Source organism: Shewanella gelidii (genome assembly GCF_014647855.1).
GTDB classification, from domain to species: domain Bacteria; phylum Pseudomonadota; class Gammaproteobacteria; order Enterobacterales; family Shewanellaceae; genus Shewanella; species Shewanella gelidii.
Genome location: NZ_BMPZ01000002.1, coordinates 707,308 through 764,978, shown reverse-complemented (window position 1 = coordinate 764,978; position 57,671 = coordinate 707,308). Strand labels below are relative to the sequence as shown.

The 57,671-nt window shown below is 43.1% G+C and carries 42 protein-coding genes and 1 tRNA gene (1 of these 43 running past the window's edge); 19 read left to right on the top strand and 24 right to left on the bottom strand.

The window, feature by feature from the left end; all coding sequences use genetic code 11:
* Together ppk1 and IEY18_RS06855 are read left to right on the top strand one after the other, a co-directional pair.
* A protein-coding gene (ppk1, locus tag IEY18_RS06860; RefSeq protein ID WP_188919088.1) for a polyphosphate kinase 1 crosses the window boundary here: on the top strand, positions 1-441 show its final stretch. 1,632 nt of this gene lie to the left of the window's left edge; 441 of the gene's 2,073 nt are visible here — the last part of the coding sequence; its start codon lies beyond the left edge, outside the window; it ends in the stop codon at positions 439-441.
* Positions 442-445: 4 nt separating this feature from the next.
* Positions 446-1,927, top strand: coding sequence for a Ppx/GppA phosphatase family protein (locus tag IEY18_RS06855; RefSeq protein ID WP_188919086.1), 1,482 nt, complete (start codon positions 446-448; stop codon positions 1,925-1,927).
* Positions 1,928-2,224: 297 nt separating this feature from the next.
* On the opposite strand, the gene IEY18_RS06850 is transcribed toward IEY18_RS06855, so the two are convergent.
* The 7 genes from IEY18_RS06850 to IEY18_RS06820 all read right to left on the bottom strand — a co-directional run bounded on the left by IEY18_RS06850 (position 2,225) and on the right by IEY18_RS06820 (position 10,752).
* Positions 2,225-3,799: a dipeptidase gene (locus IEY18_RS06850; protein ID WP_229779760.1), complete on the bottom strand. Its 1,575-nt coding sequence runs from the start codon at positions 3,797-3,799 to the stop codon at positions 2,225-2,227.
* Between the two features lie 209 nt (positions 3,800-4,008).
* Positions 4,009-5,385, bottom strand: coding sequence for an O-antigen ligase family protein (locus IEY18_RS06845; protein ID WP_229779759.1), 1,377 nt, complete (start codon positions 5,383-5,385; stop codon positions 4,009-4,011).
* Entirely contained in the window at positions 5,382-6,128 is a 747-nt protein-coding gene (locus IEY18_RS06840; RefSeq protein ID WP_188919084.1) for a hypothetical protein, read from the bottom strand. The genes IEY18_RS06845 and IEY18_RS06840 overlap by 4 nt, the downstream gene beginning before the upstream one ends.
* 3 nt (positions 6,129-6,131) lie before the next feature.
* Positions 6,132-6,857: a tyrosine-protein phosphatase gene (locus IEY18_RS06835; protein ID WP_188919082.1), complete on the bottom strand. Its 726-nt coding sequence runs from the start codon at positions 6,855-6,857 to the stop codon at positions 6,132-6,134.
* Positions 6,857-9,040, bottom strand: coding sequence for a GumC family protein (locus IEY18_RS06830; RefSeq protein ID WP_188919080.1), 2,184 nt, complete (start codon positions 9,038-9,040; stop codon positions 6,857-6,859). Before IEY18_RS06830 ends, IEY18_RS06835 begins: the two co-directional genes overlap by 1 nt.
* Entirely contained in the window at positions 9,040-9,555 is a 516-nt protein-coding gene (locus tag IEY18_RS06825) for a polysaccharide biosynthesis/export family protein (protein ID WP_188919078.1), read from the bottom strand. Before IEY18_RS06825 ends, IEY18_RS06830 begins: the two co-directional genes overlap by 1 nt.
* A 9-nt stretch (positions 9,556-9,564) precedes the next feature.
* A complete protein-coding gene (locus IEY18_RS06820) occupies positions 9,565-10,752 on the bottom strand; it encodes an outer membrane beta-barrel protein (RefSeq protein ID WP_188919076.1) in 1,188 nt (395 codons plus the stop codon).
* Positions 10,753-11,915: 1,163 nt separating this feature from the next.
* On the opposite strand from IEY18_RS06820, the gene IEY18_RS06815 reads away from it, so the two are divergent.
* The 5 genes from IEY18_RS06815 to IEY18_RS06795 all read left to right on the top strand — a co-directional run bounded on the left by IEY18_RS06815 (position 11,916) and on the right by IEY18_RS06795 (position 19,039).
* Positions 11,916-12,428 (top strand): transglutaminase-like cysteine peptidase, encoded by a 513-nt coding sequence (locus IEY18_RS06815; RefSeq protein ID WP_229779758.1) that lies wholly within the window; start codon positions 11,916-11,918, stop codon positions 12,426-12,428.
* A gap of 2 nt (positions 12,429-12,430) precedes the next feature.
* A complete protein-coding gene (locus IEY18_RS06810; protein WP_188919075.1) occupies positions 12,431-14,518 on the top strand; it encodes a bifunctional diguanylate cyclase/phosphodiesterase in 2,088 nt (695 codons plus the stop codon).
* 20 nt (positions 14,519-14,538) lie between these two features.
* A complete protein-coding gene (locus IEY18_RS06805) occupies positions 14,539-15,027 on the top strand; it encodes a hypothetical protein (RefSeq protein WP_188919073.1) in 489 nt (162 codons plus the stop codon).
* A gap of 498 nt (positions 15,028-15,525) precedes the next feature.
* Positions 15,526-17,703 (top strand): bifunctional metallophosphatase/5'-nucleotidase, encoded by a 2,178-nt coding sequence (locus IEY18_RS06800; protein ID WP_229779757.1) that lies wholly within the window; start codon positions 15,526-15,528, stop codon positions 17,701-17,703.
* A 160-nt stretch (positions 17,704-17,863) separates the two neighbouring features.
* Positions 17,864-19,039 (top strand): YibE/F family protein, encoded by a 1,176-nt coding sequence (locus IEY18_RS06795; protein ID WP_188919068.1) that lies wholly within the window; start codon positions 17,864-17,866, stop codon positions 19,037-19,039.
* 82 nt (positions 19,040-19,121) lie between these two features.
* On the opposite strand, the gene IEY18_RS06790 is transcribed toward IEY18_RS06795, so the two are convergent.
* The 3 genes from IEY18_RS06790 to IEY18_RS06780 form a co-directional block, all read right to left on the bottom strand.
* Entirely contained in the window at positions 19,122-19,490 is a 369-nt protein-coding gene (locus tag IEY18_RS06790) for a ribonuclease E inhibitor RraB (RefSeq protein ID WP_188919066.1), read from the bottom strand.
* A gap of 251 nt (positions 19,491-19,741) precedes the next feature.
* Positions 19,742-22,831 (bottom strand): efflux RND transporter permease subunit, encoded by a 3,090-nt coding sequence (locus IEY18_RS06785; RefSeq protein WP_188919064.1) that lies wholly within the window; start codon positions 22,829-22,831, stop codon positions 19,742-19,744.
* Between the two features lie 2 nt (positions 22,832-22,833).
* Entirely contained in the window at positions 22,834-23,913 is a 1,080-nt protein-coding gene (locus IEY18_RS06780; protein ID WP_188919062.1) for an efflux RND transporter periplasmic adaptor subunit, read from the bottom strand.
* A gap of 188 nt (positions 23,914-24,101) precedes the next feature.
* On the opposite strand from IEY18_RS06780, the gene IEY18_RS06775 reads away from it, so the two are divergent.
* Together IEY18_RS06775 and IEY18_RS06770 are read left to right on the top strand one after the other, a co-directional pair.
* The gene (locus IEY18_RS06775) at positions 24,102-25,073 is read left to right on the top strand and encodes a LysR family transcriptional regulator (protein WP_188919060.1); all 972 of its coding nucleotides are present in this window, start codon (positions 24,102-24,104) and stop codon (positions 25,071-25,073) included.
* Between the two features lie 96 nt (positions 25,074-25,169).
* Positions 25,170-25,766 carry a DUF938 domain-containing protein gene (locus tag IEY18_RS06770; protein WP_188919059.1) on the top strand — a complete coding sequence of 199 codons (597 nt, stop codon included), beginning with the start codon at positions 25,170-25,172 and terminating at the stop codon, positions 25,764-25,766.
* 130 nt (positions 25,767-25,896) lie between these two features.
* On the opposite strand, the gene IEY18_RS06765 is transcribed toward IEY18_RS06770, so the two are convergent.
* Positions 25,897-27,687, bottom strand: coding sequence for an acyl-CoA dehydrogenase C-terminal domain-containing protein (locus IEY18_RS06765; RefSeq protein WP_188919057.1), 1,791 nt, complete (start codon positions 27,685-27,687; stop codon positions 25,897-25,899).
* 275 nt (positions 27,688-27,962) lie between these two features.
* Here IEY18_RS06765 and IEY18_RS06760 point away from each other — a divergent pair, with 275 nt between their 5' ends.
* From IEY18_RS06760 to IEY18_RS06745, 4 genes are read left to right on the top strand one after another with little or no spacing between them, the layout of a single operon-like run.
* The gene (locus tag IEY18_RS06760) at positions 27,963-28,811 is read left to right on the top strand and encodes a D-hexose-6-phosphate mutarotase (RefSeq protein ID WP_188919055.1); all 849 of its coding nucleotides are present in this window, start codon (positions 27,963-27,965) and stop codon (positions 28,809-28,811) included.
* Between the two features lie 40 nt (positions 28,812-28,851).
* Positions 28,852-32,115: an intermembrane phospholipid transport YdbH family protein gene (locus IEY18_RS06755; protein WP_188919054.1), complete on the top strand. Its 3,264-nt coding sequence runs from the start codon at positions 28,852-28,854 to the stop codon at positions 32,113-32,115.
* Between the two features lie 12 nt (positions 32,116-32,127).
* The gene (locus IEY18_RS06750) at positions 32,128-32,328 is read left to right on the top strand and encodes a YnbE family lipoprotein (protein ID WP_188919052.1); all 201 of its coding nucleotides are present in this window, start codon (positions 32,128-32,130) and stop codon (positions 32,326-32,328) included.
* 25 nt (positions 32,329-32,353) lie between these two features.
* Entirely contained in the window at positions 32,354-32,674 is a 321-nt protein-coding gene (locus tag IEY18_RS06745; RefSeq protein WP_188919213.1) for a YdbL family probable chaperone protein, read from the top strand.
* 174 nt (positions 32,675-32,848) lie between these two features.
* Here IEY18_RS06745 and IEY18_RS06740 read toward each other — a convergent pair whose 3' ends face one another.
* Positions 32,849-34,921: a methyl-accepting chemotaxis protein gene (locus IEY18_RS06740; RefSeq protein WP_188919050.1), complete on the bottom strand. Its 2,073-nt coding sequence runs from the start codon at positions 34,919-34,921 to the stop codon at positions 32,849-32,851.
* Positions 34,922-35,296: 375 nt separating this feature from the next.
* Here IEY18_RS06740 and IEY18_RS06735 point away from each other — a divergent pair, with 375 nt between their 5' ends.
* A complete protein-coding gene (locus IEY18_RS06735) occupies positions 35,297-36,085 on the top strand; it encodes a substrate-binding periplasmic protein (RefSeq protein WP_188919049.1) in 789 nt (262 codons plus the stop codon).
* Between the two features lie 33 nt (positions 36,086-36,118).
* Here IEY18_RS06735 and IEY18_RS06730 read toward each other — a convergent pair whose 3' ends face one another.
* A complete protein-coding gene (locus IEY18_RS06730) occupies positions 36,119-36,505 on the bottom strand; it encodes a hypothetical protein (protein ID WP_188919046.1) in 387 nt (128 codons plus the stop codon).
* A 265-nt stretch (positions 36,506-36,770) separates the two neighbouring features.
* Here IEY18_RS06730 and ycaO point away from each other — a divergent pair, with 265 nt between their 5' ends.
* A complete protein-coding gene (ycaO, locus tag IEY18_RS06725) occupies positions 36,771-38,519 on the top strand; it encodes a 30S ribosomal protein S12 methylthiotransferase accessory factor YcaO (RefSeq protein ID WP_188919044.1) in 1,749 nt (582 codons plus the stop codon).
* A gap of 509 nt (positions 38,520-39,028) precedes the next feature.
* Positions 39,029-40,693, top strand: coding sequence for an asparagine synthase B (asnB, locus tag IEY18_RS06720; RefSeq protein ID WP_188919042.1), 1,665 nt, complete (start codon positions 39,029-39,031; stop codon positions 40,691-40,693).
* A 168-nt stretch (positions 40,694-40,861) separates the two neighbouring features.
* Here the strand turns inward: asnB and nqrM are convergent, their stop codons facing one another.
* The 10 genes from nqrM to IEY18_RS06670 all read right to left on the bottom strand — a co-directional run bounded on the left by nqrM (position 40,862) and on the right by IEY18_RS06670 (position 52,911).
* Complete coding sequence (gene nqrM / locus IEY18_RS06715; protein ID WP_188919040.1) at positions 40,862-41,143, bottom strand: (Na+)-NQR maturation NqrM; 282 nt, start codon at positions 41,141-41,143, stop codon at positions 40,862-40,864.
* 129 nt (positions 41,144-41,272) lie between these two features.
* Complete coding sequence (nqrF, locus tag IEY18_RS06710; protein ID WP_188919038.1) at positions 41,273-42,490, bottom strand: NADH:ubiquinone reductase (Na(+)-transporting) subunit F; 1,218 nt, start codon at positions 42,488-42,490, stop codon at positions 41,273-41,275.
* Positions 42,491-42,538: 48 nt separating this feature from the next.
* Complete coding sequence (gene nqrE, locus IEY18_RS06705) at positions 42,539-43,147, bottom strand: NADH:ubiquinone reductase (Na(+)-transporting) subunit E (protein WP_188919036.1); 609 nt, start codon at positions 43,145-43,147, stop codon at positions 42,539-42,541.
* Positions 43,148-43,155: 8 nt separating this feature from the next.
* On the bottom strand, positions 43,156-43,776 hold the full coding sequence (locus tag IEY18_RS06700) for an NADH:ubiquinone reductase (Na(+)-transporting) subunit D (protein ID WP_188919034.1): 621 nt from the start codon (positions 43,774-43,776) through the stop codon (positions 43,156-43,158).
* 1 nt (position 43,777) lies between these two features.
* Positions 43,778-44,548 (bottom strand): Na(+)-translocating NADH-quinone reductase subunit C, encoded by a 771-nt coding sequence (locus tag IEY18_RS06695; RefSeq protein ID WP_188919032.1) that lies wholly within the window; start codon positions 44,546-44,548, stop codon positions 43,778-43,780.
* Positions 44,538-45,752, bottom strand: coding sequence for an NADH:ubiquinone reductase (Na(+)-transporting) subunit B (locus IEY18_RS06690; protein WP_188919030.1), 1,215 nt, complete (start codon positions 45,750-45,752; stop codon positions 44,538-44,540). Before IEY18_RS06690 ends, IEY18_RS06695 begins: the two co-directional genes overlap by 11 nt.
* Positions 45,752-47,113: a Na(+)-translocating NADH-quinone reductase subunit A gene (locus IEY18_RS06685; RefSeq protein WP_188919028.1), complete on the bottom strand. Its 1,362-nt coding sequence runs from the start codon at positions 47,111-47,113 to the stop codon at positions 45,752-45,754. Before IEY18_RS06685 ends, IEY18_RS06690 begins: the two co-directional genes overlap by 1 nt.
* A gap of 554 nt (positions 47,114-47,667) precedes the next feature.
* Entirely contained in the window at positions 47,668-48,306 is a 639-nt protein-coding gene (locus IEY18_RS06680; RefSeq protein ID WP_188919026.1) for a GGDEF domain-containing protein, read from the bottom strand.
* Positions 48,307-48,366: 60 nt separating this feature from the next.
* Positions 48,367-49,269 (bottom strand): ABC transporter substrate-binding protein, encoded by a 903-nt coding sequence (locus tag IEY18_RS06675; RefSeq protein ID WP_188919024.1) that lies wholly within the window; start codon positions 49,267-49,269, stop codon positions 48,367-48,369.
* A gap of 222 nt (positions 49,270-49,491) precedes the next feature.
* Positions 49,492-52,911 carry a hybrid sensor histidine kinase/response regulator gene (locus IEY18_RS06670; protein WP_188919022.1) on the bottom strand — a complete coding sequence of 1,140 codons (3,420 nt, stop codon included), beginning with the start codon at positions 52,909-52,911 and terminating at the stop codon, positions 49,492-49,494.
* A gap of 179 nt (positions 52,912-53,090) precedes the next feature.
* Between IEY18_RS06670 and acs the strand changes: the two genes are divergently transcribed.
* From acs to IEY18_RS06655, 3 genes are all read left to right on the top strand, one after another.
* The gene (gene acs, locus IEY18_RS06665; RefSeq protein ID WP_188919020.1) at positions 53,091-55,043 is read left to right on the top strand and encodes an acetate--CoA ligase; all 1,953 of its coding nucleotides are present in this window, start codon (positions 53,091-53,093) and stop codon (positions 55,041-55,043) included.
* Positions 55,044-55,181: 138 nt separating this feature from the next.
* Positions 55,182-56,930 (top strand): DNA repair helicase RadD, encoded by a 1,749-nt coding sequence (gene radD / locus IEY18_RS06660; protein WP_188919018.1) that lies wholly within the window; start codon positions 55,182-55,184, stop codon positions 56,928-56,930.
* Positions 56,931-57,023: 93 nt separating this feature from the next.
* Positions 57,024-57,284, top strand: a complete 261-nt coding sequence (locus tag IEY18_RS06655; RefSeq protein WP_188919017.1) for a GrxA family glutaredoxin — start codon at positions 57,024-57,026, stop codon at positions 57,282-57,284.
* A gap of 188 nt (positions 57,285-57,472) precedes the next feature.
* On the opposite strand, the gene IEY18_RS06650 is transcribed toward IEY18_RS06655, so the two are convergent.
* A tRNA-Lys gene (locus IEY18_RS06650) sits at positions 57,473-57,548 on the bottom strand.
* Positions 57,549-57,671: the final 123 nt, after the last annotated feature.

Below are 57,671 nucleotides of genomic sequence, written 5' to 3'. Positions count from 1 at the left end.
GGCCTCATCAAGCGTTTATACGATGCATCCCGTAATGGCGTGAAAGTGAAAATGATTATTCGCGGTATGTGCTCATTAGTTCCCGGCATTGATGGCGTTTCAGAGAATATGCAGGTCATCTCCATTGTCGATCGTTACCTAGAGCATCCTCGCGTGATGATTTTCAATAACGCCGGTGACAACAAGGTGTACATTTCTAGTGCCGACTGGATGACAAGAAATATTGATAAGCGTATTGAAGTTGGCTGCCCAATATATGATCCTGATCTGAAAGCAAAGATTAAAAAAATTCTCGATATCCAATTTAGAGACACATTGAAAGCAAGAATCATTGATGCAGCACAATCCAATGAATATGTTAAACGTGGCAACCGGAAAAAAAGTCGCTCACAAATGGCAATCTATGATTACCTGCAAGAACTAGAAAAGAAAAAGGTTTAATTGAATGGCAAATCCCCTAGAAGTAGCAAATGGCCGGCTCCTCGTCGCTATTGATTTAGGCTCAAACAGCTTTCATTTAGGGATTGCCCGTGAAGTAAACGGTAACATTCAGCCAATGTACAAAGTTAAACAACGAGTACAGTTGGCTGAAAACCAAGATGAGCAAGGGAATTTATGCACCAAAGCCATCGACCGCGGAATTGAATGTCTCAAGCAATATAGTCAACGACTCTCTGAAATGCGTTTTGATGATATTCGAATTGTAGCAACCTTTGCACTGCGGCAAGCCCCGAACCGTAAGCTTTTCATCAAGCAAGCCAGAGCTGTTCTTGATTATCCAATTGAAATCATTTCAGGGAAAGAAGAAGCCCGTTTAATTTATGCCGGTGTTAGTCAAAGTCGGCAAATCACCCTACCCAGTTTGGTCATAGATATTGGCGGTGGTAGTACTGAACTCATTGTCGGCCAAGGTCATAAGCCCTTTGCCATGGAAAGTCTATCTATGGGTTGTGTGAGTTATCAATCACGCTACTTTCCAGATGGAAGTATTACTTCCAAACGAATGAAAAAAGCAGTTCTCGCCGCTGAACAACAGTTAGAAGTACTACAAAAGCGCTATCTTAGCCTTGATTTCAAAGGCGCTCTCGGCTGTTCAGGGACGGTTAAAGCCATTACAAGTTTGATCCATCAAGGGGATTTAACTCAAAGCATTACGTTAGATCAGTTGAACCAGTTTGCCGATGTCTTGATTGATCATCAACATGTCGACGCCTTACCTTACGAAGATCTTGCCGCTCTTCGACGCAAGGTATTACCTTCTGGACTTGCCATTCTCATCGCATGTTTCAAGCAGTTAGAAATTAAAAGCATGAGCTTTTGCGATTCAGCACTTCGTGAAGGTGTGTTGAATGAAATGGCAGACAAAGAGCGCCACCATGATATCCAACTCCACAGTATTAACCATCTGCAAATAAGCTATCAGCTGGATCAGCTTCATAGTGAGCATATTCGTGCAAGTGCAGGCTATTTGTACCATTGTTTTGAAGCCAAACACCCAGAGCACAAAAGCTGGTTGAGCTATGCTGCTGCAATTCATGAAATTGGTTTGCAAATAAACTATCGCAGTATTCACAAACATGGCGAATACATTCTATCGAATATTAACTTGGCGGGATTTAACCTAGAAGAGCAGCAATTTTTAGCATTTTTAGTGCGCTGGCACCGTAAAAAGCTCTATGACTGCGAAGTACCTCTAGTTCAATTTATTGAAGAGCAACAGATTTGGCCATTACTTATTTGTTTGCGACTTTCAGTATTATTGCATCTCGGACGACGCCACCATATTGCATTACCACAGCTCAAACAAAAGAATAATTCGATTCAGTTGATTTTTGACGACGCTCAGCTCGACGATGAATTACTTATTGCCGATTTAGAAGAGGAGCAACTACAGCTTAAGCAAATTGGTTGGCATCTCACTTGGTAACCACTTGGCTCATAATGAAAATAACGAGCACAAGCCATTCATACCAATGGGTGATGAAAAGGCTAACGCTGAAAAATAGGAGTTTTCATTCAAAGCGTTAAATCTTTAGCCGAGGCTTTAATATTCGCCTGCTTCCTATAACTCATCTAAACATTAATAATTTTAACACGAGTCATCTTCGCGAATGTGGTGACTGACTGGGCCATCAATCATAATGCGCCAAATAAACTCAGCCTCGTCAAACACTGTTAAATCTAACCCATGTAAGCCACCATCAATACGGCAGTATGGATCGCTTTAACGCTTCGGCTTGCCCGCAAGCTCGACTAACACTGCGGCATACATTTTCAAATTCAGTCGCAGTTGTTCTACGGTAATAAACTCGTTTTCAGTATGCCCAGTGTATTCGACACCCGGCATCGCAGGGCCAAAGCTCAACGCATTCGGAAACAGTTTACTGTTCGTCGAACCACCAATTGAAACAGGTTGAGGATCTGAGATTCCGGTGTACTGCTCAAATACGTTAAGAAGTGTCGATAAATGAGGAGCATCTTCAACCACTAACGGTTGCCCCCAATAGGTTTCAATAGACTGCAGTTTAACTTGTCGGGCATTTTGCCACTGCACTAATGCTTTCATTGTTTGCTCATCAAGCAATTCGGCAGACTTTCCCCTTGGTCGGCGAAGATTAATATTCACTTTACTGGCGGTATCGGTTTGTTCAATGATTGTCGGCGCTAAAGTCATTTTGCCCATAAAGCTATCTGCATAGGCGATGTCACCAAATTTTTCGGCATACAGGCCGAGTCCTATCATGTCATTTACAAACGCGACCGTTAACGAGGCCTGACTTTTCGGCCATGAAAACTCTGACAACACTTGCGCCAAGTGCGTTAAAGCATTCACGCCATTCTGCGGGGTTGAAGAGTGTGTTGCTTTACCCTCAGCGAAGATGGTTACTTTGTTATTTGATGCTTCAAATCGATAACGCATTTGATTCTGCGTCTTAGCAGCCGCTTTTAACTTCGAAATCATCTGTTGATTTGCGCCAAGAACAATGGCCTTCGCTTGCTGCGGGACTTGGCTGCTAATATATCCACCGCCAAAGTAAGTGAGTAAAGGCTGTGAGTCGGTTTTTTGATTGGTTTTTTGATTGGTTATTGATTGAGCAGAATTGAGTACATTCGGAATTTGAAACGCAATTTTACTCCAACCCTTTTCCGCAGTAACGACAGGATATTTCGCATCAATCGTGATATTGATATCTGCAGGAGTGAACGTTTTTAAAAATTCACGTAATGGATCCCAATTGCTCTCTTCCGCCATATACACCATCAGTTCAATTCGCTTATCTAACTCAATGCCAAGCTCTTTGATGGATTTCATGGCATATAAAGCCGTCACAATTGCACCTTTATCATCTTCGGTACCACGAGCAATTAAACGCCCTGGAACAGAGTGTTGATCAAGTGTGTATGGGTCATGCTGCCACTGTTCTGCATCAGCGGGTTGAACATCACCGTGGGTAATCACGCCAACCTTGTCTTGCTGACGCCCTAAACCAATTAAAACCACGTAACCGTGGTCACTATAATCCAAACCGAAAGCTTGGCTCAAACGCGCTAATGCTTGTTTAAAACCAATAAACTCTGGATTAGTCGTTGGTGTCAGCCCCGGCTTTGCCACCGTTTTATAAGTGACAAGTTCGGCTAGCGAATCTATTGCTGCCTGATGATAAACGGAGCTTGTATGTTGCGCAGCTTGATTTGATATCTCTGAGACTTGCGCACCACTATCTCTCGGTGTCGCATGAGTAATGGGGAGTAAAAACATCGATAAAAAAACGATGAACACCGTGCAAAGCCTGACCATAAACCACTCCATACAACGCTGTTGCGTCTTTACATTACTGAGACACACGCAAGCAAATTCCATACAAAATAAGCGTGTTAGCATACTGATTTATCTATTTTCATACCAGACCAAATCGGCCAAACATAAGCAGTAAAACGAAAAACAGCCCCGAAGGGGCTGTATATAAAGACTCACATTCACCACATAAAACGATTCCTAGTAACGCATTACCGACTTTTCGCTTCAGAAGGTAGATAGCGCACCAGGTAACACATACAAATAATCGTCAAAAATAATAAAGTGTTGGATGGTGACTGTAAATTGAAGTCCACGGTACTATGGATCAGCATATGCACAATCGCCATTGCACACCCAAAGGCGACCCCTCGATACAATTTGTCCTGACGAACCATCATACTTCGACAGGCAAGAAACAATGCATACAGCACCCACATACCAAGTAAAACCGTAACAATTACACCAAACTCAACTGCGAATTGAATATAATCATTATGGGCATGATCGAAAAATCCCGAATAAATGTTGGGTTGATAATTTGGAAACACACCATAAAAACTGCCGCCACCTGTACCAAATAACCAATGTTGCTCGATGATGGGCAAACTATCCATGGCCACTTCATCACGGATCTCTGCGGCAAAACTTGTGTCTTCGATTCTTTGTTTGACCTTTTCAAGACCAAACATTGAACCAACAATAATCATATCCAGAATAAAAATACTGATGACAAGAGGCTTCAGTAATCGCGGTGGATTACGGTAAATCACCAAAGCCAGAAGCGCGACGGCGCCCAGAGCAGTGAAGAGTCCAGCATTCCCCATACGAGAGCGACTAAGAATTAGGCCAATAATCATAATAATAACAGCGAGACGTAAAATGAGTTTACGACTGAGCAACATCTTCACCGAAGCAAGCAAAGTCCCCCGAATACTATGGTGACGCTTTTGAGTACTCATTTCTGAAAGTAACCAGCCAACAGCAAGACTTAGACACAATGCTAGGAAGTTTGCAAAGTGGTTCGGATAAACAAACGATCCTCTTGCCCGCCCACCTTCGGCAACTTGCCAGATTGGCGATAACTCAAACTGTAAAAGGTTCAATAAGGTGCCATAAAATGCCTGCAAACAACCAGAAACAATAATCACAGTAAGAAATAATCTAAGCCTTTTAGCTGATGTGCAATAGCTACATACCAACAGCACGAAACAAGTGAAACTCAAGCTTTTCAACAACAACACCCATGTCTGGTATGGATCCATACTGGCGATATGGCTGCTGAGCCCAAAATATTGCAGAGCGATGTAGCTACAAAATAGGCTTAAAGGAATAATTAGCTGCCAATGCCAAGACTCTCGAACCAACGGCCTTCCATTTTTAAAGCTAAGTATGCAATGAAGTGTAGTTCCTAACACGATTACAAGTTCTAAAAGCGACCAAGCCCACGCTCGGTTACTACCTAACGGAATTGGCATCAACACAATCGTCACAAAAAGCAAAGCAAGAATGAATCGCTCAACCAGTCGATTAATAACTTGTTTTTTGTCTCGCCTGTCATTTTTACCAATATAAGAGAAGCTGCTCACACGATGCTCCCTTGAGCTTGAGCTAAACGAGTAGCATTCTGGTTTGGGTCTTGCTTGCACATGGAGAGAGCCAATTGCTCTCTTTCGTTTGCAGAAAAGTTAACGGAACGCTGTAAAAGAAAGGTGCAAACCACACTTTTTAATTGATATTGGCCCGCTAATTGGAACAAACTGGTTCTCAGTGAGCTAACTGATAAAAAAGCCTTTTCAGTAATCATTAGAATTTTAGCTTTTTGCTGAAATGTCAGACGGTTCCATGAAAAAAAACCAACAGCCATTGCTTGACGCAAAACCTCTGGCGAATTTCCCCCATAGCGAAGCCCTTGCATAAGGTACGGCCAAGCTCGTTCAATATCTTCCTGATAAAAAGCTAAATTGTATGCATAATCAGCATAAGCATTTGGCCAAAAACGCCTCGACTCTATTGCTGTTTGATATAGCTCATTTGCAGTTTGAATATCCATAGGCATTATCTGAGAATATGCCCCCCACTCCAAAATTTTTACGAGTGTTAACTGATAATGCGGATTTCGAGTATCAAGCCTATTGGCGTTTGTCGCAGCGAAATGTGCATCTTCAAACTGTTCTTTATTTATTGTTTTTTCAGACACCCATTTATCGATATAAAACCGAGATTTAAAGTGATACGCGCTAGCTAGCCCAGTATCAACTATCGTTGGAACAAGCGCCAAAACAGTCAGGGCTAAAATGATTGCGGACACTTGGTGTAAATTCCATTTCATAGGCTAATTAAACTTTACTTCTGAAATTAGTCGCGGGGTATGAGAAACCAAGTCGATTGCTTTCTCCTCACCAAGCAATCGAGATGCTTCTTGAAATGCACCTAATAACCTTGGAGGCCTTCTTTTAACCGAATGACTATCTGTTGCAATGATTGTAAACACATCATTCAATAACCATTTTTTGGCTAACGAGAGCGAAGTATCTCCCATATCACCAGTTAATACGGAAGCCGTTAACTGAAACAAGCAGCCTTGCCGAATAAAAGGTTCAATTTTCTTGGGGTTAGCTTGAAACTCTCGATTCCTCTCAGGGTGTGCAATCATGGGGCGAACCCCATTTTTCATCAGCCAATTGATTAACTTATCTGTACCTGGAGGAACATGACTATGGGGTAGTTCCATAAGCATTACATTGTCCCCTTCATATGAACCGATAAAAGGTAACTGGTTTTGCTGAACTAAAAGCATAATCTCGGGGCAGATCCTAATTTCGGCTCCAGCACTAACCTCTACATCAAGATTTAGATAACTCAAAGCTGTTCGAAGTTGAAACAATTTGGCTTCGATAATCCCTAACGTATTATCATATCGCCCCAGCTGAATGTGCGGCGTTGCGACGATTCGCTTAACCCCCTGCTCCACCGCAAGTTGCACAAGAGACAAGGATTCAGCCATATCCTTTGCACCGTCATCTATGCCAGGTAGAATATGACAGTGCATGTCAATCATTAGGCAGGCTCTTCGGCATCATAAGCTTGGTAATATCCATATTGCCCGTAATAGCTATTTGCATTTTTAACGTCAAAGTGATTTAAAACTACACCAGATATACTTCCTTGAGCCTGATTAATTTGTCCAATTGTTTGCTTAATCGCTCCGGAACGTATTTGCTCTGCCTTAACTGTCAAAACAACAGCATCCGTATATTTTAACAAGACGAGTGGATCACTCACCGCTTGCACTGGTGGGGTATCGACTATAATTTTGTTATAGGTTTGTTTTAACTGCGCAAGCATTGGTTCAAACCGAGGCGATGCTAATAGTTCCAAAGGGTTTAAAGGAATAGCTCCCGCTGGCATTACATCCACTTTGTCCCTCACATCACACACAATGCAATCATCCAATGCGTCTGTTCCTGAGAGGTAATTTGCTAAGCCTGCTTGATAAGGAGGTAAATCAAAACGTTTACCAATCATTGGCTTACGCATGTCAGCATCGATAATCAGTACTCTTTCAAGACCTGAAAAGGCAAAACCCAAATTCATTGACACCGAGGTTTTACCCTCTCCAGGATATGACGAGGTTACTTCGATGACCTGTAATGGCTTATCTATTGAGAGTAGCGATAAAGAAGTTCGAATCGACCTAACTGCCTCTGCGTGCAATTTCTGCTCATTATCAAAAAAAGCGAAACTCCGTTGTTCCTCAGTCGTTCGTTTTTCAGATTTGGGTAAATAGCCTAGCGCCCGCTGCGACAAAATGAGTTCAACATCTTCTAGTGATTTAACTGTGTCATTAAAAACATCAAGCACGATGGCTAACATAACTCCAACGCCTAAACTCGCGATAAAAGCTAATACCGCAATGAGGCTCTTTTTGGGTTTAACTGGAGATGTGGGAAGTACTGCGCGATCAGTAAACCGAGCCACAGGGGAATCAAAATCTCCAGTAACCTCGGTTTCTTTCTGACGTGAAAGGAAGCTTTCGAACAGTTGTCGATTCGTTTCAACTTCTCGAGTTAATCGACGGTAATTCGTTTCTACCGAGCTTAAGCTCTGGAATTGACTTTTTGCTTGACCAAATTGACGTTCTAAACCTAAAAGATTTTGTTTGGCTGTTTGTGCCTCATCCTCAATCCCCTGCACTAAGCGACCGATTTGTAACCTTAAACTCTCTTTTACAGAGGCTAACTCAGCTTGAGCAGCAATCATTTTAGGATGTTTGGGACCATATACTTTACTTAGCTCAGAAACCTTTCGTTCAACAAGAATAGCTTCCTTTTTTACATTTTGAACGGAGGCATGAGAGGTGACTTCTGGAAGACTTTCAAGCCGAGAAATATTTGATGCCCCGTATTTGCGTACAACTTGCATAAAACTTTCAGCTTGATTAAATCGAGAACGAGCGACAGTAATCTCATCACTCAGTCTCTCAAGCTCTTGCGCATCTAAAGAGGTCACCCCCTTTAAATCAACCAACCCATGTTGATGCCTATACTGTTCTAACTTGAGCTCCGAAGCGTCTAGGCGATGCCGCAACTCACCCAACCGACCACCGAGCCATGAATTCGCTTTTTGGGTTATTCCGACTTTCGCTTCTAATTGACTGTTGATATATGCTTCACCAATAGCATTAGCCACTTTAGCGGCGAGTCTAGGGTCAGGACTTAGATAACTTATTCGAACAAGTTGTGTATTACTTACTGGAGATATTTTTATATTTTTAGAAAACACATCCAGCATTTGGATTCGTTTAATATTTGCAATCTCACTAGCTGTACGAGTCTCTATTTCCTGAGGCAAGAAGGATAACATTGCGCGCAACTTAGCTAACATTGAAGGCTCTTGCTTTACTTCAAACACCTTCGCTAAATTTAAATCATCATAAACTCGCTCTGCAATTGAACGAGATTTCAAAATTTCAAATTGCGTTGAATAATACTCTCCTTGACCGGAGTTTATGCCGTAGACTTCGTCAATTTGGATTGCTCGAGCCTGCTGCGCTTCAATCAGTAGCGTTGCTGATGATTGATATATAGGTTGCATACTTAACGATGCAAAAATACTTAAAGTGGTTACCAACAAAGATAAGCCTAAAATTCGCCATTTGACGCGATTTATAGCTTTAAATAAACGTGTTAAATCAATTTCATCGTCATGTTCTGAAGGCTTAGATAATGTAAAAGAACTCATTAAAAAAACCTCTGCTCTATAACGATGGTGTCTCCAGCATTAACTCGACTATTTAAACTCACAGTTTCCGCTTTATCTTTGCTACCTTCACGAGTTATAAATATTTTTTCCGTCGACGCTCTTTCAGTCAGTCCACCAGCTAAAGCAACTGCCTGATTCGTTGTCATACCTGGCTGATATGGGTATCCACCTGGTTTTTTTACTTCACCATGAATATAAAAGGGTCGATAACTAACGATACCAACATAAACACTAGGTTCAACGAGGTAGTCACCTTTGAGTCCTTGATAGACCACATTTTCTACCTGTTTAATCGTTAGACCTTTAAGTTGTAACATTCCCAAAAACGGGTAATTTACCGTGCCACTATCAGTCAATTGTGTTTCGAGTTCTAGGTTATCTTGCCCATACACTTTAATAACAATCTCATCACCGGGACCTAAGGTATAATCACTTGCTGCACACACACCAAAACTCAGAGTGAATATAAAAAATAATAAAAGCCAAGCTCGCACTGAGATCTCCTACAATGTCATTTCTGCAGTAATATAAAAAACGGTTTTGTCATATTTAATTTGAGCTTGACTAGAAGACTTGTCAGTAATATCAACACCAGCTTTCAATGTTAGCCATCTTGAAGCGTTGTAATTTAAACCTAGGTTAAACGACTTCATTTCATCTTTTCGACTGATACCAGTAAAGTCTTCTTTTAGTAAATTAACTCCGACGTTTGATGCCCACAATGGTGACCATTCATGACTCCAAGTCACGCCATAAGTTGTTTCTTGAACATAGTCGCCATCAGTTGATGGATCTTTTGCCTTCCGGCCTGTATTGAAATCAACAGATGAATATGTCAATGGTGACCAAGTGACATTAATTGACCAAGCTAGTCCACCAAAGTCTTCTCGTAGTTGATTATCAAACTCTTTTTTCTGGTAACCAATACGAGCACTTCCTTGAGTTAGTGCTGTCGCTTCCCAATCAACGCCCACTTTGACATCGCTACTCACACTATCTCGATCGCCAGTAGGATCTACATATTCATAACTAATATCTTCTCTAATCAAATCTACAACCAAGCTCGTAGACGCTCTTGTGTCATAATAAAGTGAAGTGCCTAGCGTATAAGATTCATAGTTTTTAAACTTAGTGACCGACTCAAAGTTTGTATATTCTTTATCATAATATTTGGCATTGATTCTTAGCCTTGCTGGAGTGGATAAAGCGCCGTATTCGTAATAGCCCCCAATTGATAAGTTTACAAATGTATTTGGTTCTTCCTGTTCACCACCGACCCCTTCGGATACTCCCGTACCTCGATCTTCATGACCAAACAGTATCAGCCCATCTAAATTCAACCGATTGCTTTGATCACCTTCTAGATAAGCAGAGCCTGAAACTCGAGCATCTAGGTAATCATCATCTTGGCTATCAAAAAAGTGTCCCGCTGCAATTCCGAACTCTGCAGTATAGATATTTAGGCCATCTTCAAGTTCAGCGACAATTGACGGTCTGACTTCCATGATCCAGCTTTGCTCTTCATTGTTACTAGAGCTCGCGAGGTTATCATCATGTTTTAACGTTGCATCAACACGAGGAACCAAATCGATTCCTGAAGATGTGGCAATCGCACCAGCCTCATTCGCAGATACATTGAACGCAAACAAACAGCTCAGCGCAATAACACTCTGCGTAATTCCATTTTTCATGATTTCCAGCCTCTTCCAATCAACGAGCAAACAAAAATTCAAGAGATATCTAACTTGCCAGTTATAAATAACTAAACTAAATAATAATGAACAAAATCAATTCAACTGTTGTGTTCAAGCTATCGATACAGTCAAAGATTTATGTGTAAACGAAGAAGAGAAATAGAAGTAAAACTGCACGATAAAGTCACTTCAAAGCATCTAGGTATCTGCTAGAAGATAATACGCTTTTTAAATGTCATAACTGTTTGTAGCAATGGTCTTAATAAACAGTAATAACACGAAAAACTCTCTATTCCTTGAAGCCCAGCCACCGTCACTAAATATTTGACTATGAAACCGAACTAACTTCCTTTGATTACGGACAAAACTTCTTATAAACATGAATGTCAAGTATTTGACGGCTGCCAGTATACTGACTCCCCTATAGAAAATAAACCGCAAGATTCTCACGATAGAGCACTTTGGCTACAATAATGTCAACGAAAATGCTTTTTATAATTTGCATGCATATGTAGGACATTTATACTAGCATTCCTCATTGATTTTTTTGCTGTATTATCGGGCAGTTGCACAGATCAGACCAGATAAAACCACAAAAATAGCTGAACGCAAGAAGCATAAAAAACTTGTTGAATAATTTTAATTTTGTAAGTGAGCTCTCAACAAGGCCCACAATAACAGCACGCCCCCCCAATTCACTTAGAAATATGATGCAGACCAACAAACATATGTTCGCACAATGAAAAGATAAAACGAGGTAAAAACAGAGGGTAAGGCCCGCAACATCTAAAAGTACTATTAAGGCGAATCCACAGGTTTAACTTGATACAATCAAGCCATTGATCACTCTGAGCTCAGCTAGTATTGTTAGTGACGAATATGTAACGATTTTATAGTCAATCTTCATAGTAAAACATGATAATTTAACGGAATCACTAAAAGGTTTGGCAATTCTGAACAAAGCCAATTTAAAAAAATTTGTAAATCACTTATCTAAATTAATGCAGGGCAAAAGTGTTCACTTCAGGCTCGCTTTACTGATCGCGGTTGTTTGCATTAGCCTGAGCTCACTCAACCATGCAAATGTAATAAATAAAGTCTTTAGTCAGGACAAGCTGCAGAGCCTAGCCAACCAGTATGGAAAGCAAATAGAACCTAAAATGCGTAGCTGGCAAGCATTAATTGAAGAGAATTTTGATCGTAGTGACTGGCACCGTTTACATGAAGTCAATCACTTTGCTCATCGAAATATTGAATATGCTGACGATATCATTCAATGGCAAACAAAAGATTACTGGGCAACACCGGTTGAATCTTTGGCCCACGGTAAAGGGGATTGTGAAGATTACGCCATTTTTAAATATATGACGCTAAGAGCCATGGGGGTTACAGAAGACAAACTAAGGCTCATGTATGTGAGAGCCATAACAGTCGATACCCCCCACATGGTACTCATCTATTTTGATGAACCCAAAGCAATCCCTTTGGTTCTCGATAACCTAAACCCTAGAATTCTACCCGCAAATAGGCGTTCAGATTTAAAACCTATTTATTCATTCAATGGACAAGGACTCTGGTTAGCTCGTGCGCATGGTTTAGGTAAAAAAGTAAAAAGTGGTTCTGGAGTTAAAAACTGGGACTTGTTGTTAGACAGAATAGAGTTAGGCGAATAGCAATGAAACAGGACGTAAAAAACCGAAAAGGCATGTCGTTACAAACCCAATTGTATGGGCTAATCGCTGGCCTTTCGCTGCTCATTCTGGGCGCATCGTTATACAATAATGTTGAGAGCATGCGTCATTATTTAGAAGATCAGCTCGCATCCCATGCACAAGACGCGGCACATAGCTTAGGACTATCAATTACGCCCTATATGGATGAAGAAGGCCTCGTCATTGCCGAAACAATGACTAACGCTATTTTTGATTCAGGTTACTACCAACATATTTCTTTTGCCGATATGGACGGCATTACCAAGATTGATCGCCAATATGACAAAGTAACTCGAATCGTACCCAGCTGGTTTATCTCTCTGTTTCCGCTCTCCCCGCCCATTATGCGAAGTGAAGTCAGCAGTGGCTGGGTTCAGGCTGGCGTTTTATCGGTTCAGTCTCACCCAGGTGCTTCATACGAAACCCTTTGGCAACAAAGTATTAAAGATGCGACCGACACACTGTTATTGCTCGTTCTTGCCCTTGTTGTTTCTTACTTCATTTTAAAAGCCGTACTTGGCCCGCTAAAGAACATTGAATCACAAGCAAAAGGCGTGACTCAAAAGCGGTTTGAACTCAACACCAAAGTCCCTTTTACAACAGAACTCCAAGTCGTAGTGGACGCACTCAACCGGATGGTTAGCAACATTAGGCAATCTTTTGAAGAGCAAACTGAAATTGCTGATAAGCTTTCAAAACAAGTCTATCTAGATGAATTAACGGGCTTACCGAACCGCCGTGCTTTGTTGCAGCAGTTCTCCAGTATGCAGAATGAACGCGAGCATTTATCTGATGGTGTCTACCTCTGTTTAATTAGCCTGCCCTCACTTGCAGAACTCAATAATGCCGAGGGTTATGGCGCTGGTGATGATTATGTAAAACATGCGGCGGGACTGATCACTCAAACCTACCAAGAATGTGGTGAACACCAGGTTTTTAGAATTTCAGGCTCCGAAATCGCGGTATTGGCCAAGCTCGCAGAAGCCGATGCGCAAAAGCTCGATGAGCATTTAGTCTCCTGTTTCGCCATTGCCAATCGAGAAAAATACACTGAAGGCTTTGCTAGGCACGTGATGATTGACGTAAATCCAAACGAAGCTTTTGTTGCTTGTATGAAGCGCCTTGATAACTTAATCGCCCACAACTGTTATTATCAAGTTCAATATGGTCTTGTGCCAACGCAAAGCGATAGTGAAAGCAAATCACGCACCGAGTGGCAAGATGTGTTCGAGCAATTTCATCAAACAATTCAAGCCAACAATGTCGCTACAATTTCCGCAAAGGAAATACTCACAGATCTACAAGAACTCGAGAATATTTTCGACCTGCTGATCCAACCGGTTATCGATGCCAAACAACAAATGGTTTATGCGGAAACATTTGCTCGCTTTAAACTTGACAACAAAATACTACCCACTGCTGATGTATTTGCAATGGCCAGTAATCTTGGTGTGTTACATGAACTTGAGCAAGCGGTGATTTGTTTTATGCTGAACAAGTTACAGCATGTCAGTGAATCAAAAGTTGCAATCAATATCAGTAATAATGCCTTACATGATGAAAAGTTTAGAGACTGGCTATTTACAACGATTAACGCACTACAAACAAAGCTGCCACCATTGCTATTCGAAATCAACGAAACTGCCATTCTTGCCAGTTATGATTCAGCAAAAAGCTTTATTAACCAAACCAAAGCGTTAGGCATTGAAGTAACCATTGAGCGCTTTGGCTCTAGCTTAAGTTCATTTAAATATATTCGTAACTTAGATATTGATTATATCAAAGTCGATGGCAGCTACATTCGAGACTTAAAAGAGGCGGATACTCGTTTCTTTATTCAAACGGTCACACAAATTTGCCACGGTATTGGCGTAAAAATTATTGCTCCTCATGTGGAAGATATGGCTATAGCCGACTCCTGTTTAGAACTCAATATTGATGCTCTTCAAGGGCGAGGTTTGTTTCAAGTCTATGAATTTGATTCAATATGTGATGAAAATAGCTGCAAAGATAGACCCGTTAGTCTAGAATCCTTGCTAACTTACGTCTAATTCGAATATAAGGGAATATAATGCGCGCTAATAAACTAGCAATACTTTTCGCGGCATCACTGTTCGCTACTGGTGGCTTCTCAGCTGCAGTACAAGCGGAAAATAGCCTCGAAAAAAGCTTGGAAGCAGCGGTTGCTGGTGGTCAGTCTTTAGCTGATTATGTAGCAAGCGCGATTACAGCAAACCCAGATATGGTTGAAGCCATTCTTGCTTTAGCATTAGACAATGCTGGCACAACTGAAGAAATTGAAGCCGTACTTGCAGCTGCAAGTAATGCGAATGTTGACTCAGACACCATTTTGGCGGTCGCAATAGCAAAAGGAGTCGACCCATCTGTGGTTGAGAATGCCGTTGCAAATACTGAAACTGCAGCGGGCAACCGCGGTAAAGGACAAGGCCAAGGTCCTGAATTTGGTCTAACCCGAGCAAGAAGTCGTGCTGCAGCGCCTGCTACACCAGGTTTTGGTGGCGGTAGCGGCGGTGGCGGTGGTACCGTTTCAGGTAACTAAACCGGTTACTTTTTCCGCTCAACAAATAAAAGGACCTGAGGGTCCTTTTTTAGTATTCAATCATCCGCTTCAAATGACCTTCTTACTTTACAAAATCAACAAGCATGCCACCAGCCATTGACAAACACAGTAGCCAAACGCGCTCAATGTATAGCTGTTCCCCTGTTTTGATTAGCTCCGCCACTTACACAGGGCAACGCTTCAGCCCAAAGTGACTTCCCGTAGAATCAAGCTAGATGTCTCAATTAGCACCGAGCAACGATATAACAACCAACAAAACTAACGCATAAACAAAGGCTTAAACTCAATCGAAAAAATACACACAAAAATAATGTGTAATTGCCCCAAATTACTTTTAGAGTACATGCTCTAGGTCACATTAATTTCGAAAACTGTTCTTATAATCAAATGCTCTGTCATATATATAAAACAATAAGCATGGCAAAAAGTGGGAGCAACATGCTCTCGGGGTTAACTTTTAATTGTTGAGTAATGGATATGTTAAACAAGAAATTATTGGCTGTAGTTATTTCTGCGGCGCTTGGGGTAACAGCTTGTGACTCTGATGATACGGTCATCGTTGAAAAAGAAGTCATTAAAGACAGCGGCTACACCACCATCGCAACCCAAGGTAAAACGCTAACGAATACACCAGATGTGGTCGTTAAAAGCCAAGAACAAGCTGATGAAGTGACCATTACCATTGGTGCGACATCGGATTTACACGGTCGTATTTTTGGTTATGACTACGCTTTGGATAAAGAAGACTCAGATGCAGGCTTAACACGTGTTGCAACCTTGCTGAAAACAGAAAAAAGCAAAAATGAAAACATGATTTTGCTCGACATCGGTGACACAGTTCAGGGCAACTCAGCACAATTATTCAATGATGATCCAACTCACCCGGTTGTTTCCACCCTCAACGCGCTCGACTTTGACTTATGGGTTCCAGGTAACCACGAGTTCAACTTTGAACGCACTTTTGTCGATCGAAACCTTGGCCATTTCAATGGTGCCGTAGTGTCAAGCAACATCAAATGGGAAGAAAATGGTGCCAACTATATCCGTGCCTTCCAAATCTTTGAAGTCGATGGTGCTAAAGTTGCAATTGTTGGTGTCACGCCGTCATATGTCCCAAATTGGGAAGCCTCTGCACCAAGTCATTTTGCCGGTTTGCAATTTGACAACGAACTCGAATCAGTCAAAGCAGCTGTTGCGGCAGCAGTAGAAGCACATGAAGTCGACGTCGTCATTGGTGCATTCCATCTCGGACGTAACTCTCCAAGTGGCTACGGGGTTCGCCGCATTGCTGCTGAAATGGCTGATCAATTTGATGTGATTCTTGCGGGCCATGAGCATGCAACTTACATTGAAAGTGTCGCCAAGGCTGAAGCTGGCGCAGAAGTGGTTTATACCGATATTTCAGTGGAAGGCAAAGATTCTGTCGAAGATAAAACTTTGGCCGGCACATACGATGAAAGCAATCGAGCCAACAGCGTGAAAATCATGGAGCCAGGAAAATGGGGTTCCGCACTAGCGACTGCTGAAATTAAGTTGAAAAAAGGCACCGACGGCAAGTGGGAAATGGTTGACACCACACTGGCGAATATCAGCACCAAATATGTTGAAGAAGATACAGATATCAGTGCTCAGTTCCAATACATCGATGATGCCGCGAAGTTAGACGCACAAGAAGTTATCGGGACAATTGCAGGCGTATTTACGCCAGGCTCTGGTGCTGACGAAGCGGTTCATGAAGACACCGATCTGATTGGCCGCCTTTACACCACGATTCACACTGCCAAAGTTCAAGATACACCATTAATGGACTTTATTAACCAGACTCAATTAGAAAAAGCCGGTGCAGTTGTTTCCGCAGCGTCACTGTTCTCTGATGCCTCCAATCTCATTGATGGCGATGATTACGCGAAAAAAGATTCAACTCGTCTGTATAAATACGACAACACGCTCGTGGGTATCAACATTAGTGGCGCAAATCTAAAACGCTACATGGAATGGTCTTATAGCTACTTCAATGCCTATCAGGACGGAGACATTACGGTTTCCTTCCGTAAAGGCGCGAAAGCTTATAACTATGACCAATTTGACGGAAAAATTAACTTCACGGTTGATTTAACTGGTGAAGCTTTTGCTATGGATCGTGATGATGACAATAAGGTCACCAATGAAGGTAGCCGTGTTGAGATTATTGAGATTGACGGCAAACCATTCGATCCTACCGCCACCTACAAGCTAGCGCTGAACAGCTACCGCTGGGGCTCGCAAATCAAAGCTTGGGGTTGGGCAACTGATGAAGATGTTTATTACGACTCCGTAAATGAGCAAGTCTATGCAATTCGTGACATGCTCACTGAGTACGTCATCAATAACCAAGGTGTTAGTGCAGCTGACTTTACTAATCCGAACTGGGAAATTAAGCAGTACCAAGACAATGGTGCCATCACGTTGCTACGGAATGACGGCGCTGCAGGTGAAGCTTTATGGAATCAGCTTGAGAACAAAGAGATCTGTATTAATATCGATCTAGATAACCCGAAATATCCGGGCATTGTTCAATCTGTTAACTTAAATGATGCAACCTCATACTTCGATAACCCAAATAAAGGTGATGCCGATCCTGTGAAGGTTTACGAAGGCTGTGTTGTTGCCGAGTAAACACATTTCATAATAAAGGCCCGGTAACGGGCCTTTTGTGTTTTCTCTATTCAAGCAAAAATGTACGACACTGATTTTTTGTTCATCCTTATTTGATTCAATGATGCCCTAAAAAAACCTTAGGACTTCAAAAGATTGAAACGTTGTTAAGAAGCCAAATATGCTTAAGAATTATCGATTCGCACTGTTTATCGCTTTACTCTCAACTGGAATTTTTTATTTTTCCCCGAGTTTGAGCGAAAGTTTTAAGCCCAAAACACAAGTTAAACAGGACTTTGTTGAGGCACGTGTCATCGATGTTCTCAGTAGTGAACTCGCACCAGATCCCCGTGTTCCTTCCATTTTGACAGGAAAACAGGTTTTTACCGCCATCATCCTTGAAGGACCCGAGCAAGGAAGCCGTGTTGAAGTCGAAAACCCATTGAGCCGTCAACACAACATTTTAGTCAAGTCTGGCGATGTGTTTATTATGATGATCCGGCAAACTGCAAATGGCCCGGTTTATTGGGCGTTTAACCACAAACGGTCCACTGCAATTTATAGCATGTGCTTTGCTTTTCTGTTGTTACTCTTGTCATTTGGTAAGAAAGAAGGTCTTAATTCAGTCGTTTCACTCTACTTCACTGCAGCACTGATTATTGGAGTATTGATCCCGTCCATATTTGCCGGTTACAACCCAGTCATGGTCACAACGGTACTGATGGGGCTTAAAATTGTGGTCAATTTCATTTTGGTCTCAGGGAATAACCGTAAGAGTTACTGCGCCATGGGCGGAACCCTACTTGGTGTGATTGCCGCCGGGATCATGGCTCAACTTTTTGGTGAATTGGCCCATTTATCAGGCATTTACTTAGACAAAGGCGAAGACGTCATCTATCTCACCACTCAACCGATTCAAATTCGTTGGCTCATGTTTGTCGCCATTATGGTTTCGGCACTCGGTGCGGTTATGGATGTCGCAATCTCAATTGCTTCAGCTTATAACGAGCTGCAAATTACCGACCCGAAACTGACACCAAAACAACTCATGCAAGCCAGCATGAATATTGGCCGAGACATTATGGGAACCATGACCAATACCTTGATATTGGCATTTGCAGGCAGCTCATTAACAACCATTATGATGGTCTGGGGATTGGATATGCCAATCACCCAATTCATTAACACCCCGATTATTTCTTTAGCAATAATCCATGCTCTCGCAGGGAGCGTTGGCATCGTGCTCACCATTCCCCTTACCGCTTGGCTAGCACGTTACGTTATGGGCAACCGAGCAAGTGAAAGTGCATTGCAACATGCAGCCGATATTATCCATCGCCCTGAGCACAATCGCTAAAACCGTTAAAACGCACGCACAAAAAAGAGCCAAGCGTATCGCCTAGCTCTCTTTATATTGCGTTCTCTAACTACGAAGCGAATTAGAAAAGGCCGTCAACCTCGCCAACGTCCATGCCTTCGTACTGCAATATCCCATATTCGCTTGCGAGTTCATAAAACTCTGCATTGCGCTTCGCTAACGAGTCGACAGTATGGGTTTCTACCATATCTACGCGTAAGAACATGACATCTGGGTCGTCATCATCAGCATCGGCTTCCAAAAAGCCTATCGGCTCATAACCTTCACTTTCTAAATGACTCCCCAAATCAGTTAACCGGCGCTCATCTCTATCGGCAAAGTAGAAAGACCAGCGACACTCTTGGTCGATATCAAACTTCGCATCATGCTCACGGGTAAACTCACGGGTATCTTCGAAGAACGTTTCTAACGCTTCACGAGTAATTTGCATTGTCATTTCCACCTCTGTTTTTTTGGGGAGGATAACAGCATTCTTAGTCAGAGAAAATGAAAAAGCCGATCGTAAAAGCAGATGCTGTATCCGATCGGCGACGCGGGAAGCGACTGGTGCCAAAAGTACGGCTTCAAAGGCACGAAGTGACCTTTAGGCCGCACTTCGAAAACTAGGCAAGGCTCGATTTACTATGCTGCTATCAAGGCCGCCGGAAAGCCTCCTTTAACAAGCTTCTATGCAAGCGCCCATTAGGCAGCCTCGCTTGCTGGTTGATAGGCTATTTTGAATAACAAGGTATAAGTGACCGGCAAGACGACCAAGGTGAATAACGAAGCAAACCCTAAACCAAAGATGATGGTAATCGCCATGGAACCAAAAAATGCATCATTAATAAGTGGCAGCATGCCTAACATTGTCGTGATTGCCGCCATTAATACAGGACGAACACGACTGACCGCAGAATCAACAACAGCAAGATAGGGTTCTTTTCCTGTATTAAGTTCTATATTGATTTGATCGACGAGAACAATCCCGTTTTTAATCACCATGCCAGTTAAACTCAACAAGCCAAGTAGCGCCATAAAACTAAACGGCGCATCAAAAAGTAACAGTCCAGAAACCATGCCTATCAATGCCAAAGGTACGGTAAACCAAATGACTAACGGTTGGCGAACCGAATTAAACAACAGCACGGTTATCAAAAACATAACCAAATAACCCATTGGAATCGAAGCGAAGATTGACGATTTAGCTTCGTTGGATGTTTCAAACTCACCGCCCCACTCCAACGAATAGCCTGCAGGTAATTCGATGGCTTCTACTTTTGCCTTAAATTTTCGATGTACGGAATCTGCTGTTTCATTACTACCCAGCTTAGGGTCCGCCATTACTGACAGCATGCGCTTACGATCCCGACGCATTATCAGCGGATTTTCCCACTCAGTCTCAAATGAGCTAACCAACTGAGACAGCGGCACAAAAGCTTTAGATTCAGCGCTCCAAACCTGTAATTTACGTAAGCTATCAGCATCTAACCGCTCACTGTCTGGAGCCCTGGCAATCACAGGCAGAATATGGCTTTGTTCACGGTAAATCCCAACCTGGCGACCACTAAAGTTTACGAGTAATGCATTGTCAATATCTTGCTTACTGATACCGATTTGACGAGCCTTTGCATAGGCCATTTGTGGTCGAACCATCGTAACGGGGTTCCGCCAGTTTTGCCGTACATTATCAACGGTTGGTTCAGCCTTAATAATCGCTTCCGCTTGCATGGCAAGAGCGCGAAGCACTTCCGGATCATCACCATAAAAGCGCGCCTCAATTTTAGCCGCAGGAGAAGGGCCATTCTCGAGACGTTTTAAGCGGAATTGTGCTTCAGGGAAGTTTTCCCGCAACGCGCGCTCAACAATAGGCATAGTCGATTCAATACTTGCTAGATCTTTCATTTCGACGAGAATTTGAGCAAAAGCGGCATAACCACGCTCTGGCGCATAGGGCAATACAAATCGCTGCGCTCCTTGGCCAATGACCGCAGTCAAGGCAACCAGCCCAAGCTTTCTGTCCGCTTCAACAGCCAACATTTTGCTTTCAATTTGAGCAACCAGTTTTTCAGTCGTTAAAATGTCAGTCCCTTCAGGCATCCAAACATCAATAAAGAAAATTGGCGTATTTGAAGCAGGGAAAAATACATTTTTGATATTGCCAAAGTTAGCAACCGCAGTAACCAATGCGCCAAGGACAAACAGCAAGGTCAACGCTTTAAAACGCATGGCTAGATTTAACAAACCACGGTACGCACTAAACAACCAGCCTTTATAAGGATCCACCTCTGGCGCATCTTCTTCATTTGGCACCCCATCCTTAAACAACAAATGACAATAGAATGGTGTCAAAGTCATCGCGGTAATCCAGCTGATAAACAAAGAAATCAATAACACTTTAAATAAAGAAACACAGAACTCGCCAGCGGAGGTTTCTGACAGCCCAATGGGTGCGAATGCGATGATTGCGATAACCGTTGCTCCAAGCAGTGGCCACTGGGTTTGCGTCACGACTTTTTTGGCAGCTTCTAGGCGAGTTTCTCCCCGTTTGATGCCAATAAGAATGCCTTCAGTCACTACAATTGCATTGTCCACCAACATCCCAAGGGCAATGATCAGCGCGCCCAGAGAAATGATTTGTAGCTCAATATTAAGCACGTTCATCACAATAAATGTGCCCAAAATGGTAAGCAGCAATACCGCGCCCATTAATAGGCCTGATCGGACACCCATAAAGAGCAGTAACACGACGATGACAATCGCAATCGATTCAGCCAAATTGATTAAGAAGCCATTCACTGTCTCGTCAACCATATGAGACTGATTGTAGACTGTCGTAAGCTCCATCCCAATTGGTCGCTGACTTTCAAGTTCTTGTAGTCTGGCTTCAACCATCGCACCAACTTCAACGACGTTGACACCAGAACCAAATGCAATTCCGAACGACAGCGCACGTTGACCATTGTTGTGATACAACACGTCTGGCGACTCATTCGATGCTTTGTATACGTCGGCAATATCCCCTAAATAAATAAGGTCAGTACTACCTGGCGCACTCACGAGTAATTGTTCAAGCTCGTTCACGCTTTGAAATTCGCCCGTTGGATGAATACGTATACGATTACCGTCGACCAGCATACTACCGGCATTTGAGACCACATTTTGATTCGTGATTAAGCTGTAGATATAGTTTTGATCAAGCTCTAGCGACACGAGCTTTTGTTGTGAAATTTCAACAACAACCTGCTCGGGCACCATGCCAACTACTGAGACTTTTTTTATCCCAGGAACCAACACCAGCTCTCGTCTTAAATAATCCGCATAATTCTGCAGTTCACGGTAGCTATAACCATCACCAGAAATGTTGTACAAAATCCCATAGACATCGCTAAAGTCATCAATTATGGTCGGCGTATTAACCCCCGGTGGCAGCAGCCCAACGGTATCATTCACCTTACGACGAACTTCATCCCAAACTTGAGGTAAAGTCGTTTTGTCATAGGTGTCTTTGATCTCAATTTCAATTTGAGACAAACCAGCACTATTGATAGATGTAATATGTTTTATCGCGTCTAGCTGCTGAATAGCATCCTCAAGCTGCAGCGTCACTTCTTCTTCTACTTGCTCGGCAGAAGCGCCTGGATACGCCGTAATCACCAACGCATTTTTAATGGTAAATTCTGGAAACTCGAGTTGGCCCAACCCTAAAAAAGAGATAGAACCGCCGACAAGAAGCAAAAGGGTAAACATCCAGCTAATCACACGATGCTGGATAGAGTATTGTGCAATATTCATATTTAGACGCCGCGCTCCCAACGTAAAGGCTTCACGAGCATGCCTTCACTCAAGTGCTGAATGCCGGCAGCGACCACTTTTTCACCGGGCTTAATGCCACTTAAAATCTCAATACCCTGACTGCGAACCTCACCCAATGTTACCGGAGCTGAGCGTACTGAACCTTTGGCTTCATCAAACAACCACACTAAACTTTGATTGGGCTGCAAGCCTTTACCTACTGCAGCAACGGGAACGATCGCTAAGGTTTGAATGCCACGTTCGACCAGTTGCACCCGCAACTCCGCGCTCATACCTGGCAACACTTGAATATCTTTGGGCTGCTGCAAGGTAAACGTTGCTTCATATGTTTGAGTACCTGGCGATACTTGTGAAGAGAACTCTTTAAAAGTAACCGGATACAGTTTATTGGCATCATTTGCAAAACTAACCTGAGGAAGCATATCTTCCACAGAGTCCTTATCTTTTGTCGCCTGCACTAATGACTCTGACACTTGAATTACGACATCAACGGCGTCATTTCGTTGCAATGTAAGAATAGGAACACCCGCTTGTACGGTTTGGAAGTTGTCAATAAACCGTTTGGCGATAGTGCCAGAAAATGGAGCCTTTAACTGCGTGTAGCTCAACTGATCTTGCGCTGTCGCGAGATTGGCTTTTGCGGACTTAAGCTTCGCTTGGGCATTATCAAACTCTGCTTTTGAAATCAGCTCTTGATTCCGTAAAAGCGTTTGGCGACGAAAGTCAGATAAAGCAAGCTCGTAATCTGCTTCTCTCAATAACACCTGATTCTTAGCATCTCGGTCATCTAAGTGCGCGAGTACCTGCCCTTGTACCACAACCTGCCCCTCCAACAGAGGCAGCTGATTCAATTCACCACCGATCCTGAAAGCTAACTCAGCCTGCTTATTGGCCTTAACTTTTGCTGGGAATACTCGCATCTCCGCACGATCAAAATTGTCGACTTGAAACAATTTAACTGGCCGAACAATCGTTGGCTCCACTTTGCTTTCAACTTTTCCACACCCCACTAACATTGAGCTAGCGGCGGCAACTGCTAAAGCGACTGTATACAGCCTCATGGTGAATACCTCTAAAAATAAGTTGTGAATTCGTTGCGAGAACAATGATGGCAAAATTAAAAATGGCCAACCGCCGAATACGTATCAATTTGTAATCGGAATATTGTACCAACAAGTACGTTGATAAAAATGGGATTATATGAAATCATCAGTTTCACATAATGAAACGAATAGTGGTTAATGCTGCCATGAATACTGAAGATTTAGCTTTATTCCATAGAATTGTTGAAACAGGTAGCCTCGTCGAAGCTGCGGATTTACTGCGGTTACCCAAATCGACGGTAAGCCGACGGCTAAAAAACTTGGAAGATGACTTAAACTTAAAACTGTTTCACCGTCAAAGCCGCTCAATGACCCTCACTTCCGATGGCAGTCACTTTTATAATCGCACATTAAAAATTGTTGCCGATATCGATGATACGCTGGCTCAACTGACTGATCCTAATAGTGAAATTACAGGTCATCTTCGAATCCAAATGTTTCCCCTACCCGATATCATTCCTTTGACGCATTCCACATTTAAATTTATGGAGCTCAACCCCAAATTGTCTGTAGAGTTGATTGCTGCTAGTGAACCTTTAGATATGATCCGTCACAACATTGATGTTGCATTTCGCGTAGAAGACTTAATGGAAGAGCCAGATCTTGTGGCAAGACCTATCTTGTATAGCCAGTGTCGTTATTATGCTTCACCTGAGTTTATTGAAACCGAAGGTGTCCCGACAAGCCCTGAAAATCTCGGTCAGCACAATATGATTATGTTTCGATTTCCAAATGGCAAAGTCTTTAGCGAGCTTCCCTTAGATAATCATGGTAATGAAGTCTCTGTTAGCGGAAACTTCTGCACAAACAGCATTTTATTAGCTCGTGAAGCTGCAGCTTGTGGTAAGGGAATTTCATTCTTACCAGTCGATATTTGCAATGAGCATGTGGATAAAGGTTTACTAGTACCACTTTTTGAAGATCACGAAGCCTATATTGGCGAGTGTTTACTGGTGTACCCGGCTAAACGGTATGTCAGCTTAGCATGCCGACGTTTTATCGATTTTATGATGCAAGAGCTTACCGACAACAATCAACCACGGGTAACCCCTTTGACTCAAGAGCGCTCGATATACAACAAAGTTTTACCGCAAAGCTTTACAGGGACTCGCTTCTAAAATGAGTAAAGTTACAGCTGAAATTGACATTAAGTTATCGATGTCTTAGCAAAACAATAATGATGAAACCATGATGAATTGAATGAGGGTTCCACGATGCAACTTGCATTTTCTCAGTCTTGTGAAAATAACAAACAACCGATTTTAGAGGTCTTATCGACCGCCTTTGCTAAAAGCACACACATTCTTGAAATAGGCAGTGGAACCGGACAACATGCGGTACATTTTGCTCGCGAAATGCCCCATTTATTTTGGCAAACTAGTGATCAACAGCCCTATCTTGAACAAATCAGTCAACGTTTGCTTCAATACCCAACAGCAAATATTGGCCAACCTGTTGCACTCGATGTGTCCCAATCATGGCCAATTAAAAACTCTCACTTTGATGGTATTTTTACCGCAAACAGTGTGCACATCATGGATAAGATTATGGTCGAAGACTTGTTTAGTGGCATCGGAAGGTTCTTATCACCGTTTGGCAGCCTTTGTATCTATGGCCCTTTCAATTACAACGGTCAATTTACCAGTGAAAGCAACGCCCGCTTTGAACAGTGGTTAAAACAGCGTAACCCCCATAGTGGGATTAAAGACTTTGAATGGATTGTAGAGCTTGCATTCAACCAAGGCTTAAAACTCCAATCCGATCATAGTCTGCCTGCCAATAACCGGCTACTCCATTTTAAACGTGAATAAAAAAGCCACCGGCAAATCCAGTGGCTCATTTGTATGTTGTTACTAAAATTCCAACACTCACGTATACTTACTTCTACTTATTACTTACTTAAATTGCTCCCTAGCAAATCTTTTTCTGGGTTAACTTTGCCTAAAACAATGCTGCATCATATTCACAAATTTGTTCTGCACTCGATTCAATTTGAACCACAAGCCCTCGGGTTTGTATCGCCCAGTAACTCATATAGAAGTCCGCAGTTTTAAGCTTACTTTGATAAAAGTCATGCTCTTGGGTTTGCGACGCAAGTGCACGCAAGGCTAGCTTAGCCATACGAGCCCACATCAATGTCAACGACGTTATACCAAGCAGTTGCATATAGGCCATTGACGCACTTCCCAACACATCAGGCTTGCTTGGTGCATGCTTAGCCAAATATTGAGTTGCTTTTTCTAAATCACCTAAGTTCTTGATTAACGTTTGAGAATACTTTTCCATCTGAGGCTCTGTGCGGCTCTCTTCTATAAATTGTTTGGCTTGCTCAGCCCAAGTCATCAACGCCGCGCCTTGATCTCCCATAATTTTACGGCCAACAAGATCGAGTGCTTGCACACCATTCGTCCCCTCGTAAATCATCGCGATGCGTGCGTCCCGTACAAACTGCTCCATTCCCCATTCATGTACGTAACCATGGCCACCAAACACTTGCTGCGCATCAACACAAGCCTTAAAACCCTGATCGGTAATAAAGCCTTTGACTACCGGCGTGAAGAGTGCAGCCAACAAACTTGCTTGCTGACGAAGCGCTTTATCTTGATGCCGCTCAGCCTGATCGATCCATAGTGCCTGTTGACCAACTAACGCACGCGCTCCCTCGTTAAATGATTTTTGTGCCAGCAGCATTCGCCGAACATCACCATGTACGAGGATGGGATCAGCGACGAGCTTAGGCTGTTGCACACCCGAAAGTGCACGTCCTTGCAATCGGTCTTGTGCATAAGCGAGCGCATTTTGGTAGCTAATGTCAGACTGAGCTAGACCTTGCATTCCTACGCCCAGCCGCGCTTGGTTCATCATCGTAAACATTGCCCGCAGGCCTTGATGTGCCTCTCCCACCAATTCACCTTTGGCACCGTCAAAGACCATGACACATGTTGAATTCCCATGGATACCCATTTTGTGTTCAAGTGCTGATGCTTGAACCCCCGTATTCTCGCCAAGACTACCATCTTCATTGACCCAAAACTTAGGTACAGCAAATAGCGAGATGCCTTTCACCCCAGATGGTGCGCCAGGCAGCCGTGCCAATACCAAATGGATGATATTTTCTGCTAAGTCATGGTCACCGGATGAGATAAAAATCTTTTCTCCAGAGATTGCAAATACATCTTCACCACAGGGTTCAGCTTTCGTCCGCAGCAACGCTAAATCTGTACCGGCATGGGATTCCGTAAGATTCATGGTTCCGGTCCACTCACCGCTAACCAACTTCGGTAAATATTTACGCTTTAACTTTGCACTGCCATGAGCATGAATTGCTGAATACGCACCATGGGTCAATCCGGGGTACATCGCAAAAGCCATATTCGTTGCCGCTTGTATTTCAGTCACAAATGTACCAACAACTTCAGGGAGACCTTGGCCACCATACTCGGGGTCACAAGTCAGGGTTGCCCAGCCGTCTTCGACAAACTGCTTATAAGCTTGTTGAAACCCTTGAGGTGTCGTCACCTGTCCATCTTCTATCTTGCAACCTTGGGCATCACCACTACTATTCAGCGGTAACATGATCTTTGTTGCAAAGTCTGCCATTCCTTGAAAAATAGCATCAACGAGATCAGCGTCGACCTGCTCAAACCCTTCAAGGTGTTGCTGCTCATAAATATTTAGCATTTCATCAAGAATGAATTGAAAGTCTCTCAAGGGAGCTTGATACGTGGGCATTGGTGGTTCCTTTTGGTTTATCGAAAAACAGAGGAGAAAGCACTATTTAAACAAGCGTTTTAACCACCATAAACCAATTGGAGCAATAACTCAGTAAGACCTTGGTATTGAGTCACAAACCCATTGTAGACTTACGGCAACGCGAACCTCTTTCAAACCCGCTCCAAAATTGACTAACTTAATGATTAAACGATGAAACAAGCCGTGCTAGCATAATGCCATATCAGGTGAAGTCGGCTGGAAATGGCTCAGCTAAATATTAAAAAGGAAACTCAATGACTTGGCTGCAAACCAAACAACATGACAATGGTTTAACCTATCTGGAAGTAAATACAGCTCTATGTCAGGCTAAAATATACCTCCAAGGTGCACAAATCACTGAATTCAAGCCAAGCAACCAGGCATCACTTTTATGGGTTTCTTCAGCCAATGACTATCAGCCAGGTATCAGCATTCGCGGGGGTATCCCTATTTGTTGGCCTTGGTTTGGTCAATCAACTCAGGAGAATTGGCCCGCACATGGTTTTGCTAGAACGAAGCTGTGGCACGTAGAAGCATCTCTACTTGAGCATGACATTGCCATAATCACCCTAGCCCTGTCCCCACAAGAATTTGATTGTGAATATTGGCCATACAAAACTCAGATTCGCGTCAAATTTGAGCTTGGAAAAAGCTTAAGAGTTAGCTTAATTAATCAAAATTTAGATACCCAAGCCATTACACTAACTCAGGCACTACATAGCTATTTCCCGATTGATGATATTCATCAACTCAAAGCAAGAGGCTTTTTAGGTTCTGATTTTATTGAGTTTGCGAAAGGCCCATTCAATCAGGAGTCTGATACGGTGCGCTTTGATCGTGAAACCGATAGAGTGTATGCAAACTTACCCCCGGTACAGTATCTAGAATCGACACAGGGTACAATTGAAGTCCGCAGAGCACAGAGCCAATCAGCAGTGTTATGGAACCCATGGATAGAAAAATCAAAACGACTTTCACGCTTTTTGAATCAAGATTATCAACAAATGGTGTGCTTAGAAGCTGCTAATGTTCGAGAAGATTCGATCACTTTGGCCCCGAATGAACAACACACCCTAATGACAGAGATTCGATGGAAAGAGTAGTAGTGGCGCCCATAAACCCACAAAAGCAAGAGATGCGACGGTGATAGGATCTAAGCTGGGCAAGTTTGTGCTCATCATCATGCTGACACTTTGCGGCCTATTGGTGGGACTTGCCGTTAGCCTTGAGTGGTTGACGGTGAACATCGCGAATCGGTATTTGTCTGAGTATAATACCCAAATTGAGCGGGTGACTATCAGTCCAAAAGCACTCAATCATTGGTCTTTTGAACAGGTTGCCTTTCAGGTTTATGATAGCCAAATCATCATCAAAGACATTGAAATCAAATTAAAGCCCGGATTCTATACAGAGCAACTCGATAGCACTCTGATCCAAGAAATCCGACTCGGCACTATTGATGTATTGTTAGGGCAAACATTTTTAGCCGACGAAGATAAAAATACTGATGAGCAAGGTGCAGCCTTTGCCCTCAACCTTGAACAATTGCCTTTAATCGATATTGGTGCAGTTAACTTACAATTTCAGGGCTTACCAGAGTCAGAGCTTTCACTGGTCATTGAACGATTCAAACTTGACCCTCAAGGTCAACTCCACAGCCAAATTAAAATCAATCAAAAAGAACTTCTGGGGATTCATGGCAAACTTCAAAAACACAACTGGCAGCTCCATACCAAACTTGATTTTGCAGCGTTCCCCCAAGTTCATTCCGAATATCAACTGCCTCAGACCGATGTCACTTTAACGCCATTACTCAATAAAATCCGAGCGCTTCAAACACAATACGCGATTACAGGAAAACTTGAATCTAGCTTTGAACTGGGTTTAAAAACAGGCGTTTTAACAACCGCACACCGCTGGAGCAATGCAAGTCTCACGCTAAAGGAGTTTGACAACCTAACCCTGCAACCACAAAGGCTGGTTAGTCATTCGGCTACCCCCTCAAAAGGGCAGCAACTCTCTTCAGAAGAAAATGCCTTGTCATTTACCTTTGGTGGCCATTTGGCAGATTTATCTTTCAAAATAGAGCCATTAGCATTCACCCTAATACCCAGTGAAAAACAAAGACAAAATCTGCTTCGAGCATTCGCTCCTGCCCATCAGCAAGATCTCAACCAATTAGTGCGGCGAGTTTTCAATGGGGGGTTATTTAAATTGGAGTTACCGCAAGAAAGCAAATTTGCACTCACCGAGGAACGCCTCAATATCCCCAAGTTAACTCTATCTGCATTTGAGAATAATTATTCGGCGCAAACATCACATTCAGCCCTCAATCATGTGGCACTCCACTTTGACGAGATCACCATTGATAGAAAGCAAATGGTTGAGAGTCGAGTTGAAGACAAAGAATCTGATAGTACAGTGCCTGAGAATACGGGGGCTGAACACAAAAGCACATCAGCCAATCACTATCGTGCAACAGCGAATTGGCAATTTAAGACTCAGTTTTCAAACCTTGCTCCAATTCAACATCTATGGCCCACAGCTTTTTCGACCTCTCAAAAAGAAACTCAACAACACATGCCACATCTCGCTATTCCTGAGATAGCGGTAAATGCATCTGGTCGGTTGTCTGTAAACACAAGTAATAATGAAGCTTCAGCAACCCGTTTGTTTGCATCGGTCTCGCTTAACAAAGCGTCAAGTCTCCAGCTCGCCAATATAAGCATCAAAAAATCCCCAAGCGAAGCCATGCTCGCAGCGCAACCTGGCCTTCCCCACCAATCGATTTTCCTTGACTCGTTTACGCTTCACACCTTAGGCAAATTGCAATATAAATTTGATCAACAGCATCAACTAGAAATACCACCGTTGCAGTTACAGCTCGACAACCTCGATGTGCTGTCTGCTGACAGTCAAGAAAATACAGGACAAAGGTTTCAGTTACTTGAAGCAGCTTTAAAACTCGAACAATCCAACACACTGGCTTTTGAGACGCTTTCACGACTGAAAGAGCGCACTCAAATTCACCCCTGGCAAAATCAGTTGTCAATGAAGGCATCTTCAATGTCATTGCGAAAATTTCAGCGTCCTGCAAAATTACAAAAACAGCCGGAGCCCTTTAACGTCCAGGACAATAGTCCTGACTATTTGAGCCGCTGGCTTGAGCAACATAAAGCAAGTCCACTATTTAGATTAGATACTTTCGATCTCAAGCAAACGCTCAACTGGAATGGCAAACAACTGCGTACTCAAGAGAAATGGCAACTGTCATTGCTTCCGCTATCGAGTCAGCATCTATGGGAACCTGACACAACAAGTCGCCAATGGGAAAATTGGAAGCTAACAGGTAATATGTCGCTAGCAACCACACTGACGGAGTTACAAGCGCTACTCAATCAAAATATCGAATTGAACGATGCTTGGTATATTGATGGCGAAGCTCAGTTAAGTGGCAGCTACGCCATCTATTCACAACCTGAAGGACAAAGTATTTCTTTTGACTTCATCCCATCACTATCTCAAGCTGAAGGCAGTATCGAATTATTGCCATTCTCAGGCGTTGATTTTTCGACCCACTGTTCAGGATATTGGCACAGCTCAGCTCAAGCACAACGTCGTAATGCGCAGCACATGGAAACCAAGGTTGCAAAAATAAAATCAAATGCTCAACCCAGCAAAAAATCAACTCTGCACTGTCAACAGTTACGGGTCGATATCCAAGCATTTAACCCAGGCACCTTAATCACTGAAACCGTAATAGAGGGCACCACATCAATCGCTCAATCTTGGCCAGAATCAGCAACAGATGGGGACGATAAGCAGGCACAACCCAAGGATTTTGAATTAAATAGCCTTGATGCAAATATCAAATTGACGGCAAATGGCCATTTACTTGATGGCACGCTACTCATCCCAATATTTGATCTCAATTTACATGCCCCATCGACAACCTATATGGTGCTGCAAGGGATTAATTTACAACAAGTGATGCAGATACAGCCACAACAAGGGGTTTATGCAGATGGCATATTTGATGGCGTACTTCCGACGACAATAACCGGTGGTAAGTTTGCGATATCGGGCGGTAAACTGGTATCAAGGGCGCCTGGGGGCGTCATCAAAATTGATGGTAATCCAGCAGTTGACGAGATGCGCCGGTCGCAACCACATTTAGATTTTGCTTTTTCAACCCTTGAACATCTGGATTATCACGAGCTGTCATCAACTTTTGATATGACCCGAAGCGGTGACGCCACGCTAAAAGTGCAAGTCAAAGGCACAAGTCCAAATGTCGAACGCCCTATCCATTTTAATTACTCTCAAGAAGAGAATATGCTACAACTAATGAAGAGTTTGCAGATAGGCGATAAGCTGCAGCAACAAATCGAGCAATCGGTTCAATAGAAGGATAAGTCAGTGAAGACGAGAAAACATCAAGCCCTAGCATTGGGCATAATTACCGCATTTATTTCGCTTACGGGTTGCTCACCTACGGTTAAAATTGAGCCGCCAGAGAAACCTATTGTCATCAACCTAAATGTGAAAATAGAACATGAAATCAAGATCAAAGTCGACAAAGAGCTTGATGAATTACTCGCAGACAGTGAATTGTTTTAGTTAGAAAAGGATTGAGGAACTGATGATGAAAACCAAATTACTTGTTGGCGCGTTAGGCTTATTACTGAGTGTAAGTGCTTTTGCGATGTCACTACAAGATGCAAAATCTTCTGGCTTTTTAGGAGAAAAGAATAGTGGCTATTTAGGCGTTGTAAAAGCAAACAGCGAAGCGAAAACTTTGATGCAAAAGGTAAATGCAAAACGCCGAGCACACTATCAAAAAATTGCTTTAAAGAACAAAATTTCAACTGAGGATGTTGCGAGCATGGCTGGCAAAAAAGCAATCAAAGCGACTGCGCCAGGTAACTATGTTGAAGGTCAAAATGGCAAATGGGTAAAGAAATAGCCAATAGATAGCTGAAGAGCTATAGTCGATTCGTCAATGCAGACACTGTCCAGCTTAGAAGCGCTCAACACAGGTAAATTTCAATAAGGCCACCCCATGGTGGCCTTATTCATTGATACAATCTATCGTTGACGATGGTTATCTGCGTGAACAACCTTTAAAATCGATAACTATTTATTGCAACTTAAAACGCCCTACTAACGCGGTTAGCTGCTCATTTGCGGACGCTAATTGGTGAGTACTTTCCTCGGCTGCTAGGCCATTTTGAGCGAGTTCTTGTACCATCCCTTGAATTGCACACATATTGCGATTAATTTCTTCAGTGACAGCATTTTGCTCTTCTGCGGCGGTAGCTATTTGAGAAGTCAGGTCATTTATCTCGACAATTGAGTCCGCCATTGCATCTAAGTCCGCAGTCACCAGAGAAGTATTCGTGGCGACCCTATGACAACTTTTTTTAGTGCCATTCATCACCTTAACGGCAGCTGCAGAACCTTGTGTCAGGGTTTGTAAGATCTGGCTAATTTCCGCAGTACTATTTTGTGTTCTGCCCGCCAAAGTTCGAACTTCATCAGCAACAACAGCAAAACCACGCCCCTGCTCTCCGGCTCGCGCCGCTTCAATGGCTGCATTTAAAGCGAGTAAGTTCGTTTGTTCAGCAATTTCCCCGATCACACGTAATACATCGGTGATCTGTTGCGTATTTTCATTCATGGTGTCGATACTAGCAGCTGCTACATCCATCTCTTGTACCAACGACATCACGCTTTGAGACGCTTCCTCTACGGTTTGTTTCGCAGAAACCGCCTGCTGGTTCGCACTCTGCGTGCTCGTTGATGTACTCACGGCATTGCCTGCAACTGTCTCCGCAGTCGAGCTCATTTGTGTAATTGCGGCGACAGCTTGCTCTGTTTCTTGGGTATGCGAATCAAGTGCTTGCGTATTATTTTCTGCTTGTTGATTTAACTGGATAATTCCTTCAGTTATATGTTGAGAAGATTTAGAGATATCAAGCATCATGGATTGAAGGTATCCAATAAAACTATTCACTGACTCACTGATTTCACCGACCTCATCCCGGCTCACAATATCAAGTCGAGAAGTTAAATCAGCCTCCCCAGTTGATAACGTATCAATGCGACTTTTCAAAACAATTAGTTCGCGAATAATACGGCTTACAATCCAAATAGAGATAGCTAAAGTCACCAGAAACAGAATAAGCGCAAAACCGATGCTTTTACTGACTTCTTGATTAAAAATACTTTTAGTCGCCTCAGTTAAGCCCGTTTGAATTTGAGTGATATCACTCTTATACGCACCAGTTCCGATCACCCAGCCCCATTCAGGCAAAATTTTTCGAGCATAAATAATTTTGTCTTCGCTCTTCTGAGTTGTTGGATTAGTAAAAGCCAATGAAATAAAGGTTTCACTTTGGCTCGCTATTGCTTCGCTGACCTTTTGCGTATTTTCAACCACAGTGCCAATAATCTCAGCCTTAGGGTGAACTAAAATCTTTCCTTGTTTATCTTGAATCCAAAAATAACCATTTTTACCATATTTAGCAGCATTGATACTCGCTAACGCCGCTTCGATTTGAGTCTGCTGGAACGTACTTATGTATTCACCCGTCGCAATCACAATATTTAACGGTCTGAAATAAAAAGACACGGTAATTTTTTCTTCCACATTGCCTGTAACTGGATTTTCAAAAAAATAAGTGGTGAAGCCAACACCATCCTTCATTGCGTTCGCAACTATTTCTCGAGCATAAAATCTCCCTTTCGTATCTTGTGCATCAAAGCGGCTTTCACCCACACTGAACAAATCCGCACCGTTTGCTCGATACTCAATAGTGTCAACATCATAGGCAAACAAATACCGGTCATTACCCCAATGGTGCTCATTAAGAAATGCGATAACACTCTCGTTTGCGGTTTCTTCCGTGCGGCTATTGGTATGGATATTACTTAAGGTGTCAGCAAAGTCGTTAGCTTCAGCCCTAAGTGCTGCTTTTATATTGCCCAGCTTCGACTTCTCGTAATATCCACTGATTGACAAAGTCACCGTATCCACTTGGCCTAAAAGACTATTCTTAATAAGCGACTCGACTTTTTCACTGACATTGAGCTGCTCTTGTGCTAACACTTCTCGCTCGGTATTGAGCATACTCAAGGTAAAAAAGCCGCTCATTGCAACCAACCCCATGGCCACCGTAAGTGTTAATTTCGCTTTAATTGTCATTTTCATCCAAAACCACCTCTATACAGCGTCCTGATTTCAGCAATGGCTGCAGCCAATACAACTAAAAAAAGTGTAAGTCACATCTGGGTAACATCAAGGAGAACCAATAAAAAGTTTAGATAAATTTCAAATACATCCATCAAGGTGGAACCTAAACGCGCTGAAGAGCACTCCCCTTGATACTGCCAGCTTGATGACCAAGTAACTCAACAGGCAAATTCTATTGCGGCGGTTTCATTTCTGCTAGGGACATCTCGCTTCGATTTATGTATCCGTAATGGGTGCTGCTAGATACGAAAAAAAGCGAAACTGAGCGCCTTTGATATACTTATATTAGCCTTGCTGTACTTTTCGTGATCGTTTAAAAGAACTGAGCAATCTATGACATCAAAGCAATCCCCTGTTCTGCAAATACTCTTTGTAATTTTACTCGGTATTTATTCATCAAATGGATATAGTGCAACGGAAAAACAAACGGTATATGTCGGCGGCTACCTATTTTCTCCCTATGTTGAGCTAGTTGACGGTGAAAACTATGCTGGCCTGACAATTAAGATGATCCAAGCACTCAATTTGATCCAATCAAACTATGATTTTAAGTTTGTACCCACCAGCATTGAAAAACGCCATCAAGCGTTCCATCACGGTCGGTTTGATATGGTATTATTTGAAAGCCCTCAGTGGGGCTGGTTATCACGTGAAGTCAACTTCATTCCACTCCCTATCTATGACGGCGAACCTTTCATCGCCCTAGCAAAAAATGCACAAGCGCCAAATTACTTCCATGAGCTCGGAAACAAGAATATTATTTTGGTGAAAGGCTACCATTACGCAATGACGCAGTGGCAACAGGTTGATGTAGGCTATAGTGAAAACATGCGTTTAGTTAAATCAACCAAAGCAGCAATTGAGAGCATTCTAAAGTCACGAGGAGACATTGCGCCTGTGACTTATTCATATTTAATGCAATATTTAAAACGAAACCCAAGTAAACGAAAGCTTTTACGAATATCCGGTAAATGGGATCAAACTTACCAACATTCAGTGGTTTTAAAAAAGGATGCAAATATTCAACTTGCAGAGCTACAAGGGCTTATCAAACAACTCATCAAATCTGGGGTTTTAGCAAACTTAGCCCAAGAGTATGACCTACCCACAACAGCGAAATAACAATAAAATCAGGCATGCTTTAAGCGATGCCTGCTACACAAATAATGCGCCACAACTCATACCGGCGATTGCAAAACAAATCACCCAGTAATACTGTCCAATATAATTGTGGGTACTTTGATTGGTGCGCCACAAAAACAGTTGCCAGATCCCAAGCAAACCGTAATTCATCGCGATGAATAAAACCAAACCATAGCTATGCATCGTGGCAACTACCTCACATGCACAAGCTATAAAAACCAAACCAGACAGCAACATAAAGACAAACAGACTATAAAACGTAAACTGCAATACTGACCTTGATTGGATTTCTATCTGCGAATGCAGCACTGGAACCAGATATTGAGCACGCCCATAGGTGGCATGGACAACCGCACTTGCAAAGGCAAGAACCGCCGCTAAGGTAAACAAAACTTCCATGGTTCAACCCTCACTAGTAAACTCAGTTAATAGACAGAGAAAGAAGACGATTAATTTCGAGCCGGCTAAAAAAACAAGTTATAGAATAGAGCTGTCGCTGAACAACTGCTGCTTTCATTACCAATAGCAGATACAATAGCAACCTTAAATCTTGCACTCAAACACGTTCCTAAATTGCGATTTGGCTCAAAGTTACGTCAATGGTCCAAAGTCAGAGTACAAATTCCCTTTCAAATACCCTTAAATACAAGTTGATGAGGCTCGGATGAACCACACATATATCCCCGGCAAAGATGAGGCTCTTGAAGTCTCAATTGCTACCATGCAACAAAAACTCGTCGACCTTGGTTTTGACATTGAAGAAGCCTCTTGGCTAAACCCAGTCCCTTATGTCTGGTCCGTACATATTCGCGATCGTAATTGCCCAGCTTGTTTTACAAATGGGAAAGGTGCGAGTAAAGAAGCTGCGTTAGCGAGCGCATTAGGCGAGTATTTTGAACGTCTCGCTTGTAACTACTTTTTCGCCGATTTTTACTTAGGACAAGAAATAGCTAAACAGCCATTTGTCCACTACCCCAATGAGAAGTGGTTTAAAACAAAAGAAGGACTGATGAATCCTTCATTGTGGCAACATTATGATCCTGAAAATGAAATTGAGCTAACACACCTCACCGACATTCAGTCTTCAAATCCAGAGCGTGGCGTTTGTGCTTTACCGTTTGTACGTCAGTCAGACCAACAGACCACGTATATTCCAATGAATATTGTCGCCAATTTATATGTCAGTAATGGCATGTCCGCAGGCAATAACCCAATGGAAGCACGCACACAAGCCCTGTCCGAGTGTTTTGAGCGCTATATTAAAAATCGAATCATTGCTGAGAGCATTTCGTTACCTGAAATTCCACAGGAAGTCATTGCTCGCTACCCCAAAGTCGTGGCAGCGGTGAATGAACTCGAGCAACAAGGCTTTCCAATTACCTGTTTTGATGCGTCGCTGGGAGGGGAATATCCCGTTATCTGCGTGACCCTATTTAACCCAATGAACGGTGGTTGTTTTGCATCCTTTGGTGCGCATCCAAAATTTGAAATCGCCTTAGAGCGGACGGTAACCGAGTTGCTTCAAGGTCGTAGCTTAAAAGATCTTGATATTTTTCCATCTCCCTCATTTGACAATGATGAAGTCGCAGAACATACCAATTTAGAAACCCATTTCATTGATTCTTCAGGTTTAGTTTCTTGGGATCTCTTTAAAGAAACCGCGCATTTTCCTTTCCATGATTGGAATTTTGAAGGCAATACAGAACAAGAGTACCAATACTTACTTGGCAAATTTGAAAGTTTAAGCGCCGAAGTCTACATCGCAGATTATGCACATTTAGGAACCTATGCTTGTCGCGTTTTGGTCCCCGGTTATTCTGAAATTTATCCAGTGTATGAGCTGACTTGGGTTAATAATAACCGCGGCCAACAACTGAGGACCTTGATAGAACAATGGCAACAAGAACCTGCGAACCCGTCAATTTCAGAGCAAATTAGTCAGGTCATCGATGCACTCGATCTCGATGATTTTCAACCCCTAGATCAGCTGCTCGGTCTAGCCGTTGATGCACAGTCTCCTTGGTCTACGTTGAGGGTTGGTGAGTTAAGATGTTTACTTGCACTCGCAAATGGAGATTTGGAAACGGCTTTCGATTATGCGCAATGGACAACAGACTTTAATGCGGGAGCTATCTCCTCACAGCAACAAAAGCGTTTACGTTTTTACCATGCAATAATGGCACTCATTACCATTGATCTTTCTGGACTGGATCGCGATCAGTATGCTAACAAGTTGATCCGAATGTTTAGTGACCACGACTATAAACTCGCACTTGCACACATTGAAAATAACGCTCAAGGGTACGACATTCTTGAACCGCAAGGCATTCTAAACTTCACAAAACATAAAAGCCTATTAGAAGCCTATGAAAAGCTTCAAAAAGCGAAGCGAAAGTATCAAGGTTGGCAATAAGTCGAGTGCTCAATAGCGCTCTCGCCTCATGCTCTACAAAATAGACAAATAAGACAGTGTTAAATGGATTTAGCACTGTCACGATTTCCTATTCTACCCATTGGGTCATCCAAGTTTTTCCCAAACAATTGCTTTTCGCCAAATCCACTGCAACTTCTTAGAACATAAATCGTCGACTAAAAAGATAGCAAAACCGCATATGCAGTCACAAACACCCTGCCTTGGCTAATTTATATGCAAGCAGCTCAATGTTTGCATTATTATCAAATTTTTCAGCTTCCCTTTGAATTAAGTAAGATCAGCTACGCTTTTGACGCCCATAACAAACAAAACACAATAAAACCGGGAAATTATTGAGGATTACTTAAATCAAGCCCATACATTACCAACAAAAACCATAGAGTTTAGGCCCGTTTACTAATAAATTCACAATATCTCATTTGGAATGCTGCAAAAAAAATGGCACATTAGTCATTCATTACTACGTTGTGTGTTTGGGAGCTAAAGCCATGTGTTCAATCTTTTCGATACTGGATATTCAATCTGATGCAAAACCTTTGCGTCAGGTCGCCTTAGAAATGTCCAAGTTAATGCGTCACCGTGGGCCAGATTGGTCTGGAATATATGCCAGTGACCGTGTAATTTTAGCTCATGAGCGCTTAGCGATTGTCGATATCGATCACGGTGCTCAACCATTATTTAGTCAGGACGATAATATTGTTTTGGCTGTGAACGGCGAAATATACAACCATAAAGAACTCAAAGCAGAGCTTGGTGAAAAGTACCAGTATAAAACCAACTCTGACTGTGAAGTCATTCTCGCGCTATATCAAGAGTATGGCGTTGATTTTCTAGATAAATTAAATGGTATTTTTGCTTTTGTTTTATACGACAAAGTCAAAGATGCTTACCTTGTCGGCCGTGATCATATGGGGATAATCCCACTCTACACAGGTCATGACGGAGACGGTAACTTCTATGTGGCGTCAGAGATGAAAGCGCTCATGCCGGTTTGTAAAACCGTCGAGGAGTTCCAGCCAGGCTACTATCTCTTTAGCGAAGATGATGCGCCAGTTCACTACTATGTGCGTGACTGGATGGAATACGATGCAGTTCAAGATAACCCAGCAAGCAAAGAAGAACTTAGAGAAGCACTTGAAGCCGCAGTGAAGCGTCAACTCATGTCAGACGTACCCTACGGAGTGCTACTTTCTGGCGGCCTAGACTCTTCGGTGATCTCCGCCATTACGCAAACATTTGCTAAACGTCGTATTGAAGATGATGGCGAGAGTAACGCCTGGTGGCCGCAATTGCACTCATTCGCAGTGGGACTAGAAGGGGCACCGGATCTTGCCGCAGCACAAAAAGTTGCAGATGCAATTGGTACAATTCACCACGAGATAACCTTTACTTTCCAAGATGGACTTGATGCCATCAAGGATGTGATTTACCACTTAGAAACTTACGATGTCACCACCATTCGCGCAGCAACGCCAATGTACTTGATGGCACGTAAAATTAAAGCGATGGGGATCAAAATGGTCCTTTCAGGTGAAGGCGCTGATGAATTATTTGGGGGTTACCTGTACTTCCATAAGGCACCAAATGCTCAAGCCTTCCACGAAGAGTTAGTCCGTAAACTCGACAAACTGCATTTGTTTGATTGTTTACGTGCGAACAAAGCCATGGCTGCTTGGGGACTAGAAGCAAGGGTACCATTCCTTGATAAAGAGTTTATCGACACGGCAATGCGAATTAACCCAGAAGCGAAAATGTCAAAAGATGGACGTATAGAAAAGCACATCTTACGTGAAGCATTTGAAGACAAGCTTCCCCATGAAGTAGCTTGGCGCCAAAAAGAGCAGTTCAGCGATGGCGTAGGCTATTCTTGGATTGATGGTTTGAAAGAACTCGCGGAACAACAAGTGGACGATGTTCAATTGGCAAACGCAAAGTTCAAGTTCCCATACAACACACCAGAAACAAAAGAAGCATACTTCTACCGCTGTTTCTTTGAAGATCACTTCCCATTGGCAACAGCTGCTGAAACTGTTCCGGGTGGCAAATCCGTAGCCTGTTCAACACCTGAAGCGCTAGCTTGGGATGAAAGCCTTCAAGGCATTATTGACCCATCAGGCCGTGCGGTACAATCGGTTCACGAAAAAGCTTACTAAAAGCGAAGGGTTAAATAGCTTGATGACTCTTTAGACCTGCCGTCATCAGAATGCAAAGGCGCCATATGTTGGCGTCAGCGCCTTCCAAACCAGTAGCGCAGATTTCATCAAATAAAAAGCCACCTTGACGGTGGCTTTTTTGCATATTACAGAGTTGATTTTCAACTCCTATAAGATGCGTTTATGGTACATCCGATGGGACTTTTTTGAAGATGCTATCGCACTTTTGGCAACTGTTGCTTTCGTCACGCGCTTACCTAGCGTCGATTCTACTGCCATTCTAGCCTTGCGCTTACTGCACGGTTCGGGACAGTTGCACACTTTATCCACCCCCACGCTTGCTAGGCCGCCACATGACCCATTGATACTACGACGCTTCACTATATATCCAACAGACATCAAAAGAACCGTTGTGATTAACAATCCAAATGTGACAAAAAACTCAGCCACCTCAATACTCCTAACTTGCCTTTAACTCAATCAACTTAGTTCAACTGAAGCCAGACAAAAATCCAAAATAGTTTTCAATAAAAACTCAAATGACCTCTGTCTTCTCCAATTGATACAACAACGTAAACGCTAGTCACCAAAATCGTCCAACATGATGTTTTCTTCTTCAACGCCCAGATCTTCGAGCATTTTAATTACCGATGAATTCATAATTGGAGGGCCACACATATAAAACTCACACCCCTCCGGTGCTTTATGATCTTTTAAGTAATTTTCAAGCAACACGTTATGAATGAAACCTGTATAACCTTGCCAATTGTCTTCTGCTAACGGCTCAGACAAAGCGACGTGCCATTCGAAGTTGTCATTTTCTTCTGCAAGCTTATCGAATTCATCTTGGTAAAAAATTTCCCGAGCCGAACGAGCGCCATACCAAAAGCTCATTTTACGTTGGGTCTTTTTAGTTTTGAGTTGGTCAAAAATATGCGACCGCATAGGAGCCATACCTGCGCCACCACCAATGAAGACCATTTCAGCATCGGTTTCTTTAACAAAAAACTCACCAAATGGTCCCGAAATTGTGACTTTATCTCCGGGCTTTAGATTAAATATGTATGAAGACATGATTCCAGGCGGAAGCCCTTTAGATGGCGGAGTCGCGATCCGCACATTAAGCATAATCACACCTTTTTCAGCGGGATAGCTCGCCATGGAATAAGCTCGCAAAGTATCATCATCGACTTTAGACTCGAGGCTGAACAAATCGAATTTTTCCCAATCGTCACGATACTGCGCTTGAATATCAAAATCTGAAAACTTTACTTCATGAGCAGGCGCTTCAATTTGAATGTATCCACCGGCTTTAAACGGCACTTCTTCGCCTTCAGGGATCTTCAAAATAAGCTCTTTAATAAAAGTGGCCTGGTTCTCATTAGAAACCACCTCGCATTCCCACTTTTTAACTCCGAAAATCTCTTCTTCTAACTCAATCTCCATATCCGTCCTTACCGCCACCTGGCAAGCAAGTCGACACCCTTCTTTGGCTTCCTTTTTAGTCACATGGTCAAGCTCCGTGGGTAAAATTTCTCCGCCACCAGACTTTACCGTGACACGACACTGACCACAGGTTCCACCGCCTCCGCAAGCCGAGGGAATAAATATATTTTGTCCCGCGAGCGCACCGAGCAACTTGTCCCCTGCAGGGGTGTCTACTGATTTTTCAGGATCATCGTTAATCCCGATGTGCACATCACCACTTGCAACCAACTTGCTTTTGGCAAATAAAATCACCAAAACGAGCAAGCAGACCACGATTGTGAACATGCCTATACCAATTGCCATTTCCATCGAATCTACCTTCAATCAAATCTATTTCTAATTCAAACTGTCGTTGCGCTATATCGAAATACCGGCAAAAGACATGAATCCAAGAGCCATCAGTCCCGTTGTAATAAACGTAATGCCAATACCTTGCAAACCTTTAGGAATGGCATTGAACTTCATCCGTTCACGTAGGCCTGCAAGCAACACAATTGCCATGGCCCAACCGGTCCCAGACCCCATTGCAAAAACAATGGATTCAGTGAGGTTATAACTGCGATTAGCCATAAAGATAACACCGGCAAAAATTGCACAGTTCACCGTTAATAGCGGTAAGAAAATCCCCAAGGTTTGATATAAGCTAGGGACATACTTCTCTAGAAACATCTCTAGGATTTGCACTAGTGCGGCAATAACACCGATAAAAGTAATGAGCTGTAAATAACTCAAATCTAAATCCGGCAAGCCAGCCCAAGCAAGTGCTCCGGGCGCAAGAAAGTGAGTGTAAATCAGTTGGTTTACCGGTACAGCGAGTGTCATCACGACAACAACCGCAACGCCCAAGCCAAATGATGTAGACACCTTCTTCGACACAGCCAAAAAGGTACACATACCCAAGAAGAATGACAGCGCCATGTTGTCGATAAATATGGCCTGAACAAACAGGCTAATATAATGTTCCATATCGCTGATTATCCTTTTCTGTCTTGTACGATATTAATGACCCAAATCATCAGACCAATTAAGAAGAATGCACTCGGCGGCAACTTGAACATTTCGTTCGCTAAATACCAACCACCATTCTCAATAGTGACAAAAATTTCATGCCCAAATAATGTCCCGCTACCTAATAGTTCACGTACAAAAGCAACACCCATTAGGATCACACCGTAACCAAGGCTGTTACCAACAGCATCAACAACGGAAATCAGTGGTTTGCTCTTCATCGCAAATGCTTCTGCACGGCCCATAATGATGCAGTTGGTAATAATCAAACCGACAAAAACCGAGAGCTGACGTGACAACTCATAGGCAATATCTTGTAACACCATATCAACCACAATGACCAACGAAGCAATGACCGTCATTTGGGCAATAATGCGCACACTGTTAGGGATAAAGTTACGGATGACAGAAATAATTAAGCTAGAAAAAACCAATACAAAGGTTACTGCAATGGTCATGACTAAAGCCGTTTGCATCGAGTTACTTACGGCCAGCGCTGAACACACACCTAAAACTTGTAAGGCGACTGGGTTGTTCGCGAAGATAGGACTTGTCAATACCTCGCGTGTTGTTGGTACGCTACTCATCCTATACCTCCGAAGCTTTCAATTTATCGAAAAAGGTTTGGTAACCTTCTCGACCGAACCAAAAAGTCACTGCACGCTGAATACCTCTTGCAGTTTTCGTTGCGCCACTGACACTATCCACACCATGGATGTCACCGTCTTCTGCACCACCTTTGACGATGCGAAACGCAACATCACCTGACGCGTCAAACACTTGCTTGCCATGCCACTGTTTTACCCAGTCAGGTGCGCTGACAAAATCACCAATACCAGGTGTTTCACCGTGTTCGTAAAACACCACGTTTTCGATAGTATTGAGATCGGCTTTCACCGCTACATAGCCATAAATAATCGACCATAGACCTTTGCCGTGCACAGGAACAACGACATGAGCTAATTGCCCGTCCTTATCTGCGACTTTGAAAACGCGCACTTGATTAGCACGACGTTTAATTTTGGCGGTATCTTTTTTGGGTTTACGAGATGTATCAGGGTTAATCGCAGCCATACGCTCATCAAAATCCATCACCGCGTCATTGCTGTCCATTTCCCCTGTATCTAAATCGACGAGCATGGGTGTAACCAACTCATCAAATAGCTCTTGAAAACTTTGCTCACCGTCTAAATCGACATTTGCCGCAGTTAACACATACCGCTTCAACTCATCTCGTTTTTTGGCGAGCTTTCTTTCTTTTAAAATTTCTGCCGTACCTGTAATCATAAATGAGCACAGCAAACTCAAAGAAATCGTAAAGATCATGGTTCCCATGATGCTGTCTTTATTAAAGGCCATTGCGCTTTAGTCTCCGTTTGATGTTTGCTTGTGCAACGACATAGTCGAATATTGGTGCCCAAAGGTTGGCAAACAAAATCGCTAACATCATGCCTTCAGGCATCTTAGGGTTCACGACCCGAATAAGAACGACCATCAAACCAATCAACGCACCGTATGCAAATTTGCCTTGGCGTGTATATGATGTGGTAATCGGATCGGTCGCCATAAACATCATGCCTAACGCAAACCCACCCGTTACAAAATGCCAAGTCCACGGCATCGCGAACATTTCATTTTTAGTAGACCCAATGACATTGAACAGGACAGCAGTCGCAAGCATACCTGCAAAAACACCAGCGACGATTCGCCAATCAGCTAAACGAGTGAGTAGTAAAATGGCGCCACCAATCAATATGGCAAGCGTGCTCGTTTCACCAACGGCACCAGGCGTAAAGCCTAAAAAAGCATCGCGCCATGCAGGATCTTTAAAAGCATCACTCCATGAATAATCGGCAAAGTTCATACTTCCGGCAGCAACCTGACCTAAGCTTGTGGCGCCAGAAAATCCATCTACAGCAACTAATTGTGCTACGCCAGTGACTTCTGAAGGGTAAGCGAAGTAAATGAATGCAAGGCCGGCTAACGCTGGATTTAAAAAGTTGTAGCCCATGCCGCCAAAAAGCTCTTTGGCTACCACCACCCCAAATGAAATTCCCATTGCAACCAACCATAAAGGTGTTGCTACAGGTAAAATCAGCGTGAATAACAGAGCTGTCACGAAGAAACCTTCATTCACTTCCTGCTGCCTTGCACGAGCAAAGACAAACTCCCAAAACAGCGTCACAGCAATTGCAGTAAGATAGATAGGAATGTAAAAACTTAATCCGTAGAAAAATAAACTAACAAGACCGCTTTCCTCTGTAAGCCCACCAGTAAAGAGGTTGAACAGCCCAAGTTGCCAAGTCGCCAACGGTGTTGCACCTGATGCAACAGCTAGCTGAGCTTGCAGACCGATGTTATACATACCAAAGAAAATTGTCGGCAATAAACACATCGCCACAATTGTCATGGTGCGCTTTACATTAATCATGTCGCGTACATGGACACGACCTTTGGTTGAGCGTCCGTGGGCAATGATCAATGAGCGGAACAGGCCACGCATTGAGTTGCCATGTTCATAATAGGCATCTTGCGAATTTGCCTTATTTTTTGGCTTCCCCATTACCCTTCCCTCTCAATAATATCTAAACAGGTACGTAGTTCTTTGCCGAAATCATATTTCCCAGGACTAACGAACGTACATAACGCTAAATCTTCTTCGTCTAGTTCTAAAGCACCCAAGGCTTGCGCTTCATCAGTATCTTGCACAACAAGATCTCGCACTAAAAGGGTCGGTAAAATATCTAAAGGCATTACGCGGTCTAACTGACCAAATGCCAAAATTGAACGCGCCGCACCACGTGTGTTGGTGGTGAAATTAAATAGTTTTTTGCTTCGCTTAAAACCAGAAGTAATCGAACGGATCACGGAAAACTTGTCACTCCCGGGTTGAACCCAAGGCAGCAATTGATGCTCAGCATCTTCTTCTAATGCGGTGACTTGAACATGGAAACGACCTAAATAATCATGAGCGCCGGTTGCTTTATGCCCTGATAACACCGAACCAGAAACAACCCGAGGAAAGCCCGGTTTTAGCTCGCCATAAACCACATCGCTTAACTTTGCGCCAAGACAGGTACGAAGCAGTCTAGGTTGAGACACAAACGGACCCGCAAGTGAGATGACACGTTCAGTAAATAACTGACCGGTCATAAACAACTGACCAATAGCGATGACATCTTGGTAACCAATATGCCAAACCTGCCGCTCTATACTCACCGGCAGCGTAAAATGAATATGGGTTCCGACAATACCTGCAGGGTGGACACCGGCAAAGCGACGAACTTCAACCCCATCTAGATCTGCGCCTGGCAAAGACTCCTGAGCATCTTGACACAAATACACTTTCCCCTCAGATAAGTGCGTTAGTGCTTGGATACCTTGAGCAAAAGCTTGCTGCTGCTCGGCGATAATGACTCTGGGTTCTGCAGACAATGGATTACTATCCATCGCTGTAACGAAAATTGCAGCCGGCGTGTCGTTTAGTTGAGGTACATGAGAGAATGGACGAGTCCTTAAACTGGTCCACAATCCACTCGCCACTAGGTTTTGTTGTACGCTTTCTCGGTTTAACTCACCAATTTGCTCAGCAGTAGAGAAGGTAATTTCTTGCGCATCCTCTTCTTCATGGCACTCAATCACAACCGATTGTAAAACTCGTCGCTCACCGCGATTGATTTCGGTCACTACACCACTCGCGGGCGCGGTGTAAATAACACCTGCTGCTTTATTGTTTTCAAATAATGCTTGGCCTTTTTTCACAACATCGCCGACCTCGACAAGCATCAATGGCTTCATGCCAATATAATCTTCGCCTAGAATAGCGACAAATGATGAGTGCTTCGCATGCTCAATCTCTTGTCTGGGCTGCCCGGAAATCGGTATATCCAGCCCCCGGGTTATCGTTTTTACTTGATTAGTCAAAAGTCACCACCGCACACTTCAAGTTTTTTAAAATTTTGTACGATAGTATCCAAATGGCCAATTTTTTACCGCTACCAGCGTCACAAATTTACCAGAAATGTAATTTTACAACACAAATAAGAAATGCAATCTTGGAATGGATCAATAAATCACGAAGCAATCGCTCCGCGGTTAAATCCTGAAAGAACCTGACATGATTTACACATAAATGTTACAGACAAGGTATCCTTTTGGTAATCCTAAGCCGTAGTGCAACAAAAACTTGAGAAGAATAATGTAATTTTACGACTCAACAGCAATTTTACACCGTGAGAACGGCATTCGCTCAATAAGTCGCAAATCCTAAAGAAAGGTTGGATCGGAGGCAAATTGGAGGTTTTAGGCTCCAAATACAAGACGGGTGAATATACTGGGCACCACTCTTATTGAATAGCACTGTGTTGAAATCATGAATGGAAAGAAAGCCTATGATGATGACGTTGAGCAGACACATCTATAACTTTTAGCTTGCAGCGCCATCAGAGTGATGGCTTACATAAAGTTAGGTATCAAGCTTACATATATTGAACACGATTCCTGCCCGTTTCCTTCGCCTCATACAAAGCACTGTCAGACTTATGCAAAACCTCTTCAACCGTTTCTTCACCATTAAAGGAGGCGACGCCGATGCTCACGGTCAAAGAAAAGCTTTGTTGTTGATAATGAAACACGTGCTCTTCAACTTCTTTGCGAATTCTTTCTGCTAAAAATTTAGAACCGGCTTTTTCCTGCTCTAAACAAACAATAACAAACTCTTCACCACCGGTTCGACATGCCGTATCCGCCGCACGGGTATTTTTCTTCAATATGTCAGCAATATCTTTTAAAGCAACATCACCAGCGGCATGACCAAAGCTATCATTCACTTTCTTAAACCAATCAATATCAATATAAACAAGGGTTAACTCCAACTGCTGCCGCTTAATTATTTCCAGGTTTTGATTAACCACTTCTAAAAAGCACCGACGGTTAGCGAGCCCAGTTAATGGATCGGTTCGCGCATCAAACTCAGCCTTCTCTCTGGCATCCTTAAGTTGTTTCGTTCGAGCTGAAACAATCAATCTTAATCGATAGGCATGCAATAGCAGCAATAACCCGATGATCATCACAAATCCCAAAGCAAACAACTCATAATTGCGACGAATTACTGACATCAAACCATCATCGACATGATGTGAAAACAAAAATGGTCCGATCCCTTTAACCGGTGTTGCTTACTCTCCAGCATCCTGTAATACCTTGCCAATATCTCGCCATCGCTGCTCATTCATATAGCCGACTGGAACTATGTCTGAGTAAATCAATTTGACCAGTTCATTCGCTTCAAAAATCAACTGAGCTCGGGTTTTGTATTGCGAATTATACTCCTCCTCAATCAAGGTCACGATTTCATCAACATGATTAATCGCATACTCCCAACCTTTGAGCGTAGCTTCTCTAAACGCTGTCACTTGTGCGAGATCATCAGTCAGCTTTTGTTCTGTCGTTAACAAAATGTCACCGTAGAAGTCGATGCCATAATCTTTAGGATTAAAGCTATAAAAAGGTGTGTTGTTTAGATTTAACTCGTAGGTTTCATTGGTTACATAACCATTGTAAGCATCAATTTCTTCAAATATATAAGCGTCGAGTGATTGCTGGCTGCGAATCGCGACATAATCCGTACTTTCTAAGCCTTGCTTTCTAAGCATTGCCGTGATTTCAGCGTTCATCACGCCTTGGCTCAACATAATTTTTTTATGTCGCAGTTTTTCCATGTCGGCGTATCGACTAATCAAAACTGATGGAGAGTGTTGATAAATTGCAGCTAAAGCAACGAGTGGGACATTATTTAGCCTGTAAATCAGCGCACCAACTCCGCCAACAGCATAATCCACATTGCCGAGAATTAACTTGTCGATAGGAGTTGGTCCGGGTTGACGCTCAAGCAAGACCACTTTTAATCCAGCGTCTTGATAAAAACCTTTGTGAATCGCGGCATAGTAACCCGCAAATTGAAATTGATGGCGCCATTTTAATTGTACGGTAACTTCTGCCAAAGACTCGGGCTCGTCTTTAGCGGCTAGCTTAAATATAGCTAGTGCACTAAGCACTAAAATGTAGACAATAAATTTCACCACTCTACCCCGTGATGGGCTCTTTAACGCTTTTTGTTATTTTTGCGTTAAAGGGTCAATAGTGACCTGTACACTCCGAAAATGACAACGGTGCCATATCAGAGTTCATTTACAAAACTGAGTACTTAAAACACGAAAACTCAGCACCTGTAATTCAAGCATAGCAAGCATTTATAAAAGTGGATCGGAACTCCTCACAAATCCACTCATAAAGTGTGGGGTTTACACCAAACTCGATATAAGTGCTCGCAAAGCAGCGGGTTTCACCATTTTAGCCATGTAGTGATAACCACGTCCTTGGATGTCTTCTATCAAATCTTTTCTGGTATTGGCGGTAATCAAAATACCGGGAAGATCTTCTCCATACATCCCCCGAATGGCATCCATTGCATCAACACCATTTTGGCCATGATCTAAATGAAAATCAGCAAGTACAATATCGGGAGCAACGCCTTTCAATCCAAGTTTAATGCGAGCATCTGCAAGATCTTTGGCGCAAATCACTTCACATTGCCAACGCTTCAGCAAGCTCTCTAGACCTGCCAATATAGCCTCTTCATTGTCAATACATAAAACTTTGACCCCTGCGAGCGGCTGTAGCATTTTGGGGACTTTATTGGCCTTTGGTTCGGTGGTTGTTTGGCCTAGCGGCACTCGGATCGAGAACAATGAGCCCCGCCCTAAAATGGATTGAACCTGAATATCATGATCAAGCACTCGGCTAATTCGATCAGCAATAGCAAGCCCTAAGCCAAGTCCACTCACGTTTTTACTCGCTGGATTATCAAGCCGCTTAAACTCTTTGAAGATTTCATAGGTTTGCTTTTCATCAATACCACAACCGGTATCTAAGACTTGTATTTCGACCGCACCTTGCCGATGCCGACAACCTAACAAGACTTTGCCACCTTTAGCATAACGATAAGCATTGGTTAAAAAGTTTTGAATTGCGCGCCGTAGTAACGAAGGATCGGAATTCACCGTGACACTGGTAGGACACATACTGAAAGAAATTTGCTGATCTTTGGCCATTGCCGCAAACTCAACCGCTAAACCGTCAAACAGCTCAGACAGGGCAAAGTCTTTGCGATTCACATCAACCATCCCCGAATCTAGCTTTGATATATCGAGCAAATCAGTTAAAAGCTCTCCCGCTGTCTTCAGCGAGCTATTCACATGGGATAAGGTCGTTCTCCCTTCTTGATCGAGGTTCGGATATTGAGATAAAGATGCGGTAAATAGTCGAGCCGCATTCAATGGCTGCATTAAGTCATGGCCAACCGCAGCAAGAAAACGGCTTTTAGATGCATTAGCCATTTCTTCTTGGGCTTTGGCTTCTAACAATTGGCTATTCAGCAATGCCAACTCATAGGTTCGCTCTTGAACCCTAGCCTCTAGGTTTTCATTTGATTCTTTTAATGCCTTTTCCTGCAGACGATACTGAGTAATATCCGTAAATGTCATCACAAATCCACCGTCAGGCATTGGATTGCCTTGAATTTTGATGACTTTGCCGTCGGAACGTTGCCGCTCAGAAGTATGTTCGGTGCCGTTGCGCATATGCTGTACACGCTTTGCAACCTGCTCCTCTATATCGCCATCACCACAGTACCCCCTTAATGCATTAAATCGAACCACATCAGCAATTGGCATACCCGCCTGCAAAAAACCTTCAGGGTATTCGTACAAATCCGCATACTTAAAGTTCCACGCCACTAAATTTAAATCACTATCAACCACACTCATTCCTTCATAAGCATGCTCAATCGCAGCGCGCAGCATATCTTGGCTCAAAATCACTTTAGACGAAGCTTCATCAACCAGATTAAACACTTCGTCGAGCGCTAAATCACGTCCTTCCAAAACTGAGTCCATCACCAATTGCGCACTTGATGCACCAAGTACACCGGCAAGCATATGTTCCGTATGCGCGATTAACTCAGGTGGAGCCGCCTTATTCCAACTATCACTCTTAACCGCCTCAGGAGAGAAACGGCTAAAGCTCTCGTAAGCACGCGTTGGACTAACAAAGCGACTTGCGAGGATCAACAGGTCTTGTTGTGAAATCGGATTACTCTTCTTGCTGGCATCACGTCGAAGCTCACCGGGTGTAACAAACTCACTCGCTTGTATACGCTCGGCAACGCCAGCTCTAAACCATAGAGAACCGAGAATGTAACAAACCAAATTTGCCATTAATGCGGTTAGTGTATCGCTGACATTTGGAGTGATACTCTGCAAAAAACTAAGCTCACTCGGCAAAGCAGCGAGATTCTCTGTCGCACCTTTGACCAGGATGTAGCACCACAGCCCAAACCCCACAGCTAGGCCACAAAAGACCCCACTGCGGTTACCATGCTTCCAATACAACCCGCCGACTAATGCTGGCGCAAGTTGCGCAAATGCGCCAAATGACAACATCCCCAGATGCGATAAAGAATCGCTATCCGCGAGCATGAGGTAGCTGATATATCCAAACCCTAAAATCAACGCAATCGCAATTCGCCTTGCATTCAACAAAATGCTAGAAAACTGGCTAAAGTTTTTCTCTCGGATCTGACCTGTTTGCAGCATCACAGGCACCAACCATTCGTTACTCACCATAATACTGATCGTAACGACTGCGACAATCACCATACCGGTAGCGGCCGATAAGGTACCCAGCAATGAAATAATGGCGACTGATGGCATTTCTAATGCCAATGGCAAATTAATCACATAGGTATCGGCAGGTACCGTATTGCCCAGCAGTAATTTCCCCGCTAAAGCGAGTGGCGCAACAAACAAGCCAAATAGGAAGATATAAACAGGGAACATCCATCGAGAACGAGACAATATAGAAGCATCTGCGCACTCAACCACCATCACATGAAATTGCCGCGGCATACATAAGAACGCGGCAATACCGACAACTAAATCTGGTAGTAAAGACTCGATTCTCAATATTGGTTTTTCAATAAGTGAACGCTCAGCGGCCTGCTGCCAAATATCAGAAAAGCCGTCAAAATAACCGAAACTAACGGTGATACCCACTAGCAAGAACGCCGCGAGTTTGACCAAAGACTCAAACGCAATCGCCAGCATCATTCCAGGGTTGTGCTCTGTGGCATCGAGTTTACGGGTTCCAAACAGTATTGCGAACATCGCCAACAAACACGTCATGATTAAAGGCACTGTGATGCCATCAAGTGGTTGATTGGGTGGCTGGAACAAATTAAGGCTCGAGACCATCGCTTTGAGCTGCAAAGCGATGTAAGGCATGATGCCAAACAGTGCTATCAACGTGACAATCGCTGCAAGCACTTGTGATTTTCCATAGCGCGCAGCAATAAAATCCGCGACAGACGTAATATTATGGGCCTTTGAAATCACCACCATTTTGCGCAACATGCCAAAACCTAAGGTGAAAATTAGAATCGGGCCAATGAAGATTGGTAAGAATGACCAAAGGTCGCTGGCAGACTGGCCAACAGTGCCGAGAAAACTCCACGATGAGCAATAAACCGCGAGACTGAGTCCATAAATAGTGACCTTCAAGCGCTGGGTGATTTTACCAAACCAACGCTCAGCCCCCCATGCCATCCCAAAAAGGATGAAAACATAGAGTATCGCGATAAAAGCAACAAATAAGGTCAAGTTCATATTCGGACCCACTTTTTTGAACCTATTGTGCGTTAAATACGCCCCAAGATCCAGACAAAACTTTTACCGCAACACCATAAAAAATAAGGCTATTTTATCACTAGACCAATGTCTAATAGAGAATCATTCCCGTTGAGGACCATACTCATTGCCACGCATTCTAATAAAAGGGAAGCCCTATGAGCACGCAGTCTCTCTACAAAGTTTCAAGTGAAATTGCTAACAATGCACTTGTAAACGATGAAAAATATAAAAAGATGTACCAAGAGTCTATCGTTAACCCAGAAGGCTTCTGGAGGGAGCATGCCAGCCGAATTGATTGGATGACCCCTTTCACTAAAGTGAAAAAAACCTCATTTGACGACCACAAACTTTTCATCAAATGGTTCTATGACGGCACACTCAATGCGTCGACAAACTGTCTTGACCGCCACCTAGAAAAGAATGGAGATAAAGTCGCCATCATTTGGGAAGGCGATGACGCATCCGAGCAACGAAAAATTACCTATACCGAATTACACAGAGATGTTTGTAAATTTGCCAACGCCTTAAGAAGTCAAGGGGTTCGCCGCGGTGATGTCGTCACGATTTATATGCCGATGGTACCCGAAGCCACCGTTGCCATGCTTGCTTGTGCACGTCTTGGCGCTATTCACTCTGTTGTCTTTGGTGGTTTCTCGCCCGATTCTATAGCCAGTCGAGTTATCGATGGCAAATCAAGAGTCATCGTTACCGCTGATGAAGGCATACGTGGCGGACGAGCAATTCCACTGAAAAATAATATTGATGATGCACTAAATAATCCAGATGTAGATTGTATTGAAAAGGTCATCGTTCTGAACCGAACCGGTGGCAAAATTGATTGGGTCGAAGGCCGCGATGTGTGGTGGGAAGATCTGATGGCTACGGCTTCAGAGCATTGCCAAGCTGAGGAGATGGGTGCAGAAGATCCACTATTTTTGCTCTACACATCAGGCTCAACCGGTAACCCCAAAGGCGTGCTGCATACCACTGGGGGGTACATGGTTTATGCCTCCATGACCCACGAGTATGTCTTTGACTATAAAGATGGCGAAGTGTACTGGTGTACTGCTGATGTCGGCTGGATTACTGGTCACTCATACATGGTTTATGGCCCCCTCGCTAACGGCGCAACAATATTGATTCACGAAGGGATCCCGAACTACCCTAGCCCAGCAAGACTTGGGGAAATGATTGACCGTCACAACGTCAACATTCTGTACACTGCGCCAACACTAATTCGCGCACTCATGGCTGAAGGCAAAGAGCAGTTTAGTGGTTATAAAGGCGATTCGCTACGAATCATGGGCTCGGTTGGTGAACCAATCAACCCTGAAGCATGGCGCTGGTACCATGAGGTAATTGGCCATGAACAATGCCCGATCGTCGATACGTGGTGGCAAACTGAAACCGGTGGCATTTTAATCTCACCACTGCCAGGTGCAACTGATACTAAGCCAGGCTCAGCGACTCGACCTTTCTTTGGTGTGCAACCTGCCCTTGTCGACAACATGGGTAACATCTTAGAGGGAGCGACCGACGGTAACCTCGTTATGCTGGACTCTTGGCCTGGACAAATGCGTTCCGTCTTTGGTGACCACGATCGCTTTGTTTTGACTTATTTCAAAACCTTTAGGGGCATGTACTTTACTGGTGATGGCGCTCGCCGCGATGAAGATGGCTACTACTGGATAACTGGGCGCGTTGATGATGTGATTAATGTTTCAGGTCACCGCCTAGGTACTGCAGAGGTTGAAAGTGCCCTTGTTGCCCACGACTTAGTTGCTGAAGCCGCCGTAGTTGGTTACCCCCATGATATCAAAGGTCAAGGCATTTACGCCTATGTCACGCTAACCAAGGGAACCGAAGAGACAGAAGAGCTACGTCAACAATTACGCCAATGGGTTCGCAAAGAAATTGGCGCCCTTGCGACACCAGATCTAATTCAATGGGCCTCAGGGCTACCGAAAACTCGTTCAGGTAAAATTATGCGCCGTTTCTTGCGTAAAATTGCTGCCAATGAGGTCACTAACTTAGGGGATTCTTCTACGCTGGCGGATCCAGCAGTAATCGATACCCTAATTGAGAGCCGCTTAAATAAGGAAGAGTAATTTAAAAGAACTTCGTGTTGTTGTCATTTTGACGAACTAGTGGTTGTTTGCACCTGTTCGCCCCTCATTTATGAGGGGCTTTTTTCTTTAGGTATGCTAAATTGCTTGCACTTAGCATGAATCCAAACCTATCTATTCGTGAAGCTCAGAGATTACCAAACCCAAGCGGTCAATGCCGCTGTAAACCACTTTCGGCAAAGCCAACAATCCGCAGTGCTCGTTCTGCCAACAGGTGCGGGAAAAAGCATAGTGATTGCGGAACTCGCACGCATCGCGAGAGGTCGTGTTTTAGTGCTAACCCATGTCAAAGAACTGGTCGCACAAAACGCTGAGAAAGTAGCGTTATTAACTCAAAAACCGGGTATTTACGCTGCAGGACTTAAGCAAAAAGACACGGATGAGAAAACCACGGTAGCAAGTATTCAATCAGCAGCTAAAGCGGCCCACAAATTCCACCAGACCTATTCGTTAGTTATCATTGATGAGTGCCATCGCATAAACCCTGATGAAAATAGTCAATATCAGCAATTACTATCTGCACTTAAAGAACATAATCCCAAGATTCGAATTTTAGGTTTAACCGCAACCCCTTATCGCTTGGGTATGGGCTGGATTTTTAAGCACCATTATCACGGTAAAATTGGCAACACAGAAAACCCAGTATTTGATCAATGTGTCTTTGAATTACCGATACGTCCTCTCATCAAACGCGGCTATCTCACCCCGCCAAAAATTTATGATGGTTTAAGCGCCCAATATGATTTTTCTTCTTTGGTCGCAACACATTGCGGAGAATATCCAGAAGCCCAAATCAACAACATTTTGAACCATAGTGGCCGAGCGACCACAGCAATCATTGACCAGATCACTCAGCTTGCAGAGCAGCGTCAAGGCGTAATCATTTTTGCAGCTACCGTTCAGCATGCACATGAAATTATGACCCGGTTAGACCCACAAAAATCAGCGCTAATTACCGCGACGACAAGCCATCATGATAGAGACAATATCATCACCGAATTTAAAGCCAAACGCTTAAAGTTCATCGTTAATGTCGCGGTACTGACCACAGGGTTTGACGCACCCCACGTTGACTTCATTGCCATACTACGCCCAACGGCTTCGGTCAGCTTATTTCAACAAATGGTTGGGCGAGGATTGCGTTTAGCGGAAAATAAATTAGATTGCCTAGTCATTGATTACGCAGCGAACGGTTACGATCTCTATTTTCCAGAAGTAGGTTTTCATAAACCAACAAGTAAATCTGTACCGGTTCAAGTTCATTGCCCAGAGTGTCAGTTTGCAAACATTTTTTGGGGGTTAACAGATAATGATGGTGACATCATTGAGCACTATGGTAGACGTTGCCAAGCTCTGATTGAATCGGGTACTACAAATGAAAAAATTCAGTGCTCTTTTCGTTTTCGCAGTAAAGCTTGTCCTCAATGTGGGGCAGAGAACGATATTGCGGCAAGAAGTTGTTTATCATGTCAAACGGTTCTTATTGATCCAGACAAACGATTGCAGCAAGTTTTGCAACAAAAACATCACCACTTATTCAAATGCCACGACATGCATTTCGAATCCGCTAATAACACCCTCACAGTGCGTTACTTTGATATAGAAGGTAATGATTTCGAACGCCACTTTAAAATGCAAACCCCAAAACAAATCAATGCTTGTTTTGCGCTATTTATCCATCCGCATAATCGCACGCCTGGCATACTCAAACATACATACAAAAGTTCGGATGATATTGTGAAATATAAAGAAGATTTCCGTGCACCCGATATGATTCTGCTGAAACAATCTAAGAAGCACTGGCACCATGTTGAAAGCTTCTTTGACTACCAAGGTCGTCATCAAACCCTGAACTCTTTGAGCGATTAAAAGAAGAATCCGATTAACCTGACCTGTATTTATCATTATGAGTGGCTTAGCGAATATGTTATAAATTCACCAAGTTAAAAATTAGGAGCTATTATGTTTGTTGTTATTTTTGGTCGACCAGGCTGCCCTTATTGCGTAAGAGCAAAACAGATTTCAGAACAGCTTGAAGAACAGCGTGAAGATTTTAAGTTCAAGTATGTTGATATTCATGCAGAAGGCATTAGCAAAGCAGATTTAGAAAAAACGGTCGGAAAGCCTGTAGAAACAGTACCGCAAATTTTTGTTGATCAAAAACATGTCGGTGGTTGCACTGAGTTCGAACAGTTTGTTAAAGAAAACCAGCTTTTGGCATAATCGAACTTCAATACAACATAAGGAGGCATAACGCCTCCTTTTTGTTTGTCCATTCCAATAAGCATTCGGTTGGAAATAAGCAGAACTGAATTTTTGAACTGAGTTCCGAGCTTATTGGTTAGCAAAAAGGACACAAACCACACTACCTAGCAATAAGTATCATTGAATTTTAAAGAGATAATTTGAAATGGTGGGTCGTGAAGGATTCGAACCTTCGACCAATTGGTTAAAAGCCAACTGCTCTACCAACTGAGCTAACGACCCGTATTTAGACTACGCTTGGTAAGGGTTGGTACAACAGCGAACAACATGCTTTAAACAATAATTTCGCTATAGACCATTTAGATTTTGTGCTGAATAGCATTCTGAATTAAAGCCAAACCGGCT

What these genes read in the sequence shown, in the direction of transcription:
- IEY18_RS06735 (WP_188919049.1), top strand. Translation starts at nt 35,297, where the DNA reads ATGACATCAAAGCAATCCCCTGTTCTGCAAATACTCTTTGTAATTTTA.
- IEY18_RS06840 (WP_188919084.1), bottom strand. Translation starts at nt 6,128, where the DNA reads ATGAAATGGAATTTACACCAAGTGTCCGCAATCATTTTAGCCCTGACT.
- acs (WP_188919020.1), top strand. Translation starts at nt 53,091, where the DNA reads ATGAGCACGCAGTCTCTCTACAAAGTTTCAAGTGAAATTGCTAACAAT.
- IEY18_RS06695 (WP_188919032.1), bottom strand. Translation starts at nt 44,548, where the DNA reads ATGGCCTTTAATAAAGACAGCATCATGGGAACCATGATCTTTACGATT.
- IEY18_RS06765 (WP_188919057.1), bottom strand. Translation starts at nt 27,687, where the DNA reads ATGCCCACGTATCAAGCTCCCTTGAGAGACTTTCAATTCATTCTTGAT.
- IEY18_RS06820 (WP_188919076.1), bottom strand. Translation starts at nt 10,752, where the DNA reads ATGAAAAATGGAATTACGCAGAGTGTTATTGCGCTGAGCTGTTTGTTT.
- IEY18_RS06690 (WP_188919030.1), bottom strand. Translation starts at nt 45,752, where the DNA reads ATGGGGAAGCCAAAAAATAAGGCAAATTCGCAAGATGCCTATTATGAA.
- IEY18_RS06775 (WP_188919060.1), top strand. Translation starts at nt 24,102, where the DNA reads ATGAATACTGAAGATTTAGCTTTATTCCATAGAATTGTTGAAACAGGT.
- nqrF (WP_188919038.1), bottom strand. Translation starts at nt 42,490, where the DNA reads ATGGAAATGGCAATTGGTATAGGCATGTTCACAATCGTGGTCTGCTTG.
- IEY18_RS06795 (WP_188919068.1), top strand. Translation starts at nt 17,864, where the DNA reads ATGCTTAAGAATTATCGATTCGCACTGTTTATCGCTTTACTCTCAACT.
- IEY18_RS06790 (WP_188919066.1), bottom strand. Translation starts at nt 19,490, where the DNA reads ATGCAAATTACTCGTGAAGCGTTAGAAACGTTCTTCGAAGATACCCGT.
- IEY18_RS06855 (WP_188919086.1), top strand. Translation starts at nt 446, where the DNA reads ATGGCAAATCCCCTAGAAGTAGCAAATGGCCGGCTCCTCGTCGCTATT.
- IEY18_RS06810 (WP_188919075.1), top strand. Translation starts at nt 12,431, where the DNA reads ATGAAACAGGACGTAAAAAACCGAAAAGGCATGTCGTTACAAACCCAA.
- ycaO (WP_188919044.1), top strand. Translation starts at nt 36,771, where the DNA reads ATGAACCACACATATATCCCCGGCAAAGATGAGGCTCTTGAAGTCTCA.
- IEY18_RS06830 (WP_188919080.1), bottom strand. Translation starts at nt 9,040, where the DNA reads ATGAGTTCTTTTACATTATCTAAGCCTTCAGAACATGACGATGAAATT.
- IEY18_RS06780 (WP_188919062.1), bottom strand. Translation starts at nt 23,913, where the DNA reads ATGAGGCTGTATACAGTCGCTTTAGCAGTTGCCGCCGCTAGCTCAATG.
- asnB (WP_188919042.1), top strand. Translation starts at nt 39,029, where the DNA reads ATGTGTTCAATCTTTTCGATACTGGATATTCAATCTGATGCAAAACCT.
- IEY18_RS06785 (WP_188919064.1), bottom strand. Translation starts at nt 22,831, where the DNA reads ATGAATATTGCACAATACTCTATCCAGCATCGTGTGATTAGCTGGATG.
- IEY18_RS06835 (WP_188919082.1), bottom strand. Translation starts at nt 6,857, where the DNA reads ATGATTGACATGCACTGTCATATTCTACCTGGCATAGATGACGGTGCA.
- IEY18_RS06770 (WP_188919059.1), top strand. Translation starts at nt 25,170, where the DNA reads ATGCAACTTGCATTTTCTCAGTCTTGTGAAAATAACAAACAACCGATT.
- IEY18_RS06760 (WP_188919055.1), top strand. Translation starts at nt 27,963, where the DNA reads ATGACTTGGCTGCAAACCAAACAACATGACAATGGTTTAACCTATCTG.
- nqrE (WP_188919036.1), bottom strand. Translation starts at nt 43,147, where the DNA reads ATGGAACATTATATTAGCCTGTTTGTTCAGGCCATATTTATCGACAAC.
- IEY18_RS06815 (WP_229779758.1), top strand. Translation starts at nt 11,916, where the DNA reads ATGCGTAGCTGGCAAGCATTAATTGAAGAGAATTTTGATCGTAGTGAC.
- IEY18_RS06740 (WP_188919050.1), bottom strand. Translation starts at nt 34,921, where the DNA reads ATGAAAATGACAATTAAAGCGAAATTAACACTTACGGTGGCCATGGGG.
- IEY18_RS06745 (WP_188919213.1), top strand. Translation starts at nt 32,354, where the DNA reads ATGAAAACCAAATTACTTGTTGGCGCGTTAGGCTTATTACTGAGTGTA.
- IEY18_RS06670 (WP_188919022.1), bottom strand. Translation starts at nt 52,911, where the DNA reads ATGAACTTGACCTTATTTGTTGCTTTTATCGCGATACTCTATGTTTTC.
- IEY18_RS06800 (WP_229779757.1), top strand. Translation starts at nt 15,526, where the DNA reads ATGTTAAACAAGAAATTATTGGCTGTAGTTATTTCTGCGGCGCTTGGG.
- IEY18_RS06700 (WP_188919034.1), bottom strand. Translation starts at nt 43,776, where the DNA reads ATGAGTAGCGTACCAACAACACGCGAGGTATTGACAAGTCCTATCTTC.
- IEY18_RS06655 (WP_188919017.1), top strand. Translation starts at nt 57,024, where the DNA reads ATGTTTGTTGTTATTTTTGGTCGACCAGGCTGCCCTTATTGCGTAAGA.
- IEY18_RS06730 (WP_188919046.1), bottom strand. Translation starts at nt 36,505, where the DNA reads ATGGAAGTTTTGTTTACCTTAGCGGCGGTTCTTGCCTTTGCAAGTGCG.
- IEY18_RS06680 (WP_188919026.1), bottom strand. Translation starts at nt 48,306, where the DNA reads ATGTCAGTAATTCGTCGCAATTATGAGTTGTTTGCTTTGGGATTTGTG.
- IEY18_RS06805 (WP_188919073.1), top strand. Translation starts at nt 14,539, where the DNA reads ATGCGCGCTAATAAACTAGCAATACTTTTCGCGGCATCACTGTTCGCT.
- IEY18_RS06850 (WP_229779760.1), bottom strand. Translation starts at nt 3,799, where the DNA reads ATGGTCAGGCTTTGCACGGTGTTCATCGTTTTTTTATCGATGTTTTTA.